We start from the raw sequence: 56,796 nt of genomic DNA on the forward strand, positions 1-56,796 counted from the left end.
CACCGCCCAGGTGGTGGCCATGGAGACCGGTGACCTGGCAGCGCTGGGCACCAACCAGGTCGCGGCACTGACCACGGCCGGCGTGGCCGCGCTGACGACCGACCAGGTCGTGGCGCTGACCAGCGTGCAGGTGTCGGCCCTGACCACCAGCGCCATCGTGGCGTTGACGACGGCCCAGGTCGCGGCACTGGAAACCCGCGACGTGGCCGCGCTGACCACCACCCAGGTGCGCGCCTTCGAGACCACCGACCTGGCGGCGCTGACCACCGTGCAGGTGGGCGCACTGAGCACGGCCGGCATCGCCGCGCTGACGACGGCCGGCGTGGCCGCGCTGACCACGGCGCAGGTCGAGGCCCTGACGACGACGCAGGTCGGCGCGCTGACGACGGCTGGCATCGCTGCGCTGACCACCGCCCAGGTGGCGGCGCTGGAAACGCGCGACGTGGCCGTGCTGCGCACCAACCAGGTCGCGGCGCTGACCACGGCCGGCGTGGCCGCGCTGACGACCACGCAGGTCGCCGCGCTGAGCACGGCCGGTGTGGCTGCGCTGACGACGGCCGGTGTGGCTGCACTGACCACCGCCCAGGTGGCGGCGCTGACCTCCACGCAGGCCACCGCGCTGACCACGGCCGGCATCGCCGCGCTGACCACCGCCCAGGTGGCGGCGCTGGAGACCGGCGACCTCGCCGCGCTGCGCACCAGCCAGATCGCTGCGCTGACCACGACCGGCATCGCCGCGCTGACGACGGCCCAGATCGTGGCGCTGACCACCGCGCAGGTGGCTTCGCTGAGCACGCAAAGCATCGCCGCGCTGACGACCGCCCAGGCCGCCGCGCTGGAGACCCGCGACATCGCCGCGCTGACCACCACCCAGGTGCGTGCGCTGGAGACGTCCGACCTGGTGGCCCTGAGCACGACCCAGGTGGCGGCACTGACGACCACGCAGGTCCATGCGCTGACCACCACGCAGATCAGCGCGTTCACGACCACGCAGACCCAGCACCTGGCGCTGGGCTCGCCCGTGATCCTGGACCTGGACGGCAACGGCGTGCAGACGCAGAGCATCACGGCCGGCGTCAAGTTCGACCTGTTCGCCGACGGCAACGCGGTGCAGACCGGCTGGGTCTCCAGCGGCGACGGCCTGCTGGTGCTGGACCGCAACGGCGACGGCAGCATCAACGACGGCTCCGAGCTGTTCGGCACCTCTACGCGACTGGCCAGCGGCCAGAACGCGGCGGACGGCTATGCCGCGCTGCGCGAGCTGGACAGCAACGGCGACGGCGTGCTGAACGCCGACGACGCGGCCTTCGCCGACCTGCGCCTGTGGGTGGATGCGGACTCCGATGGCGTGAGCCAGTCCGGCGAACTGCGCACCCTGGCCGACTACAACATCAAGAGCATCAACCTGAACGCCCGCGCCGAGCTCAGCAAGGACAACGGCAACCTGGTGGGCTTGGTGTCCAGCTACGAGACCACCGACGGCGCCACGCATGCGGCGGCCGACGTCTGGTTCGTGGCGCAGAAGGCGGTGGCCGACACTGCGCCGGCCAACGACCTGCGCACGCAGGTCGGCAGCTTGGCCGAGGCCATCGGCAGCTTCGACGGCGACGCGGCCTGGAACGGCGCGCCGCAGGCGGCCGCCGATCCGGCCACCGCTGCGGCGGCGCGCTCGGCAACGCAGGGCGTGGTGGTCGGCATGGCGGACGCGATGCGCCAGTTCGACGCCAACGGCAACGCGGTGGCGGGCACGCCGTCCACGGCGGTGGTCACGGCGCTGGGCAAGTCGATGACCACGCTGGCCGGCCTGCAGGACCCGGCGCAGCACGGCATCCTGGCCGGCGGAACGTCCAAGGCCTGATGCACGGCGGGGCCGGCCGGCCCCGCTGCCGCTTCAGCCGGGCGGCACGGTCAGACCGTGTCGAGCACGGGCGAGGGCGGCAGCAAGGCTTTCCAGAACGCGGGCTCGTACTTCCACCAGGCATGGCCCGCCATCGGGACCTGGCCGCCGTTGACGGCCAGGTAGTACGAGGGCCGCAACTCCAGCGCGAAGCGCGAGGCGACGATCTCGTTGGGCAGCACGAAGTCGCCCGACAGCGCGCCCATGAAGGCGAAGAACAGGTCTTCGCTGGAGCCCGTCTGGCAGAACACCTGGATGGCCTGCGGAAACTCGCGCAGCAGCGCGGCGCACTTGTCGATGCGGCGCAGGCTGAGCCCGCCATTGCCCACATGCACCTTCAGGCGCTTGCCCAGCGCGCCCTGGAAGCGGTCGAGGTTGACGAACAGCTCGTTGCCATCGGGCCAGGGCGCACCCACGTAGTCGTAGGGCGAGGCGCACCAGGCGTCGAGCTCGTCGCGCAGCACCACGGCATCGGTCTGCAGGATCAGCAGGTGGCCTTGATCGGCGAAGCGCTCGTAGAAGGCCGGGTCCAGCAGCAGGCGGTTGTAGTCGGCGATGCTGGCGAAGCACCGGGGCGCCAGGCCGATGAAGCCCAGCTGCGGGTAGCGCTGCCGGTAGTAGTCCAGCGCCAGCCCGTCCGGGCCGACGAAATCGATGCGCCGGCCGGCCAGGGCCTGCACCGACACGTCCAGCGAAAACTCTTCGATCGGCGACAGGCGTGGCTGGTAGATGGGGACCAGAATCGCGGGGTGGTGGGAAGGCATGCCCGCATTTCACTACAGCGGCCCGCGCCTTCGGGCGCCGGCCTGCACATTCGCATCCAGCCATGAGCCCACGCACCGTCTACATCGAACTGTCCAGGACGCCCATCTACCGGCGCATCGCCCAGGCGCTGGGCGCCGCGCTGGCCCACAGCGGCCTGCAGGTGCTGGCCGTCAAGCCCGAGGGCTTCGACAGCGAGAGCTTCCAGCGCTTCGTGGAGGAGCCCGGCCATGCCGACGCGGTCTACATCTCCACAGCCTCCAGCAATGCGGTGCAGTCGGTGCGGCCCGCCACCGGGCGCCACTACTTCGAGAGCTTCGCGGGCCGGCTGGTGTTCCTGCACCAGGACACCATCCTGGGCGGGCTGGACCTGCTGGGCGCCATCGCCAAGCTGCAGGCCTGGCAGCGCGTGGCGGGGCGCGCGGCCCATCTGTGCATCGAGGCCGGCAACATCGCCGACCTGGCGTCCGTGGGCATCGGCCATGCCGGCCTGGTGCCGCACGCCAGCGAGTTCGCGCCGGTCGAGCCGCTGCTGGATGGCTTCGTGCACGACACCGCCTTCGTCGGCCATGCGGTGCCCAGCCAGGCCAGCCCGCGCCATGCATCCCCGCGGCTGCAGCAGCTGCTGGATGCGGCGCTGCAGGCAAGGCGCGCGGACTTCGCCAGCGCGCTGGAGCCGCAGGTGAAGGCCTTCGCCGACCAGGCGCTCGATGGCCTGGGCACGGACGCCGACCGGGCCTTGCTGCGCGTGGCGCAGGCCCAGTGGCTGCGCAACGAGGTCACCGGCCTCACGCTCCCGCTGCGCGGATGGGTGTTCGAGCAGGCCGGCCTGGATGCGCTCGACGTGTATGGCGGCGACCCGGCTTACCTGCACGGCATCACGCGCCAGCTGCAGGTCGACCGGCCCGGCCTGCGCTACCACCCGGCGGTGTACGAGCCGGCGGCGGTGCAGCGCGTGTTCGGCGGCAGCCGCGTCAACATCAACATTTCTTCGCTGCAGTTCGACCATGCGGTGGTGAACCGCTTCCACGACGTGGTGCTGTCCGGCGGCCTGTGCCTGACCGATGCGCGCGACGGGCTCGCGGCGCTGACGCCGGCGCATGCAGAGGTGTCGTTCCGCACGCTGGACGAACTGCGTGACAAGGTCCGCCACTTCAGCCTGCCCGCCCACGCGCGCGAGCGGGCGCTGCTCGTCAAGGCGCTGCAGCAGGACGTGCTGCGCCACTCGGGCTATCCGCTGGTGGTGCAGGCCATCCAGGGCGCGCTGGACGCGCTCTGAAGCAGCGCGGGCGCGCTCAGCCCGGCAGGCGCTTTTGCATCTGCGTGACGAGGTTCGCGCCCATCCACTCCTGCCGCAGCATGCGGAAGTGGCCGTTGAAGCCGTAGATCTTGGCCCAGCGGTTGGTGTCGTCGAAGTAGCAGGGGAAGGTCTCCTCCGTGATGATGTTCACGTGGGTCGGGTCCTGGAACGCCGCGTTGTGCGGGTAGGCCGGCGTGACCGAGAGGAAGATGCCGTCCACCTTGAGCACCCGGTAGATCTCGTTCATGAGCTGCACGAACGGGTTGCGGTGCTTGGGCGCGTAGATCACGCGCGGCACGTGCTCGATGAACTGGAAGGCGGTCACGAACTCGAACATGCCGTCCGCATACGGGATCGGCTCGATCGCCAGGTCGGCGGCTGCGATGTTGTTGCCGATGTCCTCGCGGATGTCGACGCCGAACACCTCGTCGGCCTTGAACGGGTTGTTGGGGTTGGGGCCGCAGCCCAGGTCCAGGGTCTTGGTCATGCTTGTGGTTGGCTAGGGTTGCAGGCCAGCGCATCGCTGGCACCGCCGAGCTGGGTGCGCCGCCACATCGCGGTGTAGGCGGCTTCGAGGTGGCGGCGGAAACCGTCGGTGTCGCACAGGGCCTGGCCATTCGCGCCGTCGCCACGCTGCAGCAGCCGTTGGCGCAGCGAGGCCCGGCGCTCGGGGTTCTGCGCGAGCTTGAGCGCCAGGGCCTCGTAGGCGGCCAGCGAATCGGTGGCCAGCTTGGGCAGCCCGGCCGCCTGCACGAGGCTGCCGGCCACGCGCGAGGGGAAGGAATCTCCTACGCAGGTCACCACGGGCAGGCCGGCCATCAGCGCGTCGGCGGCCGTGGTGTGGGCGTTGTAGGGATGGGTGTCCAGGAAGATGTCGGCCTGGCGGTAGCGGGCCAGGTGGTCTTCCACGCGCGGCACGCGGCCGGCGAACACCAGGCGTTCCGGCGCGATGCCGCGCAGCGCGGCTTCCTTGCGCAGGTTGCGCTGGGTGGCTTCGCCGCGCGAGACCAGCCACAGCACGCTGCCCGGCACCTGGGCCAGCAGGCGCATCCAGACATCGAACACCGGCGGCGTGATCTTGTAGTCGTGGCTGAACGAGCAGAACACCACGCCCTCGTCGGGCAGGCCGCATTCGGCGCGCGTGGGCGTGCGCTCGGCGATCTGCACGCTGTCGTCCACGGTCAGGTAGGCGTCTGGCAGGTAGACCACCTGCTCGTCGTAGAAGGGCTTGTGGGCGTCCGGGATGATGTGGCGGTCGGCCAGGATGTAGTCGTAGTAGTCCACACCCATGGTGCCGGGATAGCCCAGGTAGTTGACCTGCACCGGCGCCGGCCGCCACGCGAAGATGGCGGTGCGCGTGTCCGAGGTGTAGCCGCCCAGGTCGATGGCGATGTCGACCTCGCGCTCGCGCATCCAGCGCGCGATGCGCTCGGCCGTCCAGTCGCGCGCGTCGACGAACTCGTCGAAGGCCGCGAGGATGCGCCCGCGCAGCCGGCTGCCGTCGTCCACGCCCAGCGAGATGGCGATGGTCTCGAAGCGGCTCTTGTCGTGCCGCTCGAAGATGCCGCACATCAGGTGGCTGACGGGGTGTTCGCGCAGGTCGGGCGAGACGTAGGCGATGCGGATGCGCTTGTGCTGGTAGCGCTCGCCGTTCCACAGCGCCTGCGGCTGGCGCGGGTTCTGGTGGGCCGCGAAGATGCGCGCGGCGCGCTGGTGGTCCTGCGCGTTGCTGGATGCCGACATGAAGGCCAGCGACTTGCACACGCGTTGGCCGGCGCGCACGCCGTCGACGATGCGCGCGCGCAGCGCGTCGAAATCGGTCCAGTCGCAGACGTGCAGGCGCTCGAAGAACAGCAGGCCCAGCGCGTAGTCGGCATCGGGCTTGACCCGCACCAGCCGCTCGAACATCGCGATCGCCTGGGCGCTCTGCTTGAACTCGGTCAGGAGAATGCCGCAGTTGCCCAGCGCGGACGGGTGGTCGGGCGCGAAGCGCAGGATCTGGTTGAAGCGCTCCAGTGCCTCGTGGTGGCGGTACATGGCGCGCAGCAGCGCGCCGCTGTTGAGCAGCACGTCGACGAAGTCGGGTTGGATCGCGAGCGCGCGGTCGTAGGCCGCGAGGGCCTGGTCGTTGCGGCCCAGGCCCTGCAGCACGGTGCCGTGCAGGTGGTGCAGCGGCGCGAAGCCGGGCGCGGCGGCCACGCCGGCCTCGCAGCGCGCCAGCGCCGTGGCCCCGTCGCCGGCCTGCCAGGCGATCAGGCCGAGCGAGTAGTGGGCCGGGCCGTTGTCGGGCTGGGCGGCCAGCACGGCATGGAAGTGCGTGGCGGCCTCGGCGGTGTGGCCGCTGCCTTGCAGCTGGATGGCGCGCACCAGGGTGTCGGAGATGGACATGCGTTGGTTCTTGATGTTCAGGTGCCGGCGCGGGCGCCGCCGCCCAGCGCCTTGTAGAGCTGGGCCGAGGCGTCCAGTTGCGCGCGGCGCAGTTCGATGGCGGTCTGCTGCACACCGACCAGGTCGCGCTGGGCGTCCAGCACCTCGAGGTAGCCGACCATGCCGCCGGCGTAGCGGGCCTGGGCGATCTCCAGCCGGCGCTGCTGCGCGCGCTGGTTGGCGGCGATGGCCTGCAGCTGCTGTGCCAGCGTGCGCTGGGCCGAGAGCTGGTCGGCAACCTCGCGGAAGGCGAGCTGGATGGTTTTCTCGTACTCGGCCACGGCGACGCGCTTGCGCGCTTCGGCGATGTCGGCCTGGGCGTCCAGGCGGCCGCCGTCGAACAGCGGAAACGTCAGCGCGGGCTGGAAGTTCCAGGCGCCGCCGCTGAACAGCGTGGCCAGCGCGGGGCTGGCGAAACCCAGGCCGGCCGTCAGCACGATGCGCGGGAAGAAGGCGGCGCGTGCGGCGCCCACATTGGCGTGCGAGGCGGCCAGCCGCTGCTCGGCGGCCAGCACGTCGGGTCGCAGCAGCAGCACCTCGCCGGGCAGGCCGGCGGACAGCGGCTGGCCCAGGGCCTGGTTGGCGAGCGTGTTGCCGGGTGGCAAGGCGGCGGGCGGCTGGCCCACGAGGAACTGCAGGCGGCTGGTGGCCAGCGCCTGCTGGTGCGTGGCGGCGAACAGGGTGCCGCGCGCGGTTTCCAGCGCGCCGGTGGCCTGCTGCACGTCGTAGTCGTGCACGGCGCCGATCTGCTGGCCGCGCGTGAGCAGATCCAGCGATTCCTCGCGCAGCGCCAGGCTGGCGCGCGCCAGGGCCAGGGCCTCGTCCTGCTGCAGCAGCGCAAAGTAGGCGCTGGCCACGTCGGACACCAGCGACAGCTGCAGCGCGCGCTGCGCCTCTTCGGTGGCCAGGTAGCTGGCGCGCGCGGACTCGGACAGCCGCGCCAGCCGGCCCCAGAAATCGAGCTCGAACGAGACCGTGGAGATGGCCAGGTCGTAGCGGTCGGCGTTGGACTGGGCGTCCAGGCCGCTCAGCGCCGGCGGCGAGCGCTGGATGGCGGCCTGTGCGCCGAGGTTCACGCCGGGCAGGCGGTCGGCGCGCGTGACGCCGTACTGCGCGCGCGCCTCCTGCACGCGCGCGGCCGCGATGTGCAGGTCGCGGTTGTGCTCCAGCGCGGCGGCGATCAGGGCCTGCAGCCGCGCGTCGGCGAAGTAGCTGCGCCAGTGGATGCGGGTGGCGTCCTGCCCGCCTTCGGTCAGCTGGCCTGGCCAGGCGGTGGGCACGGGTGCGTCCGGACGCTGCAGCGGTGCCTGGCTGGCGCAGCCGGCCAGCGCGAGTGCGGCGCACAGTACGGCGCACGGTGCGGCCAGGGCGCGTGGCGGGGCGGGAAAGGGCAGGCGGCGGAACATGGCGCGGGCAGTCTAGTGCCGCGTGGTGCCGCCGGGCGCATCCGCGGGCGCCTTCTGTCGCTCAGGACTGGGGTTTGAGCAGGACCACGAGCGCGCCGGCGCCGCCTTCGTCGGCCCGGGCCTGCACGAAGGCCAGCACCTCCTGCTTCTGGATGAGCCAGGCCTGCACCTTGGACTTGAGCACGGGCACCCGGCCGGGCGAGCCCAGGCCCTTGCCGTGCACCACGCGCAGGCAGCGCAGGCCCTGGCGGTGCGATTCGCGGATGAAGGCCGACAAGGCCTCGCGCGCGTCTTCGCGGCGCAGGCCGTGCAGGTCGAGCTCGCGCTGCAGGCTCCACTCGCCCTTGCGCAGCCGGCGGGTGACGTCCATGCCGATGCCGGGGCGGCGAAAGCTCATGGCGTCGTCCACGTCCAGCAGCGTGGTGGCGTCGAACTCGTCGCTGAGGCTTTCCAGCAGCACGCGCTGCTCGTCGAGCTGCTGCTGCACCGGGATCGGCGCGGGTTGCTCGGGTGCCAGCCGCACGCGCGGGGGCTGGCGCAGCGGCGCCACCGGCCCCGCGGCGTTGGCGAACAGGTTGCGTTCGGCCTCGGCGCGGCGCAGGGCCTCGCGGCGCACGGCCTCGCGTTCGGCCGCCAGGCGCTGCTGCTCCGCCAGGTGGCCGCGCATGGCGCCCAGGTCCTGCAGCGAGCGGGCCCTCACAGCAGCCCCCGTTCGGCCAGCGAGACGGCCTGGCCCGGCGCGACGACCACGTGGTCGAGCACGCGCACGTCGACCAGCGCCAGCGCGGCCTTGAGTTGCTGCGTCAGCAGCTCGTCGGCGCGCGAGGGCTCGGCGCTGCCGCTGGGGTGGTTGTGGGCCAGTACGACGGCGCCGGCGTGGTGGGCCAGCGCGCGCACCACCACTTCGCGCGGGTAGACGCTGGCCTGCGAGAGGGAGCCGCGGAACAACTCTTCCAGCGCGATGAGGCGGTGCTGGCTGTCCAGGAACACCACGGCGAAGACCTCGTGCGGGCGGCCCGCAAGCTGCAGCTGCAGGTAGTCCTTGACCTGCTGCGGCGCGCTGAACAGGGGCCGTTCGCGCAGCTGCTCGGCCAGCGCGCGGCGTGCGAGTTCCAGCACGGCGACCAGCTCGGCGCGCTTGGCCGGGCCGAGGCCCTTGATGCGCTGCAGGTCGGTCGCACTGGCGTGCAACAGGCCGGACAGGCCGCCGAAGCCCAGGGGCGGCGGGGCGAGCAGTTCGTCGGCCATGCGCAGCACGCTCTTGCCCTGGATGCCGGTGCGCAGCAGCAGGGCGAGCAGCTCGGCATCGGCCAGCGCCTGCGGCCCGCGCGCCAGCAGCTTTTCGCGCGGCTGGGCGTCGGTGGGAAGGTCTTTCAACGCCATGGCGGGGACCCGGTGGCCCGGGTTTTTACAATGGCGTCCAGTTTATCGAGGCTCCCCATGACCCCAGACTCCGCCGCCGTGCCCGTGGTGCATCCCGGCTCCTTCCTGACCCTGCATTACCGGCTGGCCGGTCCGGGCGGCGACATCATCAACACCTTCGGCGGCAAGCCGGCCACGCTGTCGCTGGGCGCGGGCGAGCTGTCGCCGGCCGTCGAGGAGCGCTTGCTCGGCCTGGCCGAGGGCACGCACACGCAGTTCGAGCTGCCCGCCGGCGCCGCGTTCGGCGAGCGCAACCCCGAGATGCAGCAATGGGTGGCGCGCGGCCTGCTGGCCAAGCTGGGCGACCCGGACGAGCAGTACAGCGTGGGCGACGTGGTGCAGTTCCCCACGCCCGATGGCTCGGGCAACTACGCCGGCGCGGTCATCGCGCTGAAGGACACGGCCGTGCAATTCGATTTCAACCACCCGCTGGCGGGCCAGCCCGTGACCTTCGAGGTCCAGCTGATCGGAGTGCTTTGATGACCGGCGTGGTGAGCGACATCGTCCTGGCCGAGCCGCGCGGCTTCTGCGCCGGCGTGGACCGCGCGATCGAGATCGTCGAGCGCGCGCTTGCCAAGTTCGGCGCGCCGATCTACGTGCGCCACGAGATCGTGCACAACACCTATGTGGTGAACGACCTGAAGGCGCGCGGCGCGATCTTCATCGAAGAGCTGGACGAGGTGCCGCCCGATGCCACGCTGGTGTTCTCGGCCCACGGCGTCAGCCAGGCAGTGCAGCGCGAGGCCGAACGGCGCGGCTTCCGCATCTTCGACGCGACCTGCCCGCTCGTGACCAAGGTCCACGTGGAGGTGGCCAAGCTGCACAAGGAAGGCTTCGAGTTCATCATGATCGGCCACAAGGGGCATCCCGAGGTCGAGGGCACGATGGGCCAGCTCGACAGCGGCATCCACCTGGTCGAGGACGTGGCCGACGTGGCGCGCGTGCAGCCCGGCCAGACCGAGCGGCTGGCCGTGGTCACACAGACCACGCTGTCGGTGGACGATGCAGCGGAGATCGCGGCTGCCGTCAAGGCGCGCTTTCCGAACGTGCGCGAGCCCAAGCAGCAGGACATCTGTTACGCCACGCAGAACCGGCAGGACGCCGTCAAGGTGCTCAGCCCGCAGGTCGACATCCTGATCGTGGTGGGCAGCCCCACGAGTTCCAACAGCAACCGGCTGCGTGAGCTGGCCAAGAAGCTCGGCACCGAGAGCTACATGGTCGACAGCGCGGACGAACTGCGCGCCGAGTGGTTCGAAGGCAAGCCGCGCGTGGGCCTGACGGCGGGCGCGTCTGCACCTGACGTGCTGGTCCAGCAGGTGATCGAACGCCTGCGCGCGCTCGGCGCACAGGCGGTCCGCAAGATGGACGGCGTGCAGGAAACGTTGAAGTTCCCGCTGCCCAAGGGCCTCAAGCTGGACGCCTGACGGAATAGCGCCCACGCTCCGCCGCTGCGCGGGTCGCTGCCCCCCGAGGGGGGGGGCGTTTTGCCTTGGGGCGGCCCGGCGGCAAAACCTTCGGGCTACAGCACTTCGCTCGCGAAGTCGGCCAGGCGAGAACGCTCGCCGCGCGCCAGCGTGATGTGGCCGCTGTGCGGCCAGCCCTTGAACTTGTCGACCGCGAAGGTCAGGCCCGAGGAGCCTTCGGTCAGGTAGGGCGTGTCGATCTGCTGCAGGTTGCCCATGCAGACGATCTTGGTGCCCGGGCCGGCGCGCGTGATCAGCGTCTTCATCTGCTTGGGCGTCAGGTTCTGCGCCTCGTCGATGATCACGTACTTGTTCAGGAAGGTGCGGCCGCGCATGAAGTTCATGCTCTTGATCTTGATGCGCGAACGGATCAGCTCGTTGGTGGCCGCGCGGCCCCACTCGCCCGCGCTGGTCTCGGTCTTGGCCAGCACCTCGAGGTTGTCGTCGAGCGCGCCCATCCAGGGGCCCATCTTTTCTTCCTCGGTGCCGGGCAGGAAGCCGATGTCCTCGCCCACGCTGACGGTGGCGCGGGTCATGATGATCTCGGTGTAGCGGCGGTCGTCCAGCACCTGCGTGAGGCCGGAGGCCAGCGCCATCAGCGTCTTGCCGGTGCCGGCGTTGCCGGTCAGCGTGACGAAGTCGACCTCGGGATCGAGCAGCAGGTTCATCGCGAAGTTCTGTTCGCGGTTGCGCGTGGTCACGCCCCAGACAGCGTTCTTCAGGTGGTTGAAGTCGCGCAGCGTCTTGAGCACGGCGGTCTTGGCGCGGATCTCGGTCACCCGCGCGTACAGGCTGGGCTCGCCGGGCGCCTCGAAGTAGACGAACTGGTTGATGTGCAGGCTCGGCACCACGGGGCCGGCGATGCGGTAGAAGGTGTGCTGGCCCTGCTGCCAGCTCTCCACCGTCTTGCCGTGCTTGGCCCAGAAATCAGGCGGCAGCGCCAGCGCGCCGGAGTACAGGAACTCGCCGTCCTCCAGCGTCTTGTCGTTCTGGTAGTCGTCGGCGGCCAGGCCCAGGGCCTTGGCCTTGACGCGCATGTTGATGTCCTTGGACACCAGCACCACCTCGCGCGGCGCATGCTCGCGCCGCAGCGCATCGACCACGCCGAGGATCTGGTTGTCGGCCTTGCCCTGCGGCAGGGCGGCGGGCAGCTTGTCGTCCAGCGGGCGGGTCTGGAAGAACAGCTTGCCGCCGGCCTCACGGTGGCCGGTGGCGTCCAGTGGCAGGCCGACGGCGATGTCGGCGTTCGGCGCGCCGGCCAGGGCATCGAGGGTACGGCTCGACTGGCGCGCGTTGCGCGCCACTTCGCTCATGCCCTTCTTGTGGCCGTCGAGCTCTTCCAGCACGATCATCGGCAGGTAGATGTCGTGTTCCTCGAAGCGGAACAGGCACATCGGGTCGTGCATCAGCACGTTGGTGTCGAGCACGAACAGCTTGGACGGGCCGCTCGACCTGGCCGGCTTGCGCTTGCGTGCCGGCGCGGCAGCCGCGGTATCGGCCGATGGCGTGCGGCGCCCGCGGGCCGGGGGCGCCTCCGCCTCGGCCGGTTCGCGCATCACGGGTGCTTCGACGACAGCGCCGGCATCGCGCAACACGGCGACGGGTGCTTCATCCTGGGCTTCGCGCGGTGCGTTGGCCGGCGCTTCCAACGCTGCCTCGGTGAACCGTGCGCGTGCGACCCGCGCGGGTTTCGATGTGGCGCGCGCAGGGGCGTCGAAGGCGTCAGGCGACAGGGTGGCAGCGCGCTTTGCGGGGGGCGGGGGCAGAGGCATGGGGCGTCGTGTTTCCTGGGAAGGAGCAAAAACGAAAAAGCCGCCCGGTCGCCAGGGCGGCTTTTTGGTGGGATGCGCGAGGAGCGTCTCCTAGGGGCATGGAACCATTATGCATGACCCCCGTGACAGCCTTTCGCGCGGATGACCGCAGCGGTCAGGCGGTCGTCTTGAGATCCTTGACGGCCGCCAGGACTTCGTCCACGTGGCCGGGGACCTTGAGGCCGCGCCACTCCTGCTGCAGCGTGCCATCGGCACCGATGAGGAAGGTGCTGCGCTCGATGCCCTTGACCTTCTTGCCGTACATGATCTTGTTCTTGACCACGCCAAACATGTGGCACATTTTTTCTTCGGTGTCGGCAATGAGTTCGAAGGGCAGCTCGAGCTTGGCCTTGAACTCGTCGTGCGACTTCATGTTGTCGCGCGACACGCCGAACACCGTGGCCCCGGCCTTCACGAAGTCCTTGTACTTGTCCCGGAACTGCATGGCTTCGGTGGTACAACCGGGCGTGTTGTCCTTGGGATAGAAATACAGCACCAGGACATGGCCCAGGTGCGAGGTGTTGGAGACTTTCACGCCGCCCGTGGCGTTGGCTTCGAATTCAGGGATGAGTTTGTTGACAACGATCGCCATATGTTTGAATCTCGGGAGTCGGAAAGTGGTCGTCGGGCGCGTGTATTCAGGCCCAAGAGGCCATCGCGGCAACCCTAGATTTTACCCTGAAAATGCTTTTCGCGCTTCCCTGTTACAGGAAGCGCAGCACGGGTGTGCATGCGTCACTGTGCAGGCTCCAGCAGCAGCGCGACCACGACGTCGCGGCCCTCCTGCGCCAGGATGTTGTAGGTGCGGCAGGCGGCGGCCGTGTCCATGGTCTCCACGCCGATGCGCTTGGCGATCAGCGGGCGCAGCCAGGCGGCCTGCGGAAAACGCAGCTTGGGGCCGCTGCCGAAGATCACGACCTCGCAATCGAGTTCGGCCAGTTGTGCGAAGTGCTCCGCGCCCAGGTCCTCGAAACGCTGGCAAGGCCAGGCGATGCGCTGTCCGCGCGAGCCGATGACCACGCTGTGGCTGATGCGGTCGGCCTGCACGGCGATCCAGTCGGCCCCCAGTGCGGTGATGGTCTGGACGTCGGATCGGTCGGGCTGCAGCTTCATGGAGGAGGGTGAGTGTGCGGGCCTGGAATTGCCGCGAACTGTGGTCAAATTATAGGTTTTCGCTTCAACAAGGGCGCCGGCAGGGGTATGGCTTTGCCGCGGCGCGGCTCTTTGGCCAAGACCCAGACGGGGCCATTGAGGGACTGCAGGGGACTCCATGAAAACCGTCCGTAAATCCGCCAAGCTCTCCAACGTCTGCTACGACATCCGCGGCCCCATCATGGATGCGGCGCGCCAGATGGAGGAAGAGGGCCAGAAGATCATCAAGCTCAACATCGGCAACCTCGCGGTGTTCGGCTTCGATTCGCCCGAAGAGATCCAGCAGGACATGATCCGCAACCTGCCGAACTCGGCCGGCTACTCGGACAGCAAGGGCATCTTCGCGGCGCGCAAGGCGGTCATGCACGAGACGCAGAAGCAGGGCGTCAAGGGCGTCACGCTGGACGACATCTACCTGGGCAACGGCGCCAGCGAGTTGATCGTGATGGCCACCAACGCGTTGCTCAACGACGGCGACGAACTGCTCCTGCCCGCACCCGACTATCCGCTGTGGACGGCCGCCGTGAGCCTGTCGGGCGGCACGCCCGTGCACTACCGCTGCGACGAGGCCAATGGCTGGATGCCCGACCTGGACGACATCCGGGCCAAGATCACGCCGCAGACCAAGGGCATCGTGGTCATCAACCCGAACAACCCGACCGGCGCGCTGTACTCCGACGAACTGCTCCAGGCCCTGGTGGACATCGCCCGCGAGCACGGCCTGGTGCTATTCGCCGACGAGGTCTACGACAAGGTGCTCTACGACGGCGTGCGCCACACGGCCATCGCCAGCCTGTCCGACGACGTGCTCACGCTGACCTTCAACTCGCTGTCCAAGAGCTACCGCAGCTGCGGCTACCGTGCCGGCTGGCTCGTGGTCTCGGGCGACAGGAAGCCCGCGCGCGACTACATCGAGGGCCTGAACATGCTCTCGAACATGCGGCTGTGCGCCAATGTGCCGGGCCAGTGGGCGATCCAGACGGCGCTGGGCGGCTACCAGAGCATCAAGGACCTCGTGTGCGAGGGCGGCCGGCTGCGCCGCCAGCGCGACCTGGCCTACGAACTCATCACCGCGATCCCGGGCGTGAGCTGCGTCAAGCCCAGCGCGGCGCTGTACATGTTCCCGCGGCTCGACCCCAAGGTCTACCCGGTCGAGGACGACCAGCAGTTCATCCTCGAGATGCTGCAGGAAACCAAGGTCATGCTGGTGCAGGGCACGGGCTTCAACTGGCCCACGCCCGACCACTTCCGCATCGTGTTCCTGCCGCACGAGGACGACCTGCGCCTGGCCATCGGCCGCATCGCTGCCTTCCTCGAGCAGTACCGCAAACGCCATTCCGTTTCCTCTTCCTCCTCCGCACAAGCGGCTCTCGCATGAAACCCATCCAGGTCGGCCTTCTGGGCATCGGCACCGTCGGCAGCGGTGTCTTCAACGTTCTCGCGCGCAACCAGCAGGAGATCCGGCGCCGCGCCGGCCGGGGCATCGAGATCGCAACCGTGGCCGACCTGAACGTCGAACGTGCACGCGCCGTCGTCGGCAGCGACGTGAAGGTCGTTGCCGATGCGCGCGCCGTCATCGCCGACCCGAACATCGACATCGTCGTCGAGCTGATCGGCGGCTATGGCATCGCCAAGCAACTGGTGCTCGAAGCCATCGCGGCCGGCAAGCACGTGGTCACGGCCAACAAGGCGCTGCTGGCCGTGCACGGCACCGAGATCTTCGCGGCAGCGCAGGCCAAGGGCGTGATCGTGGCCTTCGAGGCGGCGGTGGCCGGCGGCATCCCCATCATCAAGGCGCTGCGCGAGGGCCTGACCGCCAACCGCATCCAGTGGATCGCCGGCATCATCAACGGCACCACCAACTTCATCCTGTCGGAGATGCGCAGCAAGGGCCTGGACTTCGACGTGGTGCTCCAGGAAGCCCAGCGCCTGGGCTATGCCGAGGCCGACCCAACCTTCGACATCGAAGGCGTGGACGCCGCGCACAAGGCCACCATCATGTCGGCCATCGCCTTCGGCATCCCGGTGCAGTTCGACAAGGCCTATGTGGAAGGCATCACCAAGCTGTCGGCGCAGGACATCCGCTACGCCGAGCAGCTGGGCTACCGCATCAAGCTGCTGGGCATCACCAAGCGCACCGACAAGGGCGTGGAGCTGCGCGTGCACCCGAGCCTGGTGCCGGCCAAGCGCCTGATCGCCAACGTCGAGGGCGCGATGAACGCCGTCGTCGTGCAGGCCGATGCCGTGGGCACCACGCTGTACTACGGCAAGGGCGCGGGCAGCGAGCCGACCGCCAGCGCCGTGATCGCCGACCTGGTCGACATCACGCGCCTGCACACGGCCGATCCCGAGCACCGCGTGCCGCACCTGGCCTTCCAGCACGATGCGCTGAGCGACCTGAAGGTGCTGCCCATGGGCGAGGTGGTGACCAGCTACTACCTGCGCCTGCGCGTGGCCGACCAGGCCGGCGTGCTGGCCAAGGTCACGGGCCTGCTGGCCGAGTCCGGCATCAGCATCGACGCCGTGCTGCAGCGCGAGGCCGACGAGGTCGGTGGCGAGGGTTCGACGCAGACCGACCTCATCATCCTCACGCACGACTGCCAGGAAGCGCTGATGGACGCCGCCATCGCCAAGATGCAGGCGCTGCCGACCGTGCTGGCGCCGATCACGCGCATCCGCAAGGAAGAGCTGAACTGATGCGTTACCTGTCCACGCGCGGCCACGCCGACCGCAAGCAGTTCTGCGAGATCCTGCTCGAAGGCCTGGCGCCCGACGGCGGCCTGTACCTGCCCGAGCAGTACCCGCAGGTCGATGCCGCCACCCTCGCACGCTGGCGCGCGCTGCCGTACGCCGAGCTGGCCTTCGAAATCCTGTCGCTCTACATCGACGACATTCCCGCGGCCGACCTCAAGGCCCTGTGCGCCAAGACCTATACACGCGACGTGTTCGGCACCGAAGCCATCGTGCCCTTGCGCCCGCTGGAAGACGGCGTGTACCTCGAAGCCCTGTCCAACGGCCCCACGCTGGCCTTCAAGGACATGGCCATGCAGCTGCTCGGCAACCTGTTCGAGTACGAGCTGGGCCGCCGCGGCGAGGAACTCAACATCCTGGGCGCCACCAGCGGCGACACCGGCAGCGCGGCCGAGTACGCCATGCGTGGCAAGAAGGGCGTGCGCGTCTTCATGACCTCGCCGCACGGCCGCATGAGCCCGTTCCAGCAGGCCCAGATGTTCAGCCTGCAAGACGCCAACATCCACAACCTGGCCGCGGACGGCGTGTTCGACGATTGCCAGGACATCGTCAAGGCCGTCTCCAACGACCTCGCGTTCAAGCGGAAGTACCGCATCGGCACGGTCAACTCGATCAATTGGGCGCGCTTGCTGGCCCAGGTCGTCTACTACTTCGCGGGCTACTTCCAGGCCACGAAGATGGACGGCGAGCAGGTCAGCTTCACCGTGCCCTCGGGCAACTTCGGCAACGTCTGCGCCGGCCATGTGGCACGCATGATGGGCCTGCCGGTCCACAGGCTGGTCGTGGCCACGAACGAGAACGACGTGCTCGACGAGTTCTTCCGCACCGGCACCTACCGCGTGCGCGGCAGCGCGGACACGCACGAGACCTCCAGCCCGTCGATGGACATCTCCAAGGCGTCCAACTTCGAGCGCTTCGTGTTCGACCTGCTGGGCCGCGACGCCGCACGCACGGCCGAGCTGTTCGGCGCGGGCCTTGCCCGTACGGGCCGCTTCGACCTGGCCGCCGATCCGCTGTTCGCGCAGGGCGCCACGCGTTTCGGCTTCGCCAGCGGCAAGAGCACGCATGCCGACCGCCTCGCGACCATCCGCGACACCTGGGAGCGCTTTGGCCAGATGATCGACACGCACACGGCCGACGGCCTCAAGGTGGCGCGCGCGCACCGCACTGCGGGCGTCCCCATGGTGGTGCTGGAAACCGCGCTGCCGATCAAGTTCGCCGAGACCATCGTGGAAGCGCTGGGCCGCGCGCCCGAGCGGCCCGCACGGTTCGAAGGCATCGAGGATCTGCCGCGCCGCGTGCAGCGCGTGCCGGCAGACGCCGAGGTCATCAAGCGCTACATCGCCGAACACTGCCATTGAGCCCGCCAGCGCATCGCCTCGCGCATCGCGGCCGCCCGGGGGCGCGCGCCGACGCCTTCGGGTGGCCGGGCGGCGCTGGCCTGTGAAGGTCGTGGGTGTCGCCGGCTACTCGGGCGCCGGCAAGACCACGCTGATCGAGCGGCTGATCCCGCTGCTCAAGGCGCGCGGCGAATCGGTCTCGGTCGTCAAGCACGCGCACCACGGCTTCGACATCGACACCCCTGGCAAGGACAGCTGGCGCCACCGCGAGGCCGGCGCGCACGAGGTGGTGATCGCCTCCGATCGCCGCCTGGCGCTGCTGCGCGAATACCCGGCCGAGCACGCGCCGACCGCGCGTGGCCTGATCGCCGAACTGCGCCAGGACGTCGACTGGGTGCTGGTCGAGGGCTTCAAGCACGAAGACCTGCCGCGCCTGGAAGTGCGCCGCGCAGGCGAGCAGCGGCCTGCGCGTTATCCCGAGGACCTGCAGGTCCGCGCCGTTCTGACCGACGCGCCTGCCGCGCTCCAGCCCGCCCCCCTGTGCCCGGTGCTGGATCTGAACGACGTGCCGGCGCTGGCCCGCTGGCTGGCCGACAATGCCGCGCTGTTCGCCTACCGTTGAATCCCCCGCATGACCGATCCTGCCGCCAAGCTCAAGACCCTGGACGAGGCCCTGGCCCAGCTGATGGGCTATGCCGTGCCGCTGGCCGCCAGCGAGAGCGTGTCCACCTTCGATGCCGACCGCCGTGTGCTGGCGCGCGACGTGGTGTCCGGCCTGCAGGTGCCGCCGCTGGACAACAGCGCCATGGATGGCTATGCGCTGCGCTGCGCCGATGTGCCTTCCGCGGGCACGGTGCTGCCGGTTTCGCAGCGCATCCCGGCCGGCAGCACGGGCACTGCGCTTGCCGCGGGCACGGCCGCGCGCATCTTCACGGGCGCGCCCGTGCCCGAAGGCGCGGACGCGGTGGTGATGCAGGAAGACTGCGAGCCGCTGGACGATGGCCGCATCCGTGTGCGCGCGGTGCCCACGCCCGGCCAGTCCATTCGCCGCGCCGGCGAGGATGTGGCGCTGGGCACCACGGTGCTCGCGCGCGGCACGCGGCTCACGCCGGCCGCGCTGGGCATGGCCGCCAGCATCGGCCTGGCGCAACTCACGGTCACGCGCCGCCCGCGCGTGGCGCTGTTCTCCACCGGCGACGAACTCGTGATGCCCGGCGAGGTGCCGCCCGCGCAGATGCGGCCCGGCGCCATCTACAACTCCAACCGGTTCTTCCTGCGCGCGCTGTTGCAGCGCCTGGGCTGCGAGGTCAGCGACCTGGGCATCGTGCCGGACCGGCAGGACGCCACCGTGCAAGCCTTGCGCACCGCGGCGCAGCACCACGACCTGGTGCTGACCAGCGGCGGCGTCTCCGTCGGCGAGGAAGACCATGTGAAGCCGGCCGTGCAGGCGTTGGGACGGCTGGAGCTCTGGCAGATCGCGATCAAGCCCGGCAAGCCTTTCGCCTACGGTGCGATCGCCCGGGATGCGGATGCAGGTGCGGATGCGGATGGCACGGCCTGCCACTTCATCGGCCTGCCTGGCAATCCGGTTTCCAGCCTGGTCACCTTCGTCTTGCTGGTGCGGCCCTTCCTGCTCCAGCTGCAGGGCGCCACGCGCATTGCGCCGGCCGTGGTGCACCTGCCCGCCGCCTTCGAGTGGAAGCGCGCCGACCGGCGCCGCGAGTTCCTGCGCGCGCGCCGCAATGCCGACGGTGCGCTGGAACTGTTTCCCAACCAGAGCTCGGGCGTGCTGACCTCCGTGGCCGCCTGCGATGGCCTGGTCGACACGCCCGCCGGCCAGCCCATCGCGCACGGCGACACCGTGCGCTTCCTGCCATTCGAGGACCTGTGGGGATGAAGCTGCAACTGCGTTATTTCGCCTCGATCCGCGAGGGCCTGGGGCTGGGCCAGGAAGCGGTGCAGACCGAGGCCGCCACCGTCGGCGCGCTGCGCGACGAACTGCTCGCGCGCGGCGGTGCCTATGCCGAACTGCTGGCCCGGGGCCGCGCCGTGCGCGTGGCCGTGGACCAGCAGATGCAGGACGAGTCCGCTGCGCTGCACGACGGTGCCGAGGTCGCGTTCTTCCCGCCCGTCACGGGCGGTTGAGCAGGCCGTCCCCCAGCGCACGCAGGCGCTGGCGCAGGGCGGGCGAGGCAGAGGTCATCGGGGCGCGCAGGCGCTCGTCCATCAGCCCGGCCTCGGCCAGCAAGGCCTTGATCGGGCCGGGATTGGGCTCGTCGAACACCGCCAGCACCCAGGGCAGCAGCGGTTGCCAGAGCGCCCGTGCCTCGGCCAAGGTGCCCGCATGCAACAGCGCGATCAGCCGCACGAAACGCTCCGTGTGCCGGTGCGCGCTGGCCGTGATGGCGCCGCTTGCCCCCAGCGCCATGCTGCTGAAGACCTGCGCGTCCTCGCCGGCCAGCACCGAGAGCCGGCCGTCGGCGATCAGCGCGGCCGTCTTGACCGCGTCGCCGCCGCAGTCCTTGACGGCCTGGATGCGCGGGTGGTCCGCCAGCGCCAGCAGCGTCTCCAGCCGCAGTTCCACGCCCGTGCGGTAGGGGATGTCGTAGAGCACCAGCGGCACGGGGCTGGCGTCGGCCAGGGTGCGGAACCAGGTCAGCAGCCCTTCCTGCGAAGGCCGGATGTAGAACGGCGCCGCCACCAGCACGCCGGCCACAGGCCGCGTGCAGACGGCTTCCAATTGCGCCAGCACGCCTTGCAACCGGTAACCGCCCACGCCCATCAACACGGGCAGGCCCTGGGCCGCAGCCAGCGTGGTGTCCAGCACGGCCAGCTGTTCCTCGGCCGTCAGCGCGGCGGCTTCGCCGGTGCTGCCGCAGGGCACGAAGCCGGCCACACCGCGGCCGGCCAGGTCGCGCACCAGGGCGGCCAGCGCGGCGTGGTCGACGCGGTCGTCGGCGGTGAAGGGCGTGACCAATGGAATCCACAGGCCGGAGAACAGGGGAGAAGCAGAAGACACAGACATTCCTTTCGATGGGTACGGGAAGACCGGTGGGGTCGACCATCGAAGGTGTGCGCGCGCGAAGCTGATGCAGGAGGGCTGCCAAGGGTTCCGTCGCACATCCGACGACGGAACCGCAGCCCCGGTCAGACGAGCGGCGGTTTGTTCGCTTTTTTCGCGCAGCAGCGGGCCACGGGTGTGGTGCTGGGGGCGATGCAAGCGGACATGGGGCGCGACTATAGCCTGCGCGAGAATCGCCGCATGTCTCTTTCCCGCGTCAGCATCCAGACCGCCGACTTCGACCTCGGCGCGGAGATCGCAGCCCTGCGCGCGCAGGACGCCCGCGTGGGCGCCGTCTGCAGCTTTGTCGGCACCGTGCGCGACCACCACCCGGACGCCCCGGGGCAGGTCACGGCACTGGAGCTGGAGCACTACCCTGGCATGACCGAGCGCGCCATCGAGGCCATGGTCGACGCCGCCTTTGCCCGCTTTCCGCTCTACGGCGTGCGCGTGGTGCACCGCGTGGGTCCCTTGGCGCCCACCGACCAGATCGTGCTCGTGGCCGTGACCTCGGCGCACCGCGGTGCCTCCTTCCAGGCCTGCGAGTTCCTGATGGACTACCTCAAGACCCAGGCCCCGTTCTGGAAGAAGGAGCAGACCCCTGAGGGTGGTCGCTGGGTCGACGCCCGCGTCAGCGACGATGCGGCGCTGGCCCGCTGGGGCATCCAGGCCCGCAACGTTTGATCCAGGCCAGCTGTCGGCCCGCTCCGACAGCGGCGCCCTTGAAACGGGCGCATCCTCTCCCCATGTTCGTTGCAATTCGGAGAACTCGAACATGCGAATCGACAAACTCACCACCAAATTCCAGGAAGCCCTGGGCGATGCCCAGTCGCTCGCGTTGGCCAGCGACAACGCCTACATCACGCCCCAGCACGTGCTGGCCGCCATGCTCAAGCAGCAGGACGGCCCGCGCCCGCTGCTCGAACGCGCAGGCGCCAACGTGCAGGGCCTGCTGGCCGCGGCCGAAGGCGCGGTCAAGCGCCTGCCGCAGGTGCAGGGCCAGGAGCAGGTCCAGCCCGACCGCGACCTCGTCACGCTGCTGCAGGCCTCCGAGAAGGAAGCGCTCAAGCGCGGCGACCAGTTCATCGCGGGCGAATTGTTCCTGCTGGCCTACGTGGACAGCAAGATCGACTCGGCCAAGCTGCTGCGCGAGAACGGCGTCACGCGCAAGTCGCTGGAGTCGGCCATCGACGCCGTGCGCGGCGGCCAGAAGGTCGACAGCGCCGAGGCCGAAGGCCAGCGCGAAGCCCTCAAGAAGTACACGCTGGACCTGACCGAGCGCGCCCGCATGGGCAAGCTCGACCCCGTGATCGGCCGCGACGACGAGATCCGCCGCGCCATCCAGGTGCTGCAGCGGCGCACCAAGAACAACCCCGTGCTGATCGGCGAACCCGGCGTGGGCAAGACCGCCATCGTCGAGGGCCTGGCCCAGCGCATCGTGGCCGGCGAGGTGCCCGATTCGCTCAAGGGCAAACGCGTGCTGTCGCTCGACATGGCGGCGCTGCTGGCTGGCGCCAAGTACCGCGGCGAGTTCGAGGAGCGCCTGAAGTCGGTCCTGAACGAGCTGGCCAAGGACGAAGGCCAGACCATCGTCTTCATCGACGAGCTGCACACCATGGTGGGCGCCGGCAAGGCCGAAGGCGCGATGGACGCCGGCAACATGCTCAAGCCCGCCCTTGCGCGCGGCGAGCTGCATTGCGTGGGCGCCACCACGCTGGACGAATACCGCAAGTACATCGAGAAGGACGCCGCGCTGGAGCGCCGCTTCCAGAAGATCCTCGTGGGCGAGCCGAGCGTGGAGGCCACCATCGCCATCCTGCGCGGCCTGCAGAACAAGTACGAGGCCCACCACGGCGTGCAGATCACCGACCCCGCCATCGTGGCCGCGGCCGAGCTGTCCAACCGCTACATCACCGACCGCTTCCTGCCCGACAAGGCCATCGACCTGATCGACGAGGCCGCGGCCAAGATCAAGATCGAGATGGACTCCAAGCCCGAGGTCATGGACCGGCTGGACCGCCGCCTGATCCAGCTGCAGATCGAGCGCGAGGCCGTGCGCCGCGAGAAGGACGAGTCCTCGCAGAAGCGCTTCGGCCTGATCGAGGACGAGATCGCCAAGCTGCAGAAGGAGATCGCCGACCTGGACGAAGTCTGGCAGGCCGAGAAGGCCGAGGCGCTGGGCTCCAAGGAGGTGATGGAAGAGATCGAGAAGTTCCGCTTCCAGGTCGAGGAGTTCAAGCGCAAGGGCGACTTCAACAAGGTCGCCGAAATCCAGTACGGCAAGCTGCCGGAGCTGGAGAAGAAGCTCAAGGAAGCCCAGGACAAGGAAGCCGGCAAGGGCGGCATGGCCAGCGGCCAGCGCCTGCTGCGCACCCAGGTCGGCACCGAGGAGATCGCCGAGGTCGTGGCGCGCGCCACCGGCATCCCCGTGTCCAAGCTCATGCAGGGCGAACGCGAGAAGCTGCTGCAGATGGAAGACAAGCTGCACCAGCGCGTGGTCGGCCAGGACGAGGCCATCGTGGCCGTGGCCAACGCCATCCGCCGTTCGCGCGCGGGCCTGTCCGATCCGAACCGGCCGACCGGCTCCTTCCTGTTCCTGGGCCCCACGGGCGTGGGCAAGACCGAGCTGTGCAAGGCGCTGGCGGGCTTCCTGTTCGACAGCGAGGACCACCTGATCCGCATCGACATGAGCGAGTTCATGGAGAAGCATTCGGTGGCCCGCCTGATCGGCGCGCCGCCGGGCTACGTGGGCTACGACGAGGGCGGCTACCTGACCGAGGCCGTGCGCCGCAAGCCCTACAGCGTGCTGCTGCTCGACGAGGTGGAGAAGGCGCACCCGGACGTGTTCAACGTGCTGCTGCAGGTGCTGGACGATGGCCGCCTGACGGATGGCCAGGGCCGCACCGTGGACTTCAAGAACACCGTGATCGTGATGACCAGCAACATCGGCTCGCACCTGATCCAGGCCATGGTGGGCCAGGACGCGGAGGACATCAAGGAGGCGGTGCAGGGCGAGCTCAAGAACCACTTCCGGCCCGAGTTCCTGAACCGCATCGACGAGACCGTGGTGTTCCACGCGCTGGATGCGCAGCACATCGAGGCGATTGCCGAGATCCAGATCCGCGCGCTGCGCCACCGGCTGGCGCACCTCGATCTGACGCTGGACGTTTCCCCTGCCGCGCTTGCGGAGTTGGCCAAGGTCGGATTCGATCCGGTGTATGGTGCCCGTCCGTTGAAGCGGGCGATCCAGCAGCGCATCGAGAACCCGCTGTCCAGGCTGCTGCTCGAAGGGCGCTTCGCGCCCAAGGCGGTGATCCCGGTGGATGTGGACCCGATCCAGTCGCCGGGCGAGTTCCGCTTCGACCGGGTGGTGCATTGATGATCGCGGGCACGCAACAAAGGAGTGATGGGGCCGTGGGTGATTTCGTAGCGGGCCTGGTGCGCCTGATGTTGCAGGTGGCACTGCTGGTCGCGGGCCTGGCGGTGGCGGCCGCCTTGCTGCTGGCTGCCGCCGTGCTGGCCGTGGTGTTCGGCCTGCGGCTGCTGTGGGCGCGCCTCACGGGCCGCCCCTTCATCCTCAAGTTCGGCGGCATGGGCGTGGACCCGGCCGCCACCTGGCGCCGCTACCGCGACTGGCAGCAGCAGGCCACGCGCCCGCGCGGCCGTGCCCAGGAGCAGGCCCCCGGCGAACCGCCGGCCTTCAGCCCGCCGGGCGCGATCACCCAGGACGTGCAGGACGTCGAGGCCAAGCCGCCGCGGCACTGACGCGACACGCGCTGGATGCAGGTCAACACGGCCTGCGGGGCGCCATGGCCGGTGTTCCTGGGTTGAGCGGCCGGTCTTCCGGGGGAGGGCGGAGCCCGCGTCGGTTGATAATGCGAGATATTCTCATTGTCTGTGGGCTGGACGCCCTCCGTCGCCCCGCCCGTGCTGCAATCGCGCCCTTCCTCCCCGCTGCTGGCGGCGCTGGTCCGCCACTACGAAGACCTGGTCGAGCGGCTGCGCTGGCGCTTCGGCGACCGGGCGCTGGCGCGCGAGGTGGTGCACGACGTCTGTGTCGACCTGCTCGAGCGGCCGCGCCGCGACCCTGTGGAGCACCCGCTGGCGCTGCTGCGGCGCATGTCGCACGACCGCGCGGTGGACCGCGTGCGCACGCAGGACCGTGAGCGCCGCTGGGTCGATGCGGCCGAGGTGCTGCCCGACGTGGCGTCGGAGCAACCCGGCGCGGCGTCGACGCTCCAGGCCCGCCAGGAACTGGAATTGCTCTGCCGCACGGTCGAGGCCATGCCCGAGCGCTGCCGGCTGGTGTTCGTGATGCACAAGATCCACGAACTGCCGCAGGCCGAGGTGGCCGCGCAGCTCGGCATCTCGCTCAAGACGGTGGAAAAGCACCTGCGCCTGGGCATGGCGGCCTGCCGGGCGGCGCTGCAGCGCGGGGCAGCGGCATGACGACGAGGCCGCAATCCCCGCCCCCGCCCCCGCCGGCCGACGACGCGCTCGCGCGCCACCGCGACGCCTTGCGCGCGCGCTTTCCGCTGCCGCAGCCGCCCGTGCGCCAGCGTGCGCGGCGCAAGGCGGCCACCGCCGCCACGCTGGCGGCCGTGTGCGCGCTCGGCCTGCTGGGCTGGACCGACCCGGCCTGGCGCACCGAGCGGTTCGCCACGCACGCCGGCCAGCGCCAGGTGCTGAGCCTGTCGGACGGCAGCACGCTGACGCTGGATGCGTCCACCCGGCTGCGCGTGGAGCGCCACCTGCGTTCGCGCCGCGTGGTGCTGGAGAGCGGCCGCGCCCTGTTCGAGGTGGCGCCTTCGGCCTGGCGTGTGTTCACGGTGGACGCGGGCAGCGCGCAGGTCCGGGTGCTGGGCACGGCTTTCGACGTGCGGCGTTGGGACGAGGATGTCGCCGTGACCGTGCTGCGCGGCCGCGTGGCCGTGCGCGGCACCGGGCCGGACAGCGCCACGCTGGCGCCCGGGCAGCGTGCCGACGTGGCTGGCGGCCGGCTCGGCCCCGTGCGCAGCGTGGACGCGCAGGCCGCCACGGCCTGGCGTGAGGGGCGCTTCGTCTTCCAGCGCACGCCGCTGGCCGAGGTGCTGCGCGAGATCGAACGCTACCGCGGCCGGCCCGTGCGGCTGCTGCAGCCGGAACTGGCCGGCCTCGAAGTCTCGGGCGTCTACCGCATCGCCAATGCCGACGCGCTGCTCGAACTGCTGCCCACGCTGCTGCCGGTGCGTGTGCAGCATGCCGCCGACGGCAGCGCCACGGTGGCCGCCCGCTGAATTTGTCGCGGCGGGGTAGGGTTGGCGGCGTCGCCGAACGGCTTCTCTTCGGATGTCCACAACGAAGGAGAGAGAGCCCGTGTCACCGTTCCAAGTCACCTTACTTCCCGCGGCACGCCGGCTGCCGCTGTGGCTGGCCCTGCGGCGCCGCGCAACCGTGGCGGCGGCCGCGGCGCTGCTGGCCGTGGGCGTGCAGGCCCAGAGCGTCGTGCTGGACCTGCCCGCCGCCGCGCTGGAGCAGTCGCTCCACGCGCTGGCGCAGCGCACGGGCGTGCAGATCATGTTCGCGAGCCAGCTGGCCCAGGGCCGCAGCGCGCCCGCGCTGCGCGGCAGCTACACGCCGCGCGAGGCGCTGGACCGCCTGCTGGCCGGCAGCGGCCTGTCCGTGCGCGCAGCCGATGGCGGCAAGACCTTCGTACTGGAACGTGGCGCGCCAGCGCCGTCCGCAGCTGCGCCGGTTGCCGGCAGCGGTGGCGCTCTGCCGGCCGTGCAGGTGGTGGCCGGCGCGGAACGCAGCGCCACGACCGAGGGCAGCCGCGGCTACGGCGCGCGTGCCGTGACCATCGGCCTGGGCGAGCATTCGCCGCGCGAGACGCCGAATTCCATCAGCGTGGTCACGCGCCAGCGCCTGGACGACCAGAACTTCTTCAGCGTCGAAGAGGCCATGCAGTACACGACGGCGCTCAAGGTGACCACCTACGGCACCAACAACTTCAACATCGAATCGCGCGGCTACAACATCGACCGCTACCAGATCGACGGCGTCTCGTCGTCCGTGCGCGTCTACGAGAACAACTTCAGCCTGGCCATGTTCGACCGCGTGGAGGTCTGGCGCGGCCCGGCCGGCCTGCTGCAGGGCGCGGGCGACCCGGGCGGCACCATCAACATGGTGCGCAAGCGCGCGCAGGACCAGTTCGGCTTCAACGCCAGGACCAGCGTGGGCTCGTGGGACCACTACTACGCCGATGCCGACGTGACCGGCCCGCTCAACGCGGACGGCAGCCTGCGCGGGCGCCTGGTCGTGGCCTACCAGGACCGGCACTACTTCACCGACTACGCCAGCACGCGCCAGCCCATGGCCTACGGCACGCTGGAGTACGACTTCGACGCCGACACCACGCTGTCGGTCGGCCACAGCCAGCAGCGCACCACCAACCGGCCGTTCTTCGGGCTGGCGGCCTATGCCACCGGCGGCTACCCGGACATCGCGCGCTCCACCTTCATCGGCGCGCTGTGGAACCGGCAGGTGCAGCAGTCCGAACGCAGCTTCGCCGAGCTGGAGCACCGGCTGGACGGTGGCGGCAAGCTCACGCTCAGCGCCAACCGCATCGGGCGCGACAACGCGGGCGAGATCGCCTGGGGCGACAGCATGGTCGACCCGGCCACGGGCGACATGCAGGTGATCCCCTATTTCTCGACCGCCAGGGAGCGCGAGGTCAACCTGCAGGGCCAGCTGAACCTGCCATTCCGGTGGCAGGGGCTCCAGCAGGAAGTCGTGCTGGGCGCCAGCCGCCAGGTCTTTCGCAGCACCCAGGCCTACAACTCCAGCACCTGGGGCCAGAACGGCTTCACGCAGAACGTGTTCGCGCCGGATCCAAGCGTGGCCAAGCCCGACATCGCCATCGACGCGCCGTTCAGCCGGCTGCGGCAAAGCCAGAGCGGCGTGTTCGGCCAGGCGCGCATCAAGCCCATCGCGCCGCTGACGCTGGTGGCGGGCGCGCGTCTGGCCTGGTTCGAGCACCAGAACCTGCTGAACCGCGCGGCAGACCGCAGCGAGAACGGCAAGCTCGTGCCCTATGCCGGCGCGGTCTTCGACCTGGGGCCCGAGTGGTCCGTCTACGGCAGCTACAGCAGCATCTTCAACCCGCAGTCCGAAACCAACCGCGATGGCGATTTCCTCAAGCCGCGCCAAGGCCACCAGTTCGAGGTCGGCTTGAAGGGCGAGCACTTCGACAAGCGCCTGGCCAGCAGCCTGGCCCTCTACCGCATCGAGGACAGCAACCGCGCCATGACCGATCCGGACGCCAACGACGCGTCCATCGCCGCGGGCAAGGTCCGCAGCCAGGGCCTGGAGGCCGAGGTCACGGGCCGCATCACGCCGCAGTGGAACCTCACGGCCGGCTATGGCTACAACACCACGCGCCAGCTCAGCGCGGCGCCCGAGCAGCTGGGCAAGCCGTTCACCACCGTGTTCCCGCGCCACATCTTCTCGCTGTGGAGCGAGCACCGCTTCGCCAGCGGCCTGAGCCTGGCGGGCGGCGTGCGCGTGCGCAGCGGCATCTACACGGACGACGGCGGCGTGCGCTGGGGCGCGGGCGGCGTGGCCGTGTTCTCGGCGCAGGCGGGCTACCAGATCACGCCGCAGCTGCGCGCCACGCTCACGCTGAACAACCTGTTCGACCGCAAGTACATCGACCGCCCCGACGGCTGGACGCGCCAGAGCTACTACGGCGAGCCGCGCAGCCTGATGGCCACGCTGAGCTACAAGTACTGAGCCGCGGATCAGAGCGCCGTCAGGTGCTCGAACAGGATCACCGTGCCGATGCCGATCAGCAGCAGCCCGCCAATGGCCTCGGCCCAGCGCCCGGCGACCTTGCCCAGAACGCGGCCGACCATCACGCCGGTGGTCACCATGGCAAAGGTCGCCAGGCCGATGGCGGCCGCCACGGGCAGGATGTCCACGTCCAGGAAGGCCAGCCCCACGCCCACGGCCATGGCGTCGATGCTGGTGGCAAAGCCCGTGATGGCCAGCAGCCAGAAGCCATGGCGCGTGGGCTTGTCCTCGGCTTTCGTGTCCGGTGTGCGCAGCGCGCCGACCAGCATGCGCAGGCCGAGGATGCAGAGCAGCACGAACGCGATCCAGTGGTCCCAGGCCTTGACGTAGCCCGAGGCGGCGTAGCCCAGCGCCCAGCCGACGAGCGGGGTGATGGCTTCGATCACGCCGAAGATGGCGCCGGTGCGCACGGCTTCGGACCAGCGGGGTTTCTGCAGGGCCGTGCCCTTGCCGACGGCCGCGGCAAAGGCATCGGTCGACATGGCCATGGCCAGCAGGGCGGTGGAGGCGAGATTCATGGGGGACTCGTGGTGCGGCCGGGCAAGAGCACAAGGGCACGGCCCCGCTGCCCGACCTGCGTCGCGGGGCCATGCCCATGGTCTCGCCAACCGTGCAACGGTTGCCAGCGCCACGGCATGCGAGATGCCGAGTGTGTTGACGCAGGCGCTTCCGAACGGGGCGGAAGCCGGCTACTCCCCAAGGGAGCCGCGAGTATAGGCAGCCGCGAATGTCCCGGCGATGGGAGAAAGTTGCATTCGCGGCCGGCCGCTCAGCGTGCGGGGGGGCCGTACAGCCAGGGCATGTCCAGCAGCCGCTCGCCGAGCAGGCGCAGCGACAGGTTGCGGCCCCAGCGCAGCGGCCCCGTGGCGTGGAAGATGCGGCCATTGCGCAGCGCGCGGGCCTGCACGCGCGCATTGCGCTGCCAGCGCTCCAGCGCATAGCGGGCCAGCAGGGCGGGTACCGCGGTGCCGGCTGCATCGGCCTGGCGCAATGCGCGGCCCAGCGCCTCGGCATCCTCGATGGCCATGCCGGCGCCCTGCGCCAGGTAGGGGCGCATCGGATGGGCGGCGTCGCCCAGCAGTGCCACGCGGCCGCGCGCCTGCTGCGTGGGGGCGCGCAGCGGCGGCCGGTCGGCCAGCACCCACAACCGCCATGCGGGCACTGCGCGCACGAGGTCCTGCAGCGGTGCGCAGCAGCCGGCCATGCCGGCCTGCAGGTCGGCCGCGTTGGTGGCGTGGTCCCAGTCGGCCAGCGCATCGGGCGTGGCGCCGCTGGCACCACCCGGCGGGCGGCCGTGCACGAAGGCCACGACGTTGAGCGCCTCGCCACCGCGCACCGGGTAGCCGACCAGGTGCAGGCGCGGCCCCAGCCAGGCCGTCACCTCCGTGCTGCGCAGCGCGGCCGGCAGCGCGGCCTGCGGCAGCAGCGCGCGGTAGGCCAGGTGGCCGGTCAGGCGCGGCGGGCCGTCGTCCAGCAGTTGCGCGCGCACGCCGCTCCACAGGCCGTCGGCGCCGACCAGCGCATCGCCGGCAACGGGCTCGGCCATCCGCCCATCGCCGTGCACGGTGTGCAGCCGCACCTGCCGGCCGTCATCGGCGAAGCGCTGCACGCGCCGGTCCAGCGCCAGCGCGACATCGGCCAGCGGCGCCACCGCCGCCTGCAGCAGCGCCAGCAGGTCGGCGCGGTGGATGGTGGCGTAGGGCGCGCCATAGCGTGCCGGCATCGCGGCCAGGTCCAGCGTCGCCAGCGGCTGGCCGCTGGCGGCGTCGCGCACGCGCAGGCGCGCCGGGAACGCGGCCGCGGCCTGCAGCGCCGCGCCCAGGCCCCAGGCCTGCAGCAGCCGCACGACGTTGGGGCCGAGCTGCACGCCCGCGCCGGCCTCGCCGAAGGCCGGCGCACGCTCGAACACCTGCACCTGCCAGCCCTGGCGGGCGCCGGCCAGTGCGGCGGCCAGGCCGCCGATGCCGCCGCCGGCCACGAGAAGCTGCTTGGGACTTGCCATGGGGCCGCGATTGTGCCGCCCCGCTCCGGCGCGGTCCTTGCGCTACATCGCCTTGAAGAGATGCGTGTAGAGCCGGCTCACGGCGAGCCGGTCGCCCGGGCGGCCGCGCAGGCGCAGGTGCAGCCGGCCGGCCTCGTCGCGCTGGACCTGCTCGATGGCGTCGGCCCGCACCACGAGCGCGCGGTGCACCTGCCAGAACCGCTGCGCGTCCAGCTGCGGCAGCAGCTGCTTGAGGGGGGTGCGGATCAAGTGCTCCTCGGTGGCGGTCAGCACGCGCACGTACTTGTCGGCGGCCTCGAAGTACAGCACCTCGTCGACCGGCACCATGCGCACGTTGCCCGCCGCGTCGCCGGCGGCGATCACGCGCAAGGGGGGCGCGGCGCCAGTGCTGCCCACGCCATGGGCCGCGGCCAGCAGCTGGCGCCACGGGGCCAGCTGCTGCTCCAGCGCATCCGGCCCGGGCTGCGGCTGCGGCGCGGCCAGCGCCTGCTGCAGGCGCGCCACGGTGCGGCGCAGGCGCTCGGGCTGCACGGGCTTGAGCACGTAGTCGAGCGCCTGGGCGTCGAAGGCGCGCGCCGCGTACTCGTCGTAGGCGGTCACGAACACGAGTTGCGGCATGGGCACCGTGTCCAGCGGCCAGAGCTCGGCCAGCTCGGCCGCGGCGGCCAGGCCGTCCTGGCCCGGCATGCGGATGTCCAGGAACAGCACCTGCGGCAGCGCGCGCAGCGCGGCCTCCACGGCGCTGTGGCCGTCGCCCACGGTGGCCACCACCTGCAGCGCGGGCCAGGCCTGGGCCAGTTCGGCGGCCAGCGCACGGGCCAGCAGCGGTTCGTCTTCGGCGATGAGGGCGGTGGGGTTCTGCATGGCCGTGAACAGTGCCTAGAGTGGAACGACGATGGTGGCGCGCGTGCCGCCGCCGGGTTCGGCGGCGAGTGCCAGGCTGGCGCGTGCACCATGCAGCGTCTGCAGCCGCTCGCGCACCTGGGTCACGCCGAAGCCGCCGGCCGTGGCGCCGCTGCCGGACAGGCCGACGCCGGTGTCCAGCACCAGCAGGACCAGCCGGTCGCCGTCCGCCCCGCCTTCGCGCCGCGCCTGCACGGTGATGGATCCGCCCTCGACCTGGGGCTCCAGCCCGTGCCGGATCGCGTTCTCCACGAGCGGCTGCAGCAGCAGCGGGGGCACCGGCACGGCGCGCAGCGCGTCGGGCAGCTCCAGCCGGTAGTGCAGGCGTGGGCCCATGCGCACGGCCATCAGCTCCAGGTAGTCGGCCAGGCGCTCGAACTCCTGCGCCAGCGGATGCAGTGTGGCGCGCGAGCCGCCCAGCGTGGCGCGCAGGTAGCCGTTGAGCCGGTCCAGCATGGCCACGGCGCGCGGCGGGTCCAGCGTGATCAGCACGCGCAGGTTGGCCAGGGTGTTGAACAGCATGTGCGGCTCCAGCTGGGCTTCGAGCAGCTTGAGCTTGGCCTCGCTGGCGTCGCGCTCGGCCGCGGCGATGGCGGCCGCCAGCGCCGCCGCCTTGCCGCGCGCATGGAAGTAGAACGAGCCGATGGCGCCGGCCGCCACGGTGATGTACAGGCCGACCATGCCGTCGCGCGCACCGGCCGCGCGGCTGGGATCGGCCGGGCCGATGAGCCGGTAGGCCAGCCAGTCGCCCGCGTAGAAGCCGACCAGGATGCCGGCCACCGTGAGCACCAGGCCGCGCCAGCCCCGGGGCCAGCCGTGGCCGCCCTCGGCGTCGCCGTGGCAGTGCCGGCGCGGCACCGCATAGCGGCCGAACTCCATCACGCTCCAGCAGATGGTGCCGATGCACAGCGAGTAGGCCAGCTGCGACAGGTAGCTGCGGTTCGGCCATATCAGCGTGGTCAGCACCGCCACCACGCAGCACAGCGCCAGCACGTGCAGGTAATGGCGCAGGGCGTTGCGCAGGATGGCGTTCATGGGGTGCGGGGTCGGGGCGTGGGCAGGTCCCTGCGTGTCAGTCCAGCAACTGGTAGGGGCCGCCGCGCTGCAGCGCGCGACCGAACGCCGGACGGGCATGGATGCGCTCCAGCCAGTCCATCAGCCGAGGGCGGCCGGCGTCCAGGCCGGCGCGCGCCCGGGCCGCCTCGACCGGGAAACTCATCTGGATGTCCGCCGCGCTGAAGCTGTCGCCGGCGAACCAGTCGCGCCCGGCCAGTTCGGCCTCCAGGAAGTCCAGGTGCTGCTTCAGGTTGGGCAGCACGATGGCCGCCTTGGCCTTGGCGGCGATGCCGCGCGCGATCGGCTTGGCGAAGAAGGGCATCTTGGCGCGCTCGATGCGGTCGAAGATGAGCTTGAGCAGCAGCGGCGGCATGGCCGAGCCTTCGGCGTAGTGCATGAAGTAGCGCCAGCGCACGGCGTCCTGCGTGCCCGGTGCGGGCGCCAGGCGGCCCTGGCCGTGGCGTTCGAGCAGGGTCTCCAGGATGGCGCCGGATTCGGCCAGCACCAGCCCGTCGCCGGTGCTGACCACGGGGGACTTGCCCAGCGGGTGCACGCGGCGCAGTTCGGGCGGTGCCAGCAGGGTGGCGGGGTCGCGCTTGTAGTGCACGATCTCGTAGGGCAATTCCAGTTCCTCCAGCAGCCACAGCACGCGCTGCGAACGGGAGTTTTCGAGGTGGTGGACGGTGATCATGGGCTGCATGGTGCCTGATCAACGCGAGGACGGCCGCTCCAGGCGCGCACGCTCGCGCGCCACCATGTGGTCCATCAGCGCGTTGCCCGGCGCCAGCAGCCACACCGCCAGGCCGTGGAACAGCAGCCCCAGCCCCCAGCCCAGCAGCGGGAAGACGGCCCAGTGGCGGCCGCCCGCCAGCGACAGCGCGACCAGCACCGCATTGACGACCAGGTAGACCGTGGCATGGGCGAACCAGCCCAGCTTGGCCTTGGCGCGGCGGCGGGCGGTCCAGTCGAGATGGGTTTCGCCGGGGATGGGATGGCGTGACATGGCGTGCTCCTTGGTGAAGGGTGGACGGTGGAAGATGAATGGGGCGTGGATCAGGCGGTGGCGCCAGCCGTGCGGTGCTGCAGGGCCAGCCTGCACAGCCGCAGCGCGCGGCCGGCGAACATGCCGCTGAACAGGCCATACAGCGTGCTGATGCCGGTGGCGAAGCCGCCCTGGTGGGCCAGCCCGGGATGCATGGCCAGCAGGACGCCCACGGCGTACTTGGTGGCGAAGATGCCCATCATGAGCGCCAGCGGCACCCAGCTGCCGGGCTGGAAGAAGCGGCGGCTGACGGGGTCGTAGCGCACGGCCGGGTTCAGCGGCAGCCGGGCCACGGCGGCCAGGGCGGCCGCGGCGGCCAGGCCCCAGCCGGCCAGCGCCAGCCAGCCGGCGTCCGAGCGGCCGAACGCACCGGCCACGCCGTACACCGCCAGGGCCACCATCGCCACCGGCATGGCCGCCACGCGGGCCAGGTGGGTGCTGCCATCCTGGAGCTGCTTGGCGCCCAGCCAGGCGAGCAGCGCGAACAGCGCGAACACCCAGGCGGGCGTGTGGGTCAGGATCTGGATCAGCATGGCGGGGCTCCTTGGTGTGTCGGTCGGGTGTCGGTGGCGTGACTGTGCGCGGCGCCGGCGCGCGTTCCCAGCGCGGTGCGACGGACTGCACGGCGGCGGCGCGAGATGCCGTGCGCGGCGACGAACGGTGGCTGGCTCCGCGCTTTCCCCCTCGCTTCCCTTGCGCTTCCCACGCGCTTTACCTGCCGTTGACAGATGCAAGCACATGCCGGCTACGATCGCCGGCTCCAATCGCACCCAGTTTGTGCCTGCCCCCCCGATTCGCGCCATGGACCACCCACCAACCGGCCACGTTCCGCCTTCCAGTTCCCTGCCACCGCCGCCGCTGCAGCCGCCCTCGCGCAGGCGGCGCTGGGTCGGGGCGCTGGTCACGGTGGCCGTGCTGGCGGCGCTGGTCGGCGGCAGCTACTACCTCGTCAAGCGGCCGGCCGAGACAGCCGGTGGTTTGGGGATGGGGCCGCGCGGCCCGGGTGGCGCCGGTGGCCCTGGCGGCCCGCCGGGTGGCGCCGGCGCCTTCGGCATGGTCACCGTGGGCCATGCCGCCGTGGCGCGCGCCCAGATCCCGGTCACGCTCGATGCGCTGGGCACCGTCACGCCCACCGCCACGGTCACGCTCAAGCCCCAGGTGGGCGGCGTGCTGACCGAGGTGCTGTTCACCGAAGGCCAGACCGTGCGCAAGGGCCAGCTGCTGGCCCGCATCGACCCGCGGCCCTACGAGCAGGCGCTCATGCAGGCGCGCGGCACCCGCATGCGCGACGAGGCGCAGCTGCAGGCCGCGCGCGTCACACTGGCCCGCTACCGCACGCTGCTGGGCCAGGACTCCATCGCCCGGCAGGACGTGGACACCCAGGCCGCGCTGGTGCAGCAGCTCGAGGGCACGGTCACCAGCGACAAGGCGGCCGAAGGTGCGGCCGCGGTGAACCTGGAGTTCACGCGCATCACGGCGCCGCTCTCGGGCCGCATCGGCCTGCGCACGGTGGACCCCGGCAACATGGTGGCGGCCGGCTCGGCCACCGGCATCGCCGTCATCACGCAGATGAACCCCATCGACGTGCAGTTCGCCGTGCCGCAGGACCGCATCCCCGAGGTGCAGGAGCAGGTGCGCGGCGCGCGCCCCCTGGCGGTGGCCGCGATGGACCGCACGCGCAGCGCCGTGCTGGACCAGGGCAGCTTCTCCACGCTGGACAACGTGGTCGACACCACCACCGGCACGGTCAAGGCCAAGGCGCGCTTCGCCAACGGCGACGGCAAGCTGTTTCCCAACCAGTTCGTCAACGTGCGCATGACGCTGCGCACGCTGGACGCGCTGGTGGTGCCCGTGACGGCCGTGCGCACCGGCCCCCAGGGCCCCTATGTCTATGTGATCGGTGCAGACCGCACGGTGGCCATGCGGCGCGTCAAGCGCGGCGAGGCCACGGTCGACGTGGTCGCCGTGACCGAGGGCCTGCAGGCCGGCGAGCTGGTCGTGACCGAGGGCGGCGACCGGCTGAGCGAAGGCTCGCGCGTGCGCCTGCAGGGCGAGGTGCCGGCCGCTGGCCCGCGTGGGCCCGGCGGCGGGCGCCGCCACGGCCAGGGTGCGGCGGCACCGGGCACCGGCGCCTCCGCGCCTGCCAATCCGTCGGCCGCCGCGCCGGCACCGCTGCCGGCGCGGCCGGGCGCCTCCGGCCCGCAGCCGCCAGCCGCCACGGCGCCGCCGCCCAGCGGCCAGCCGCCTTCCGCCCAGCCCGAGTCCGCGGGCCTGCCCACGGCCGAGCAGCGCAGCCGCATGCTCGAATCGGTGAAGGACGACCCCGAGAAGCTGGCCCAGCGCAAGCAGTTCCTCGAAGCGCTGGACCGGGGCGACCCGGAGGCGCTGGCGCGCTGGCAGAACCTGCAGCAGCGGCGCCGTCCCGGCTCCTGAGGCCATGAGCCCATCCAAGCCCTTCATCGAGCGGCCCGTCGCCACGGGCCTGCTGATGCTGGCCATCGTGCTGGCCGGCCTGGTCGGCCTGCGCTTCCTGCCGCTGGCCGCGCTGCCGCAGGTGGACTACCCGACCATCCAGGTCCAGACCCTGTACCCCGGCGCCAGCCCCGAGGTGATGAGCCGCACCGTCAGCGCGCCGCTGGAGCGCCAGTTCGGCCAGATGCCGGGGCTCAACCGCATGGCCTCGACCAGCGCGGCCGGCGTCTCCATCGTCACGCTGCAGTTCGACCTCGACCAGACGCTGGACGTGGCCGAGCAGCAGGTGCAGGCCGCCATCAACGCCGGCAATTCGCTGCTGCCGGCCGACCTGCCGGCGCCGCCGGTCTACGCCAAGGTCAACCCGGCCGATGCGCCCATCCTCACGCTGGCCGTGGGCAGCGACAGCATGCCGCTGACCGAGGTGCAGAACCTGGTCAACACGCGGATGGCGCAGAAGATCAGCCAGGTGGCCGGCGTGGGCCTGGTCACGCTGTCGGGCGGGCAGCGGCCGGCCGTGCGCATCCAGGCCGACACCAACGCGCTGGCGTCCGTGGGCCTGGGCATCGACACGCTGCGCAGCGTGATCGCCGCGGCCAATGCCAACAGCGCCAAGGGCAGCTTCGACGGGCCGGCCCGCTCCTACAGCATCAACAGCAACGACCAGCTGCTGACCGCGGCCGACTACCAGAACCTGATCGTGGCCTGGAAGAACGGCGCGCCCGTGCGCATGCGCGACGTGGCGCGCGTGGTGGACGGGGCGGAGAACGCGCAGCTGGGGGCCTGGGCGGCGTTGAAGGAAGGCAGCGGTGGTGCCGAGCCGCCGCCGGGCCGCCCCAAGGCGGCGAGCGCCCCCTCGGGGGGCAGCGAACCTCGCGAAGCGGGGAGCGTGGGGGTCACCGAGCCGCCGCCGGGCCGCCCCAAGGCGGCGAGCGCCCCCTCGGGGGGCAGCGAACCTCGCGAAGCGGGGAGCGTGGGGGACACCGAGCCGCCGCCGGGCCGCCCCAAGGCGGCGAGCGCCCCCTCGGGGGGCAGCGAACCTCGCGAAGCGGGGAGCGTGGGGGCCACATTACACCCCGCCGTGATCCTGAACGTGCAGCGCCAGCCCGGTGCCAACGTGATCGCCACGGTGGACGCCATCAAGCGGCAGCTTCCCGAACTGCAGGCCGCGCTGCCGGCCTCGCTGCGCGTGGAGGTGCTGTCCGACCGCACCACCGGCATCCGCGCCTCGGTCGAGCACGTGCAGCTCGAACTGCTGCTGGCCGTGGTGCTGGTGGTGCTCGTGATCTTCGCCTTCCTGCACAACCTGCGCGCCACGGTGATCGCCAGCATCGCGGTGCCGATCTCGCTGGTCGGCACCTGCGGGCTGATGTACCTGCTGGGCTACTCGCTGAACAACCTCTCGCTGATGGCGCTGACGATCGCCACCGGCTTCGTGGTGGACGACGCCATCGTCATGATCGAGAACATTGCGCGCTACCTGGAGAAGGGCGAGAAGCCCTTCGCCGCCGCGCTCCAGGGCGCGACGCAGATCGGCTTCACCATCATCTCGCTGACGGTCTCGCTGATCGCGGTGCTGATCCCGCTGCTGTTCATGGAAGACGTGGTGGGCCGCCTGTTCCGCGAGTTCGCGGTCACGCTGGCCATCACCATCCTGATCTCGGCGGTGGTCTCGCTCACGCTGGTGCCGATGATGTCCGCGCGCTGGCTGCGCCCCGAGTCGGAGCAGCACGGCCGGTTCGCGCAGCACGTGCAGCGCTTCTTCGACCGCGTGATCGCACGCTACGACGTGGGGCTGGTCTGGGTGCTGCGCCACCAGCCGCTGACCCTGCTGGTGGCCCTGGCCACGCTGGCGCTCACGGTGCTGCTGTACGTGGTCATCCCCAAGGGCCTGTTCCCGACGCAGGACACGGGCCAGCTCAAGGTGCGCGTGGAGGCCGCGCAGGACGTCTCGTACACCCGCATGGCCGAACTCCAGCAGGCGGCCGCCATGGCCATCCTGGCCGACCCCGAGGTGCGCAGCCTGTCGGCCGTGGTGGGCGTGGACGCGGCCAGCAACACCATGCTCAACACCGGCGCCATGCTGGTCAACCTGCGCGCCGACCGCGGCAACCAGCAGGAGACCATGGACCGCCTGCGCCAGCGCGTGCGCCAGGCCGTGGCCGGCGTCACGCTGTACCTGCAGCCCACGCAGGACCTGACCATCGACGCCGAGGCCGGCCCCACCGAGTTCCGCCTGTCGCTGGAGGGCGTGGACACGGCCCTGGTGAACGAGTGGGCGCGCAAGCTGGTCGAGCGCCTGCACGGAGCCGACCTGGCCGACCGCGTGCGCAACGCCACCACCGATGCCGGCGCCCAGGGCCTGTCGGCCTACGTGGACATCGACCGCGGCACCGCGGCGCGCCTGTCGGTCACGGCCAGCGCGGTGGACGACGCGCTGTACAGCGCGTTCGGCCAGCGCATCGTCTCCACCATCTTCACCGAGACCAACCAGTACCGCGTGATCCTGGAGGCGCAGCGCGAGGGCCTGGATTCGGTGCAGGGCCTCGGCAACTTGCAGCTGAAGACCGGCAGCGGCGGCACCACGCCGCTGTCGTCCTTCGCCACGGTGCGCGAGCAGCTGTCGCCGCTGCAGGTCACGCGCGTGGCGCAGTACCCGGCCGCCACCGTCGGCTTCGACACCGCGCCCGGCGCGGCGCTGGGCAAGTCGGTGCAGGCCATCCGCGCGGCGGCCGCCGAGATCGGCATGCCGGCCAGCATCTCCATGAAGTTCCTGGGCGCGGCCGGGGCGTACGAGAAGTCGCTGACCAGCCAGCTCTGGCTGATCCTGGCGGCGGTCGTCTGCGTCTACATCGTGCTGGGCGTGCTGTACGAGAGCTACGTGCATCCGCTGACCATCCTGTCGACGCTGCCGTCCGCCGGCGTGGGCGCGCTGCTGGCGCTGATGCTGAGCGGGCAGGACCTGGGCGTGATCGGCATCATCGGCATCATCCTCTTGATCGGCATCGTCAAGAAGAACGCGATCATGATGATCGACTTCGCCATCGACGCCGAACGCCAGCAGGGCAAGTCGCCGCAGGAAGCCATCCACCAAGCCGCGCTGCTGCGCTTTCGGCCCATCCTCATGACCACGCTGGCCGCGCTGTTCGCGGCGCTGCCGCTGATGTTCGGCTGGGGCGAGGGCGCCGAGCTGCGCCGCCCTCTGGGCCTGGCGATCTTCGGCGGGCTGGTGCTGTCGCAGATCCTCACGCTGTTCACCACGCCGGTGATCTACCTGGCGTTCGACCGCGTGGGCCAGCGTCTGGCGCGGCGGCGCGCGCGGGCCGAGGCCGCGGGGTCCTAGCCATGAACCTTTCGCGCCCCTTCGTCGAGCGCCCCATCGCCACCGTGCTGCTGACCATCGGCATCGCGCTGGCCGGCATCCTGGCCTTCTTCGCGCTGCCGGTGTCGCCGCTGCCGCGCGTGGACTACCCGGTGATCTCGGTCTCGGCCAGCCTGGCGGGGGCCAGCCCCTCGACCATGGCCTCCAGCGTGGCCACGCCGCTGGAACGCCGGCTGGGCGTGATCCCTGGCGTCAACGAGCTGACCTCGGACAGCTCCACCGGCTCCACGCGCGTGACGCTGCAGTTCGACCTCACGCGCAACATCGACGCCGCCGCGCGCGAGGTGCAGGCCGCCATCAACGCCGCGCGCGCCGACCTGCCCAGCACGCTGCGCAGCAACCCGACCTACCGCAAGGCCAACCCCACGGCCTCGCCCGTCATCATCCTGGCGCTGACCTCGGCCACGCGCACGCCGGGGCAGATCTACGACGCCGTGTCCAACATCGTGAGCCAGCGCCTGTCGCAGGTCGAGGGCGTGGGCGACGTGGAGATCGGCGGCGGCTCGCTGCCCGCGGTGCGCGTGGAGCTGGCGCCCTATGCGCTGAACCGCCTGGGCATCAGCAGCGAGGACGTGCGCGCCGCCATCCAGGCCAACAACGCCAACCGGCCCAAGGGCGCCATCGAGGGCGAGGGCCGGCGCCTGCAGGTCTACACCCCCGCGCCAGGCCTGCGCGCGGCCGACTACCGCGATCTCGTGGTCGCCTGGCGCAACAACGCGCCGGTGCGCCTGTCCGACGTGGCCCAGGTGACCGACAGCGTGGAGAACACCCGCACCGTGGGCCTGTTCAACGGCCGGCCCGCCGTGATCGTGCTGGTCACCCAGGAGCCGGGCGCCAACATCATCAACACCGTGGACAGCGTGCGCGAGTTGCTGCCCGAGCTGCGCGCCCAGCTGCCGCAGGACATCGAGGTGCAGGTGGCGTCCGACCGCACCAACTCCATCCGCGGTTCGCTGCGCGAGGTGGAGTTCACGCTGATGCTGTCGGTGGTGCTCGTGGTCGGCGTGGTCGGCGTGTTCCTGCGCCGCGCGCGCGCCACCATCATCCCGGCCGTGGCCACGGTGGTCTCGCTGCTGGGCACCTTCGGCGTGATGTACCTGCTGGGCTTCTCGCTCAACAACCTGAGCCTGATGGCGCTGACCGTGGCCACCGGCTTCGTGGTGGACGACGCCATCGTGGTGCTGGAGAACACCCAGCGCCACATCGAGCAGGGCATGGACCGCATGGCGGCCGCGCTGCAGGGCGCGCGCGAGGTCGGCTTCACGGTGCTGTCGATCAGCCTGTCGCTGGTGGCGGTGTTCATCCCGCTGCTGTTCATGGGCGGGCAGGTGGGGCGGCTGTTCCAGGAGTTCGCGGTCACGCTGTCGGCCGCGGTGCTGATCTCGCTCGTGATCTCGCTGACCACCACGCCCATGCTGTGCGCCATGCTGCTGCGCAGCGAGGCCTGGTACCGGCGGCGCCCGCCCGGGCGCATCAGCGGCCCCCTGCTGCGCGGCACCGAGCGCCTTTGGGGCTGGAGCCTGCGCGTCTATGCGCACAGCCTGGACTGGGCGCTGGCCAGCAAGGCCCTGGTCATGCTCTCGCTGGCCGTGGTGGTGGGCCTGAACGTCTGGCTGTTCATGCACATCCCCAAGGGCTTCTACCCGCAGCAGGACAACGGCCAGCTCAACGCCGGCATCCGTGCCGACCAGAGCATCTCGTCCGTCGCGCTGACGGCCAAGCTGCAGCAGGCGGTGGACATCATCCGCGCCGACGCGGCGGTGGACACCGTGATCGCCTTCAGCGGCGGCTCGCGCGCGGGCGGCGGCTTCATGTTCGTGAACCTGAAACCGCTGGGCAACGGCCGCAGCGAGAAGACGCAGGCCGTGATCGACCGGCTGCGCCCGCAGCTGAACCAGCTGACCGGGCTGCGGGTGTTCCTGTTCCCCGTGCAGGACCTGCGCATGGGCGGTCGCCAGAGCAACTCGACCTACCAGTACACGCTCAAGAGCGACTCACTGGGCGACCTGCGCACCTGGTCGAAGAAGCTGTCGGACCGCATGGCCGAGCTGCCGCAGCTGACCGACGTGGACGGCGAATCCTCCGACAACGGCGTGGAGACCTTCGTCTCGGTCGACCGCGACGCCGCGGCGCGTTTGGGCGTGAGCACCGCGGCCGTCAACGCGGCGCTGTACAACGCGTTCGGCCAGCGCTCGGTGGCGACCATCTACAACGACCTGAACCAGTACTCGGTGATCATGGAATGGGCGCCGCGCTTCCAGCAGGCGCCGCTCGTGCTCAAGGACCTGTACGTGCCGTCCACCGTCACGAGCACGGTCGACAGCACGACGGGCCAGACCGTCACGAGCACGGTGCAGGCCAATGCCGACAGCAGCACCGGCACGTCGACTGTGACCTCGGCCAACCCCGGTTCGCGCAACTCCTCGGCCGGGCAGGCGCTGGCCACCAGCACCACGACCATGGTGCCGCTGTCGGCCTTCGTGCGCGTGGGCGAGCGCGCCGTGCCCAGCCGCATCAGCCACGAGGACACCGAGCTGGCCAGCACCATCTCGTTCTCGCTGGCCGATGGCGTGACGCTGGGCCAGGCGCAGCAGCTCGTCAAGCAGGCCGAGAACGACATCGCCATGCCCGTCAACGTGCGCGGCAGCTTTGCCGGCACCGCGCGCGCGGCGCAGGACACGGGCGGCCAGCAGACGCTGCTGATCGTCGCCGCCATCGTGGTCATCTACATCGTGCTGGGCGTGCTGTACGAAAGCCTGATCCACCCCATCACGGTGCTCAGCACGCTGCCCTCGGCGGGCGTGGGCGCGGTGCTGGGCCTGCTGCTGTTCCGCATGGAGATGACCATCATCGCGCTGATCGGGCTGTTCCTGTTGATCGGCATCGTCAAGAAGAACGCCATCATGATCATCGACTTCGCGCTGGAGGCGCAGCGCGCACGCGGCCTGTCGGCCGTCGACGCGGTGCGCGAGGCCTGCCTGCTGCGCTTCCGCCCCATCCTCATGACCACGCTGGCCGCGGCGCTGGGCGCGCTGCCGCTGGCCATCGGCTTCGGCCAGGGCGCGGAGCTGCGCCAGCCGCTGGGCGTGACCATCGTCGGCGGCCTCATCGCCAGCCAGCTGCTGACGCTGTTGACCGTGCCCGTGGTCTACGTGCTGCTGGACAAGCTGCGCCGCCCGGCCGCCAACGACCGCCTGCTCGCCCGAACCCCATGACGCCGATGATTCCCCGCCGCCTCGTTCTCCTCGCACTGCCCGCCGTGCTGGCCGGTTGCGCGGTCGGCCCGCGCTACGCAAGGCCGGACACGGCCATGGCCACTGCCTTCAAGGAGGCGCCGGCCGCCGATGGCTGGGTGCCGGCCCAGCCCGGCGACGCGCTGGACCGCGGCGACTGGTGGACGCGCTTCGGCGATCCGCAGCTGGATGCGCTGGCCGCGCGCGTGCAGGTGTCCAACCAGAACATCGCCGCGGCCGTGGCCAACTACGCCCAGGCCCAGGCCCTGGTGCGCGAGCAGCAGGCCGCCCTGCTGCCCACGCTGTCGCTGGGGGGCAGCGCCCGGCGCAGCGGCCCCGTGCGCGGCGGTGGCGCCAGCGGATCGAGCCGCTCCTACGCGGCCAGCGTGGCTGCCGACTGGTCGCCCGACCTCTGGGGCCGGCTCGGCGAGGCCGTCAACAGCGCCCAGGCCAATGCCCAGGCCAGTGCGGCCGATTTGGCCTCGGCGCGGCTGTCGTCCATCGGTTCGGTGGCGGCCAACTACCTGGCGCTGCGCGAGGCCGATGCCGAGATCGGGCTGCTGGACGAGACCATCGCGGGCTACGAGCGCGCGCTGGCGATCACGCGCAACCGCTACGACGCCGGCATCGCCGCGCAGACCGACGTGCTGCAGGCCCAGACCCAGCTGCTCGGCGCCCAGGCCGAGCGCGTGGCGCTGCGGCGTTCGCGCGCGACCTACGAGCACGCCATCGCGGTGCTGGTCGGCGTGACGCCGGCGGAGTTCGCCATCGCGCCCGCGGCCTGGCGCCCGGTGGTGCCGGCCGTGCCAACGGGCGTGCCCTCGCTGCTGCTGCAGCGCCGTCCCGACATCGCGGGCGCCGAGCGCGTGGTGGCGCGGGCCAACGCGCAGATCGGCATCGCGCGCGCGGCCTACTACCCCAGCATCGCCTTGTCGGGCAGCGTCGGCGGCAGTGCCAGCCGCGTGGGCGATCTGTTCAGCGCCTCCAGCCTGCTCTGGGCGCTGGGCGTGTCGGTGGCGCAGACCGTCTTCGACGGTGGCGCGCGCGACGCCGCCACCGACGCGGCGCTGGCGGCCCATGCATCCAGCGTGGCGAGCTACCGCCAGACCGTGCTGTCGGCCTTCCAGGACGTGGAGGACCAACTGAGCGCCACGGCCGCGCTGGCCGAGCAGGAGGGCCTGCGCCGCGACGCCTCGCAGGCGGCAGACCGCACCGAGCAGCAGATGCTGAACCGCTACCGCGCGGGCCAGGTCGGCTACAGCGAGGTGGTCAACGCCCAGGCCTCGGCGCTCAACGCGCGGCGCACGCTGGCGCAGGTGCAGCTGGCGCGGCAGACGGCGGCGGTGTCGCTGATCCAGGCCTTGGGCGGGGGGTGGGAGGCGGACTGGCTGCGCGCGCAGGAGCCGGCCCGCCCCTGAGCCGGGTGCCTACGGCGCGGCGCAGGCGTAGCTCTGCGCCAGGTTCACGTCGCCCGTGCCCTTGTAGCGCGGCCAGGTGGGGTAGTCGCACAGCGGGCGCGTGCGGCCGGGCACGCCGGCCGTGTCGGCCACGGTCTGGGCGGGTGGCGCGGTGCCGCGCTCGACCCAGTTCTCCAGCGTGGTCAGCGAGTCCCAGGCGGCGTTGAACACGCTGCTGACGGCGTGGCCGTAGCCGGGGATCTCGTAGTAGCGCATGAAGCTGTCCACCGTGGTCGCGCCCATCGTGGTGCGCACGCGTGCCCAGTACTGCTGCGTGGCGCGTGTGCTGACCAGCGCGTCGTGCGAGCCATGCGCCATCAGGATCTTGCCGCCCCTGGCGCGGAAGGCCGACAGGTCGGTCTTGTTCGCATCCTGCACGCCGGTCAGCGCGACGATCCGGCTTTGCCATGCGCCGGGGGCCTGCGGGTCCAGCGTCAGCGAATTGAAGCCGGCGTTGCGCGTGACGAAGTACTTCACCCACTGGTCCCAGAACGTGCTGCCGTAGGGCGGGCTGGTGGTGGCCGTCACGGCCGGCATGGGGTTGGCCGGCTGCTCGGTGCCCAGCGACAGCGTCAGCACCGTGGGCTGCAGCGGGCTGCTGCCGGGGTTGCCGAAGTCCGTGCCCCAGGTGTTGAAGCCGGGGTAGGTGGTCTCTCCACTGGCCATCGCATAGGGCAGCACCAGCGGTGTGTTGAAGGTGTCGAACGAGGCGATCTGCGCGTCCGACAGGCAGCTGTCACCCAGGCTGGCACCGCCCGCGCACCGCAAGGGCGTGCCGTTCAACGTGGCATTGGCCAGCACGAAGCCGGCATTGCAGGCGGGCACGTTGCTGATGAGCCCGTCGCTGACGCCGTCCAGCCTGTCGCAGGCGGCCAGCGCGGCGTCGTAGACCAGCTTGCGCTGGGCCCGGCTCGGGTAGGCGCCCGGCTGGGCCAGCTGGCGCGTGATGCGGCCGAACTGCAGGTCGAGCGCGGCGGCGTTCCAGGCCGGGTACAGCACGATGGCGCCGTCGAAGTCCTGCGGCCAGTTGCTGACCGCCAGCAGCGCCTCGCGCCCGCCCGTGGAGCCGCCCGCGAAGTAGGTGCGCGCGGGCGCCGCCGCGTAGCGCGCGCGGATGATGGCCTTGGCCACGTCCAGCGTCTTCTTGAGCGCGTCGCCGGCGAAGTTGTTGAGCGCCTCGTCGTTCGCGCCGAAGCGGCCATCGCGGCTGCCATCGGCGTTGGCCTGGTGGCCCGAGTCGCTGCCGAAGGTGGCATAGCCGCGGCCGAGCGGGACGGGCTGGTCGGCCGGGCCTGCCGGCACGTTGCCCAGGCCGGTGGCAATGGTGCCGTTGTAGCCGCCGCCGCCGAACATCATGGCCTTGCGGTTCCAGGTGGTGGGCAGGTTGAGCTGGAACAGGATCCTGGGGGCCGTGCTGTCCACCGGCTGGATGCTGCCCAGCACCTTGCAGTATTCGCCCACGGCGGCGGTGCCGCTGCCGGCTGCCGGCACGACCGTCGTGCTGGTGACGGTGGCGCCCGTCGTCGGCAGGCCGATGGCGCTGGCGGCCACGGCCATGCCGTTCAGATCGGCGCAGGCCTTGGGTTGGGGGTCGTCGTCCGAGTTGCAGGCGGCCAGGCTGGCCAGAACCACCAATGAAGCCAGCAGCGAAGCCGGTGCCCGGCCCCGCTGGGGCCATGTCGTGCGTGTCATTGTTTGTCTCCGATGGATGTTGGAACCACCTCTCCTGCGCGGTGCGGGAGGCTGCGCCGCCCGACTCGCACAAGCCGTCCGCAGCACGGGCCCGGACCAGGCGGATGCTAGCGCCTGGCAGCCCTGCGCGCCCGCCTTCAGGAAGGCGTGTCGCGCCGCCACACCGCGGCGAACGCCAGGCACTTCTGCCACACCGTGGCCCGCTCGTCCGACAGCACGTCCAGGAAGTCCGACAGCTTCTTGGACTTGGCCATGGTGTAGACCGTCAGCACGGTGGTCAGCACGAAGGTGATGGCGAAGATGGCCAGCCGCCGCTCCAGCGGCGCATCGGCCTCGGCCAGCAGGTTCATGCCGAGGAAGCCCGTGGTCACGGTGCCGATCAGGCCGAAGATGGTCACCACCGTGAGCCGCACCACGGTGTTGGCCTGGCGGCGCAGGCTGTCGCTCTCCAGGTACTGGGCCATGTCGGCGATGCGTTCCTTGACCTCGCAGTAGGTGGCGTCCAGCTTGAGGTGGCTGGCGCACATGCCCCACAGCGCGCGCACCAGCGCCTGCTCGGAGATCTCGTGGAACCAGTAGCGGTGCGTGAAGCGCAGGAAGCCCTCGAAGCTCGCGCGGATCGCGCGCTTGAAGCGCCGCACGCTGTCGGCGCTGCCCACGTCCAGGTCGCGCAGCGCCTCGACCAGCTTGTCCGAGTACATCAGCAGCGCGGCCTTCTGGAAGTGCGCGATCAGGAACAGCAGGAAGTGCTGGTGCCGGAACTGCGCCAGCACGCCGCGGTCGCGGCAGCCGTAGAGCACCGAGTCGGCCCGGCCCACGACCACCAGCGAATGGCCGTTGCACAGGTAGCGCGTGTCGGGCGCGGCGCCGCCCGCACCCCAGAAGCGGTCGTAGCAGAAGCGCTGCTCGAAGTCGGCGAGGTGGTCGTCGGCGAAGGGCAGGGCGCGCTTGTCGCCCGAACCGGTGACAAGGCCCAGGCGCACGAAGTCGGCGCGCGAGAGCGCGCGCGGGTCGTTCAGCGCGAGGTAGGCCATGAGCGGCATGCGGTAGTACTCGATCTGGCGGTAGCGCAGCGCGCCGCTCTGGTCGGAGTAGTCGGGCACCAGCGGCTCCAGCATGGCGGCCCAATGGGTGGCGATGCGCGGCGCGCGGTGCTCGGCCACGTGTTCGAGGAAGGCGTCGCGCTGGTGGGCGTCGGAGCGGACCAGCACCTGGCCCTGGGCGTCGAGCCATTCGGCATCGGCCAGGCAGTGCAGCGGGTGGCCGTGGGCGTCCCAGCCCGGCGGATAGCCGCGGCCGAAGCGGTACAGCAGTTCCTGGGCCTGCTCGAGCGACAGGTCGTCCCCACTGACCTCCAAATTGAACAGGACCAGGTCCACGTCCAGGAAGAAGTACAGGTCGGCATGGACGATGGACAGCACGATGGGCGCGTCGCCCGGCCGCGGCGTGAGGCGCACGGCCGCGATGTCGTGGCGCCGGAACACGCGCATCGGCGAGCCGTGCCGGGTGGCGCCGCCCGTGCGGCCGTGGCGGCCTTCGCCATACAGGAAGCGCTGCACGTAGGGCAGGAAGGTGACGAACTCGTTGTAGTGCCGTTCGTGGAAGCGGCAGGTGTCGCCCGTGTACTCGTCCACCTCCTCGTGCCAGGGCGAGCCGGCCAGCAGCTCCCATGGCTTGGCGCCGGCCGATGCAGGCAGCGGCATGAGCCGCAGCGGCCACAGCAACACCTGGTGGAAGCGGCGGACCCGGGTGGGATCGGCGGCGCTGGAGACGGATTCCGAGGGCGTCATGGGGCGGGCGGCAGGCGGCGGATGCGGCCAGTGTAGGTGGGGTGCGCTGCAATAATCCGCCCGTCCGTCCTTTCCCACCGACCAGGAGTCCGCCATGCGAGCGCCCGCACTTCCTGTCACCGAAGCCCAGCGCATCGCCACGTTGCGCGGGCTGCTGATCCTCGACACCGAGCCCGAGGCGCGCTTCGACCTGATCACGGCCTATGCCGCGTCGGAATTCAAGGTGCCGATCGCGCTGGTGAGCCTGGTGGACAGCAACCGCCAGTGGTTCAAGTCCTGTGTGGGCATGGCGCCCGGCGAGAGCCCGCGCGAAGAGAGCTTCTGCGGGCACGCCATCCTGGAGCCGGGCATCTTCGAGATCCAAGACGCGCGTGCCGATGCACGCTTTGCCGACAACCCGTCGGTGCTGGGCGATCCCTGGGTGCGCTTTTATGCCGGCTGCCCGCTCGTGATGGACAACGGCGAGTCGGTCGGCACGCTGTGCCTGGTGGACCGCAGGCCGCGCCGGCTCAGTGCCTGGGAGCGCAGCCAGCTGGAGATGCTGGGCAAGATGGTGGCGGCCGAGCTGCAGGGCGTGTCGGCCAGCACGGTGGAGGGCCGGCCCCACATCCCGGCCTTCTACGCCTGAACGGGCGGCGCAGCTTCCCTTCTCGGCCATCCGCCTGCAGGGCGGCCGCAACGGCGCAGCGCCGCTGGGCACTTGGCGCTGCGGGTCGTCGCAGGGCGAGCGCGTGCCGCGCGAACAGGCCCGCAGGTCATGTGGGCTTCACGCCGTTGTCATCTGCGCTTTCGACCATCGCGGCCGCAAGCCAGTCCACGCCAGCGAAATACACCATGCACAAAGCATGGCGGGAAGCGTCTTGTTCCTCATTCCATCCACAGGACACCGCACCCCGATGAGCGCTATCGACCAAGAAGACATCCCCACCAACACGAGTGCCAACGCGCACTTCAACGAACTCGTCGAGCAGGTGCGCTCGCGCCGTGGCTTCCTGAAGACCGGCCTGGCCATGGGGGCCGTGGGCTTCTTCGGCGCCGGCCTGACCGCATGCGGTGGCGGCGACGACAACGGCGACGACGAGGTGATGCTGGGCTTCGCCGCCGTGGCCGCTTCCACCGGCGATGAGATCGTCGTGCCGGCCGGCTACAAGCACGCGGTGTTCTGCCGCTGGGGCGATCCGCTGTTCGCCAACTCGCCGGCCTGGAAGCCGGACGCCACGAACACGGCCGCCGACCAGGCGCTGCAGTTCGGCGACAACCACGACGGCATGCACTTCTTCCCGCTGGGCAACGACAGCAGCACCGAAGGCCTGCTCGTGATGAACCACGAGTACATCAACCCCGAGTTCTTCTACACCGCGGCCGAGCAGTCCGGCGCGACGCCGTGGTCGCTGGAGCAGGTGCGCAAGGCGCAGAACGCGCACGGCGTGTCCGTCGCCCATGTGCGCCTGGTGGGCGGCAACTGGCAGGTGGTGATCCCATCGCAGTACAACCGCCGCATCCACATGAACACGCCGATGCAGCTGACCGGCCCCGTGCGTGGCCATGCGCTGGTGCGCACCAGTGCCGACCCGGCCGGCGAGATGTCGCTGGGCACGGTCAACAACTGCGGCAACGGCTACACCATGTGGGGCACCTACCTCACCTGCGAGGAGAACTTCAACGGCTACTTCGGCACCGTGGGCGCCACCGACACGCGCAATGCCAACATGCGCCGCTACGGCCTGTCGGCAAGTGGTTCGGGTTACCGCTGGCACGAGGAGGACGACCGCTTCGACTACGCGAAGGAGCCGAACGAGGCCAACCGCCTGGGCTGGATCGTCGAGATCGACCCGTTCGACGCATCGTCCACGCCCAAGAAGCGCACGGCGCTGGGCCGCATCAAGCACGAGAACGCCGCCCAGACGCTGGCCGCCGACAAGCGCGTGGTGGTCTACATGGGCGACGACCAGGCCAACGACTACGTCTACAAGTTCGTCTCCGACGGCAAGTACGACGCCGCCAACGCGCGCGGCAATGCGAACCTGCTGGAGTGGGGCACGCTGTACGTGGCCAAGTTCGGCGCGGGCGCCACCATCGGCGACATGATGGGCACGGGCGAGTGGATCGCGCTGGTGCCTTCCACGCCCATCGCCGGCGGCAGCACGCTGGGCGCCAAGTACGGTGACCTGGGCGGCATCCTGGTCAACACCCGCCTGGCCGCCGACGACGTGGGCGCGACCAAGATGGACCGCCCGGAATGGGTCACCGTGCACCCGGACACGGGCGAGGCCTACCTCACGCTGACCAACAACAGCAGCCGCGGCACGGTGGACGAGGCCAACCCGCGCACCAGCAACATCTACGGCCAGATCATCCGCTGGCGCGAGACCGGCAAGGACGCCGCCGCGCTGAGCTTCGAGTGGGACCTGTTCGTGCTGGCCGGCAACCCGGCGCACACGGCCGGCGGGCTGCAGGCCGGCTCCAGCAACATCAACGCGAACAACCTGTTCAACAGCCCCGACGGCCTGGCCTTCGACGCCGACGGCCGGCTGTGGATCCAGACCGACGGCAACTTCTCCAACGTGGGCAACTACGCCGGCATGGGCAACAACCAGATGCTGGTGGCCGATCCCGTGACCAAGGAGATCCGCCGCTTTCTGGTCGGCCCCTCCGGCTGCGAGATCACGGGCATCACCTGGACGCCGGACCAGAAGTACGTGTTCATCAATGTGCAGCACCCGGGCGAGTACGGCAGCCATCCGCGCAAGCCGTCGGTCGACCCCACGGTCGATCCGCTGGCCTTCTCGCGCTGGCCCGACAACGGCGCCGGCGGCCGCCCGCGGCCGGCCACGGTCGTGGTCTGGAAGGACGACGGCGGCAAGGTCGGCACCTGAGTCGTTGACCTGGATCAGGAAGGCCCCGGTGCTGCAAGGCGCCGGGGCCTTTCTCGCATGGGCCGGATGCAGAATGCGCAAAACCTGAGCAAAGGGACAGGCGCATGACGCACGAGGTGAAGCGGTTCCTGGCGGGCCGCGCATGGATCCAGGGGACCTGGGCGCGCGATGTGGTGTTGACGGTGGCGGCCGATGGTTGCTGGCTCAACGTGCTGCCCCATGCCAGTGCGGAGCAGCAGCGCGGCGCGGTGCGGCTGGGCGGCCCCGTCCTGCCCGGCATGGTCAACGCGCACAGCCACGCGTTCCAGCGGGCCATGGCCGGGCTGACGGAGCGTCGGCGCCAGGGCACGGCCGCCGGGGTGGACGACTTCTGGACCTGGCGCGAGCGCATGTACAGCGTGGCGCGGCGCATCACGCCCGAGCAGCTCGAGGCCGTGGCCAGCCTGCTGTATGCCGAGCTGCTGCAAGGCGGCTACACGCAGGTCTGCGAGTTCCACTACCTGCACGGCGCGCCCGATGGCGAGCCGCCAGGCGCGCCGCTGGAGATGGCCATGGCGCTCGTGCGCGCGGCGCAGCGCGTGGGCATCGGCCTCACGCTGCTGCCCACGCTGTACATGCGTGCCGGCTTCGGCGCAGACGCGCTGGGCGAGGCGCAGCGCCGCTTCGCCTCCACGCCGGACAGCGTGCTGCGCACGGTGGAAGCCGTGGCGCGCCTGGCCGTGGATCCGGAGACCCACAAGACGAGCCCCGGCGCCTTGCTGGGCGCGGGCGTGGCCGTGCATTCGCTGCGCGCCGTCGACGGCGTGGCCCTGCAGGAGGTGGCTGCGCATGCGCGCAAGGTGTCGCTGCCCGTGCACATCCACGCGGCCGAGCAGACGCAGGAGGTGGAGGACTGCATCGCCCACACCGGCCTGCGTCCGGTGGAATGGCTGTTGCAGCACGCCGCCATGGATGCGCGCTGGAACCTGGTGCATGCGACGCACGCCACCCAGGCGGAGCTGCAAGGCGTGCGCAAGGCCGGTGCGTCGGTCGTGCTGTGCCCCAGCACCGAGGCCGATCTGGGCGATGGCGTGTTCGACCTGCCGGGCTACATGGCGCTGGGCGGTCGCTGGGCGGTCGGTTCGGACAGCCAAGTCTCGCGCCAGTGGACGACCGAGCTGCGCCTGCTGGAATACACGCAGCGCGCCCTGCTGCGACAGCGCAACGTGGCGGCGAGCGCTGCAGGTCGCGACAGCACGGCCGCGGCCTTGTTCGAGGCGGCGATCGCCGGCGGCCGCGCCGCGACCGGCCAACGCATCGGCGCCATCCAGTCCGGCCACCGGGCCGACTTCGTGGTGCTGGACGGCCAGTCGCCGGCCCTGTTGGGCATCCCGCCCGACCATGTGCTGGACGCCATGGTGTTCTCGTCGCCCTCGCCGCGCCTGTGTGACGTGTTTGTCGCGGGGCAGGCGGTCGTGTCGCAGGGCAGGGTGGTGGGCAACGCGTCGACCGCGCCGCTGGGGCCGCAGCTGGGTTCGGCGTTCAGCGCAGCCATGGCTGAACTGTGGCGTTGAGCGGCGCCAGAAACCGAGCAGCGCCAGAAACAACAAAGGCCGCTTGCGCGGCCTCTACTGTTCATGACAATGACTTGGCTGGTCGGGGTGAGAGGATTCGAACCTCCGGCCTCTACGTCCCGAACGTAGCGCTCTACCAGGCTAAGCTACACCCCGATTTGCAACCCGCGTCTTACGACCGGCGCTGCAACAGCTGAGCCGCTAATTGTAGCAAAGCTTCTGTGTTGGTATTTTGCGACAGCTGGGAGATGGCCTTGATCGCGCGCTGCGCCTCTGCCGCCGCGGCTTCTCGGGTGACTTCCAATGCGCCCGTTTCGCGCACGATGGCAATGATTTCGTCGATGTTGTCGACAGCACCGTTCTCGATGGCGACACGGATGGTGTCGCGCTGGGCCGGCGTGCCGCGCCGCATGGCGGCGATCAAGGGCAGCGTGCACTTGCCTTCTCGCAGGTCATCGCCGAGGTTCTTGCCCATTTCGGCCGGTGTGCCGTCATAGTCCAGCACGTCGTCGATGACCTGGAAGGCCGTGCCGAGCGCCTGCCCGTAATCGGCGCAGGCGCGCTCGATCTCCGGCGTGCTGCCAGCCAGGATGGCGGCGATGCGGGCGCTGGCCTCGAACAGCTTGGCGGTCTTGGAGCGGATCACCCGCAGGTAGCCATCTTCGTCCAGCGAGGCGTCGTGCATGTTCACGAGTTGCATCACCTCGCCTTCGGCGATCACGTTGGTCGCCTCGGCCAGGGTCTGCATGATGCGCATGTCCTCGACCTCTACCATCATCTGGAAGGCGCGCGAGTACAGGAAATCGCCCACCAGAACGCTGGCCGGGTTGCCGAATGCCTCGTTGGCCGTGGCGCGGCCGCGCCGCAGCGTCGAGTCGTCGACCACGTCGTCGTGCAGCAAGGTGGCGGTGTGGATGAACTCCACCACCGCCGCCAGCGTGAAGCGCTGAGGCGAGCGCTGGCCGAGGGCGCCGCACATCAGCAGCAGCAGGGCAGGGCGCAACCGCTTGCCGCCTGCGGAGATGATGTACTGCGCAACCTGGCCGACAAGGGGCACATCGGAAGAGAGGCGCTTGGCGATCAGTCGATCGACTTCGCGCATGTCATCGGCGATCAGCGCGACCGCCTCTGCGGTGCTGGAGGTGTGGACGGACAAAGGTGTGACCCAGGGTAATTGCGGCGGATTATAGGAACCCGGTCCCGGCTCGGCCCCGGCCGGCGCCCTGCAGGGCTTGTCTGCTGTCCCGAACTGCTATACTCGCGGGCTTCGCGGAAATTCGTCCGCCGAAGGCTCACCCTCTAGAGCTTAGGTAGAGGGCTCAACAGAGGTTTCACATGTACGCGGTCATAAAAACCGGTGGCAAGCAGTATCGCGTTGCTTCCGGCGAAAAAATTAAAGTAGAACAGATTGCTGCGGATGTAGGCCAAGAGATCGTGATCGACCAGGTTCTCGCCGTTGGCAACGGCAGCGAGATCAAGGTGGGCACGCCCTTGGTATCCGGCGCAACCGTCACGGCAACCGTCGTGGCGCATGGCAAGCACGACAAGGTCCACATCTTCAAGATGCGCCGTCGCAAGCACTATCAGAAACGTCAAGGCCATCGCCAGCAGTTCACCGAACTGCAAATCGGCGCGATCGCCGGTTAAGGGAATAGGTCATGGCACAGAAAAAAGGCGGCGGCTCTACACGCAACGGGCGCGATTCCAAGCCCAAGATGCTGGGCGTGAAGGCCTTCGGTGGTGAGCTGGTCAGCGCCGGTTCCATCATCGTGCGCCAGCGCGGCACGCGTTTCCATGCTGGCGGCAACGTCGGCGTCGGCAAGGACCACACCTTGTTCGCCCTGGTCGACGGCCACGTGTCGTTCGCCGTCAAGGGTTCGATGAACAAGCACACGGTCTTCATCACGCCGGCAGCCTGAGGACTTCGGTCCTCCGGAACCAAGCCCCGCTTGTCGGGGCTTTGTCGTTTTGGTCTCTTTAACTTGCGAGGTGGAGCATGAAATTTGTCGATGAAGCCACGATCGATGTCGCATCGGGCGACGGTGGCAACGGCTGTGTTTCGTTCCGCCACGAGAAGTACAAGGAGTTCGGCGGCCCCAACGGTGGCGACGGTGGCCGCGGCGGCCACGTCTATGCGGTGGCCGATCCGAACCTCAACACCCTGGTGGACTACCGCTACACGCGGCGCCACGAAGCCAAGCGTGGCGAGCACGGCATGGGCTCGGACATGTTCGGCGCTGCCGGCGCCGACATCACGCTGCGCATGCCGGTGGGCACCATCATCAGCGACGCCGAGACCGGCGAGCAGTTGTTCGAGCTGCTGGTGCCGGGCGAGGTCATCACCATCGCCAAGGGCGGCGACGGCGGGTTCGGCAACATGCGCTTCAAGAGCGCGATCAACCGCGCGCCGCGCCAGAAGACGCCCGGTTGGCCTGGCGAGAAGAAGGCCCTGAAGCTGGAGCTCAAGGTCCTCGCCGATGTCGGCCTGCTGGGCATGCCGAACGCAGGCAAGTCCACGTTGATCACGGCGGTGTCGAACGCACGGCCGCGCATCGCCGACTACCCCTTCACGACGCTGCATCCCAACCTGGGTGTGGTGCGCGTCGGCCCAGAGCAAAGCTTCGTGGTCGCCGACCTGCCCGGGCTGATCGAAGGCGCTTCGGATGGTGCCGGGCTGGGCCACCTGTTCCTGCGCCACCTGCAGCGCACGCGGCTGCTGCTGCACGTCATCGACATGGCCCCTTTCGACGAGAGCGTGGACCCGGTCGTGCAGGCGCGTGCCATCGTCAACGAGCTCAAGAAGTACGACGCCACGCTGCACGGCAAGCCACGCTGGCTGGTGCTCAACAAGCTGGACATGGTGCCGGCCGAGGAGCGCGGCGCCAAGGTGAAGGACTTCGTGCGCCGGCTGCGCTTCAAGGGCCCGGTGTTCGAGATCTCTGCGCTCACGCGCGAGGGCTGCGAAACGCTGGTGCAGTCCGTGTTCCAGCACATCCATGCAGAGAAGTCGGCCGAGAACCAGCCTGTCGAGGTCGATCCGCGCTTTTCCGAGTCTTCCGATTCCTGATCTTGCTGCCATGACGACACCTGCCAACTCGACCCTTTTGCGCGACGCGCGGCGCATCGTCGTCAAGGTCGGCTCCAGCCTGGTGACCAACGAGGGGCGGGGCCTGGACGAGACGGCCATCGGCGAGTGGTCGCGCCAGCTGGCAGCCCTGGTGCGCGGCGATGGGATGCGCGGGCGCGAACTGGTCATGGTGTCCAGTGGTGCGATTGCCGAGGGCATGAAGCGCCTGGGCTGGACCACGCGCCCACGCGAAGTGCACGAACTGCAGGCTGCGGCCGCCGTCGGGCAGATGGGCCTGGCGCAGATGTACGAAAGCAAGCTGCGCGAGAACGGGCTGGGCAGCGCCCAGGTTCTGCTCACGCATGCCGACCTGGCCGACCGCGAGCGCTACCTGAATGCGCGCTCGACGCTGCTCACGCTTCTGCAGCACGGCGTGGTGCCGGTGATCAACGAGAACGACACCGTGGTCAACGACGAGATCAAGTTCGGCGACAACGACACCCTGGGTGCCCTGGTCGCGAACCTCGTCGAGGCCGACGTGCTCGTGATCCTGACCGACCAGCGTGGCCTGTATTCGGCCGATCCGCGCAAGGACCCGGCCGCGCGCTTCATCGACGAGGCGCAGGCTGGCGATACGGAGCTCGAGGCCATGGCTGGCGGCGCCGGCTCCAGCATCGGCCGCGGCGGCATGATCACGAAGATCCTCGCCGCCAAACGCGCGGCGGGCTCCGGCGCGTCGACCGTGATCGCCTGGGGCCGCGAGCCCGATGTGCTGCTGCGTCTGGCGCGGGGCGAAGCGATCGGCACCTTGCTGGTGGCGCAGACGCAGAAGATGCAGGCGCGCAAGCAGTGGATGGCCGACCACCTGCAGCTGCGCGGCGCCGTGGTGGTCGATGACGGTGCGGCGCGCAAGCTGCGCGGCGAGGGAAAGAGCCTGCTGCCCATCGGCATGACCGCGGTGGAGGGCGAGTTCTCGCGTGGCGACGTGATCGCCATCCGCGACAGCCAGGGCCAGACCATCGCCCGCGGGCTGGCGAACTACGCCAGCGCCGAGGCCAGACTGCTATGCCGCAAGCCGTCCAGCGAGTTCGAGGCCTTGCTCGGCTACACGGCCGAGCACGAGATGGTCCACCGCGACAACCTGGTGCTGAGCCGCTGAATCACGAAGGGTAGACGGTCTCGCCCGGAGACTTCAGTCGCCGAACGATCTCGCGGGTGGAGCTGGGTGCGGCGCGGCTGTCGCAGCCCCCCTGGCGTGCGAAGGCCAGCGGATGCTTGATGCGCGTGGACTCCCAGAGCGACTTCCATTCCGGCGTGCCGACTGCTGTCCATTTGTCGACGTTGTAGCGCGCATAGAGCTTGTACTCGCCGGTGCTGCAGCGCACGCCCTCGTACATGGCCGTCATGGCGCCGCTGCTGCTGCGCGCCACCATCACATAGCGCACCACGCCATCCTTGCCGATCTGCAGCGTCGACGGGTCGATTCCGTAGCGCAGCCCGCCCTGTGCATCGACGGTCACGTCCACGAGCTTGCCCAGATCGAACGCCGGCGGCGCAGGCACATCGTTCTCGACCCATGCGGGTTCGTCCGGAACGTTGTTGTTCTGCTGAGCCAGTGCCGATGCCGCGCCCAGGATGCCGACCGCGAG

General features: G+C 70.4%; 48 protein-coding genes, 1 tRNA gene and 1 riboswitch (1 of these 50 only partly in view). Of the genes, 27 read left to right on the forward strand and 22 right to left on the reverse strand.

The features are described 5' to 3' along the window. Positions 1–1,858, forward strand: a 1,858-nt coding sequence (locus ASF44_RS32350) for a beta strand repeat-containing protein (RefSeq protein WP_369820923.1), incomplete at its 5' end; no start/stop codon positions are given. A gap of 50 nt (positions 1,859–1,908) precedes the next feature. Here the strand turns inward: ASF44_RS32350 and ASF44_RS14100 are convergent. After that, the gene (locus ASF44_RS14100; RefSeq protein WP_056899866.1) at positions 1,909–2,661 is read right to left on the reverse strand and encodes a DUF5672 family protein; all 753 of its coding nucleotides are present in this window, start codon (positions 2,659–2,661) and stop codon (positions 1,909–1,911) included. 62 nt (positions 2,662–2,723) lie between these two features. Between ASF44_RS14100 and ASF44_RS14105 the strand changes: the two genes are divergently transcribed. Beyond that, positions 2,724–3,938, forward strand: a complete 1,215-nt coding sequence (locus ASF44_RS14105) for a glycosyltransferase (protein ID WP_056899867.1) — start codon at positions 2,724–2,726, stop codon at positions 3,936–3,938. Between the two features lie 16 nt (positions 3,939–3,954). Here ASF44_RS14105 and ASF44_RS14110 read toward each other — a convergent pair whose 3' ends face one another. The 5 genes from ASF44_RS14110 to radC form a co-directional block, all read right to left on the reverse strand. Next, the gene (locus tag ASF44_RS14110; protein WP_056899868.1) at positions 3,955–4,446 is read right to left on the reverse strand and encodes a methyltransferase domain-containing protein; all 492 of its coding nucleotides are present in this window, start codon (positions 4,444–4,446) and stop codon (positions 3,955–3,957) included. Continuing rightward, positions 4,443–6,347 carry a tetratricopeptide repeat protein gene (locus tag ASF44_RS14115; protein WP_056899869.1) on the reverse strand — a complete coding sequence of 635 codons (1,905 nt, stop codon included), beginning with the start codon at positions 6,345–6,347 and terminating at the stop codon, positions 4,443–4,445. The genes ASF44_RS14110 and ASF44_RS14115 overlap by 4 nt, the downstream gene beginning before the upstream one ends. A 17-nt stretch (positions 6,348–6,364) precedes the next feature. Further along, complete coding sequence (locus ASF44_RS14120) at positions 6,365–7,792, reverse strand: efflux transporter outer membrane subunit (RefSeq protein WP_056899870.1); 1,428 nt, start codon at positions 7,790–7,792, stop codon at positions 6,365–6,367. A 61-nt stretch (positions 7,793–7,853) separates the two neighbouring features. Continuing rightward, positions 7,854–8,492: a Smr/MutS family protein gene (locus tag ASF44_RS14125; RefSeq protein ID WP_369820924.1), complete on the reverse strand. Its 639-nt coding sequence runs from the start codon at positions 8,490–8,492 to the stop codon at positions 7,854–7,856. Then, the gene (radC, locus tag ASF44_RS14130; protein WP_056899871.1) at positions 8,489–9,175 is read right to left on the reverse strand and encodes a DNA repair protein RadC; all 687 of its coding nucleotides are present in this window, start codon (positions 9,173–9,175) and stop codon (positions 8,489–8,491) included. Before radC ends, ASF44_RS14125 begins: the two co-directional genes overlap by 4 nt. 57 nt (positions 9,176–9,232) lie before the next feature. Between radC and ASF44_RS14135 the strand changes: the two genes are divergently transcribed. Next, entirely contained in the window at positions 9,233–9,694 is a 462-nt protein-coding gene (locus ASF44_RS14135) for a peptidylprolyl isomerase (protein ID WP_056899872.1), read from the forward strand. Beyond that, positions 9,694–10,638 (forward strand): 4-hydroxy-3-methylbut-2-enyl diphosphate reductase, encoded by a 945-nt coding sequence (gene ispH / locus ASF44_RS14140; RefSeq protein WP_056899873.1) that lies wholly within the window; start codon positions 9,694–9,696, stop codon positions 10,636–10,638. The genes ASF44_RS14135 and ispH overlap by 1 nt, the downstream gene beginning before the upstream one ends. Positions 10,639–10,733: 95 nt before the next feature. On the opposite strand, the gene ASF44_RS14145 is transcribed toward ispH, so the two are convergent. From ASF44_RS14145 to ASF44_RS14155, 3 genes are all read right to left on the reverse strand, one after another. Continuing rightward, on the reverse strand, positions 10,734–12,449 hold the full coding sequence (locus ASF44_RS14145) for a PhoH family protein (RefSeq protein ID WP_056899874.1): 1,716 nt from the start codon (positions 12,447–12,449) through the stop codon (positions 10,734–10,736). Between the two features lie 154 nt (positions 12,450–12,603). Beyond that, the gene (locus ASF44_RS14150; protein ID WP_056899875.1) at positions 12,604–13,080 is read right to left on the reverse strand and encodes a peroxiredoxin; all 477 of its coding nucleotides are present in this window, start codon (positions 13,078–13,080) and stop codon (positions 12,604–12,606) included. Positions 13,081–13,223: 143 nt separating this feature from the next. Beyond that, positions 13,224–13,601 (reverse strand): Mth938-like domain-containing protein, encoded by a 378-nt coding sequence (locus ASF44_RS14155; RefSeq protein WP_056899876.1) that lies wholly within the window; start codon positions 13,599–13,601, stop codon positions 13,224–13,226. A 157-nt stretch (positions 13,602–13,758) separates the two neighbouring features. Between ASF44_RS14155 and ASF44_RS14160 the strand changes: the two genes are divergently transcribed. The 6 genes from ASF44_RS14160 (at position 13,759) to moaD (ending at position 19,876) form a co-directional block, all read left to right on the forward strand. Then, complete coding sequence (locus tag ASF44_RS14160) at positions 13,759–15,018, forward strand: pyridoxal phosphate-dependent aminotransferase (protein WP_056899877.1); 1,260 nt, start codon at positions 13,759–13,761, stop codon at positions 15,016–15,018. Next, entirely contained in the window at positions 15,015–16,337 is a 1,323-nt protein-coding gene (locus ASF44_RS14165; protein ID WP_056899878.1) for a homoserine dehydrogenase, read from the forward strand. Before ASF44_RS14160 ends, ASF44_RS14165 begins: the two co-directional genes overlap by 4 nt. Further along, entirely contained in the window at positions 16,337–17,752 is a 1,416-nt protein-coding gene (gene thrC, locus ASF44_RS14170) for a threonine synthase (protein WP_056899879.1), read from the forward strand. The genes ASF44_RS14165 and thrC overlap by 1 nt, the downstream gene beginning before the upstream one ends. An 82-nt stretch (positions 17,753–17,834) precedes the next feature. Next, positions 17,835–18,353, forward strand: coding sequence for a molybdopterin-guanine dinucleotide biosynthesis protein B (gene mobB / locus ASF44_RS14175; RefSeq protein WP_056899880.1), 519 nt, complete (start codon positions 17,835–17,837; stop codon positions 18,351–18,353). 9 nt (positions 18,354–18,362) lie between these two features. Next, complete coding sequence (gene glp / locus ASF44_RS14180) at positions 18,363–19,628, forward strand: gephyrin-like molybdotransferase Glp (RefSeq protein ID WP_056899881.1); 1,266 nt, start codon at positions 18,363–18,365, stop codon at positions 19,626–19,628. Then, a complete protein-coding gene (gene moaD, locus ASF44_RS14185) occupies positions 19,625–19,876 on the forward strand; it encodes a molybdopterin converting factor subunit 1 (protein WP_056899882.1) in 252 nt (83 codons plus the stop codon). Before glp ends, moaD begins: the two co-directional genes overlap by 4 nt. Here moaD and dapA read toward each other — a convergent pair. Continuing rightward, positions 19,863–20,756, reverse strand: coding sequence for a 4-hydroxy-tetrahydrodipicolinate synthase (gene dapA / locus ASF44_RS14190; RefSeq protein WP_056899883.1), 894 nt, complete (start codon positions 20,754–20,756; stop codon positions 19,863–19,865). The genes moaD and dapA overlap by 14 nt on opposite strands. Positions 20,757–20,993: 237 nt before the next feature. Here dapA and ASF44_RS14195 point away from each other — a divergent pair, with 237 nt between their 5' ends. The 6 genes from ASF44_RS14195 (at position 20,994) to ASF44_RS14220 (ending at position 28,562) form a co-directional block, all read left to right on the forward strand. After that, on the forward strand, positions 20,994–21,476 hold the full coding sequence (locus tag ASF44_RS14195; RefSeq protein ID WP_056900286.1) for a molybdenum cofactor biosynthesis protein MoaE: 483 nt from the start codon (positions 20,994–20,996) through the stop codon (positions 21,474–21,476). A gap of 91 nt (positions 21,477–21,567) precedes the next feature. Next, positions 21,568–24,171, forward strand: coding sequence for an ATP-dependent chaperone ClpB (clpB, locus tag ASF44_RS14200; RefSeq protein WP_056899884.1), 2,604 nt, complete (start codon positions 21,568–21,570; stop codon positions 24,169–24,171). A gap of 35 nt (positions 24,172–24,206) precedes the next feature. Further along, entirely contained in the window at positions 24,207–24,557 is a 351-nt protein-coding gene (locus ASF44_RS14205) for a hypothetical protein (protein ID WP_156374506.1), read from the forward strand. Positions 24,558–24,719: 162 nt separating this feature from the next. Then, positions 24,720–25,241 carry an RNA polymerase sigma factor gene (locus tag ASF44_RS14210; protein WP_235579222.1) on the forward strand — a complete coding sequence of 174 codons (522 nt, stop codon included), beginning with the start codon at positions 24,720–24,722 and terminating at the stop codon, positions 25,239–25,241. Next, the gene (locus ASF44_RS14215; protein ID WP_056899886.1) at positions 25,238–26,068 is read left to right on the forward strand and encodes a FecR family protein; all 831 of its coding nucleotides are present in this window, start codon (positions 25,238–25,240) and stop codon (positions 26,066–26,068) included. Before ASF44_RS14210 ends, ASF44_RS14215 begins: the two co-directional genes overlap by 4 nt. A gap of 79 nt (positions 26,069–26,147) precedes the next feature. Continuing rightward, positions 26,148–28,562: a TonB-dependent siderophore receptor gene (locus ASF44_RS14220; protein WP_056899887.1), complete on the forward strand. Its 2,415-nt coding sequence runs from the start codon at positions 26,148–26,150 to the stop codon at positions 28,560–28,562. An 8-nt stretch (positions 28,563–28,570) separates the two neighbouring features. Here ASF44_RS14220 and mntP read toward each other — a convergent pair whose 3' ends face one another. The 7 genes from mntP to ASF44_RS14255 form a co-directional block, all read right to left on the reverse strand. Continuing rightward, a complete protein-coding gene (gene mntP, locus ASF44_RS14225; protein WP_056899888.1) occupies positions 28,571–29,140 on the reverse strand; it encodes a manganese efflux pump MntP in 570 nt (189 codons plus the stop codon). Between the two features lie 15 nt (positions 29,141–29,155). Then, positions 29,156–29,322: riboswitch (yybP-ykoY riboswitch) on the reverse strand. A gap of 69 nt (positions 29,323–29,391) precedes the next feature. Continuing rightward, on the reverse strand, positions 29,392–30,624 hold the full coding sequence (locus tag ASF44_RS14230; protein ID WP_056899889.1) for an FAD-dependent monooxygenase: 1,233 nt from the start codon (positions 30,622–30,624) through the stop codon (positions 29,392–29,394). A gap of 42 nt (positions 30,625–30,666) precedes the next feature. Further along, complete coding sequence (locus tag ASF44_RS14235) at positions 30,667–31,488, reverse strand: LytTR family DNA-binding domain-containing protein (RefSeq protein WP_056899890.1); 822 nt, start codon at positions 31,486–31,488, stop codon at positions 30,667–30,669. Positions 31,489–31,503: 15 nt separating this feature from the next. Beyond that, positions 31,504–32,562, reverse strand: coding sequence for a sensor histidine kinase (locus tag ASF44_RS14240; RefSeq protein WP_056899891.1), 1,059 nt, complete (start codon positions 32,560–32,562; stop codon positions 31,504–31,506). 37 nt (positions 32,563–32,599) lie between these two features. Beyond that, positions 32,600–33,274 (reverse strand): glutathione S-transferase, encoded by a 675-nt coding sequence (locus ASF44_RS14245; RefSeq protein WP_056900288.1) that lies wholly within the window; start codon positions 33,272–33,274, stop codon positions 32,600–32,602. Between the two features lie 18 nt (positions 33,275–33,292). Then, positions 33,293–33,586, reverse strand: a complete 294-nt coding sequence (locus tag ASF44_RS14250; protein WP_056899892.1) for a 2TM domain-containing protein — start codon at positions 33,584–33,586, stop codon at positions 33,293–33,295. A gap of 50 nt (positions 33,587–33,636) precedes the next feature. Next, a complete protein-coding gene (locus ASF44_RS14255; RefSeq protein WP_056899893.1) occupies positions 33,637–34,158 on the reverse strand; it encodes a DUF6622 family protein in 522 nt (173 codons plus the stop codon). Between the two features lie 268 nt (positions 34,159–34,426). On the opposite strand from ASF44_RS14255, the gene ASF44_RS14260 reads away from it, so the two are divergent. From ASF44_RS14260 to ASF44_RS14275, 4 genes are read left to right on the forward strand one after another with little or no spacing between them, the layout of a single operon-like run. Next, entirely contained in the window at positions 34,427–36,058 is a 1,632-nt protein-coding gene (locus tag ASF44_RS14260; RefSeq protein ID WP_056899894.1) for an efflux RND transporter periplasmic adaptor subunit, read from the forward strand. Positions 36,059–36,062: 4 nt separating this feature from the next. Further along, positions 36,063–39,440: an efflux RND transporter permease subunit gene (locus tag ASF44_RS14265; RefSeq protein ID WP_056899895.1), complete on the forward strand. Its 3,378-nt coding sequence runs from the start codon at positions 36,063–36,065 to the stop codon at positions 39,438–39,440. Between the two features lie 2 nt (positions 39,441–39,442). Then, the gene (locus ASF44_RS14270; protein WP_056899896.1) at positions 39,443–42,694 is read left to right on the forward strand and encodes an efflux RND transporter permease subunit; all 3,252 of its coding nucleotides are present in this window, start codon (positions 39,443–39,445) and stop codon (positions 42,692–42,694) included. Between the two features lie 5 nt (positions 42,695–42,699). Continuing rightward, positions 42,700–44,130: an efflux transporter outer membrane subunit gene (locus ASF44_RS14275; protein ID WP_235579223.1), complete on the forward strand. Its 1,431-nt coding sequence runs from the start codon at positions 42,700–42,702 to the stop codon at positions 44,128–44,130. 9 nt (positions 44,131–44,139) lie between these two features. On the opposite strand, the gene ASF44_RS31790 is transcribed toward ASF44_RS14275, so the two are convergent. Next, on the reverse strand, positions 44,140–45,861 hold the full coding sequence (locus tag ASF44_RS31790) for a tannase/feruloyl esterase family alpha/beta hydrolase (protein ID WP_056899898.1): 1,722 nt from the start codon (positions 45,859–45,861) through the stop codon (positions 44,140–44,142). 137 nt (positions 45,862–45,998) lie between these two features. Further along, positions 45,999–47,651: a hypothetical protein gene (locus tag ASF44_RS14285; protein WP_056899899.1), complete on the reverse strand. Its 1,653-nt coding sequence runs from the start codon at positions 47,649–47,651 to the stop codon at positions 45,999–46,001. A 94-nt stretch (positions 47,652–47,745) separates the two neighbouring features. On the opposite strand from ASF44_RS14285, the gene ASF44_RS14290 reads away from it, so the two are divergent. The 3 genes from ASF44_RS14290 to ASF44_RS14300 all read left to right on the forward strand — a co-directional run bounded on the left by ASF44_RS14290 (position 47,746) and on the right by ASF44_RS14300 (position 52,080). After that, positions 47,746–48,279, forward strand: coding sequence for a GAF domain-containing protein (locus ASF44_RS14290; protein ID WP_056899900.1), 534 nt, complete (start codon positions 47,746–47,748; stop codon positions 48,277–48,279). A gap of 268 nt (positions 48,280–48,547) precedes the next feature. Then, a complete protein-coding gene (locus ASF44_RS14295) occupies positions 48,548–50,527 on the forward strand; it encodes a PhoX family phosphatase (protein ID WP_056899901.1) in 1,980 nt (659 codons plus the stop codon). Positions 50,528–50,631: 104 nt separating this feature from the next. Then, complete coding sequence (locus ASF44_RS14300; protein ID WP_056899902.1) at positions 50,632–52,080, forward strand: formimidoylglutamate deiminase; 1,449 nt, start codon at positions 50,632–50,634, stop codon at positions 52,078–52,080. A 79-nt stretch (positions 52,081–52,159) separates the two neighbouring features. Here ASF44_RS14300 and ASF44_RS14305 read toward each other — a convergent pair. Then, a tRNA-Pro gene (locus ASF44_RS14305) sits at positions 52,160–52,236 on the reverse strand. A 16-nt stretch (positions 52,237–52,252) separates the two neighbouring features. Continuing rightward, complete coding sequence (locus ASF44_RS14310; RefSeq protein WP_056899903.1) at positions 52,253–53,236, reverse strand: polyprenyl synthetase family protein; 984 nt, start codon at positions 53,234–53,236, stop codon at positions 52,253–52,255. 179 nt (positions 53,237–53,415) lie between these two features. Here ASF44_RS14310 and rplU point away from each other — a divergent pair, with 179 nt between their 5' ends. The 4 genes from rplU (at position 53,416) to proB (ending at position 56,306) form a co-directional block, all read left to right on the forward strand. Further along, complete coding sequence (gene rplU / locus ASF44_RS14315; RefSeq protein WP_056181609.1) at positions 53,416–53,727, forward strand: 50S ribosomal protein L21; 312 nt, start codon at positions 53,416–53,418, stop codon at positions 53,725–53,727. A gap of 11 nt (positions 53,728–53,738) precedes the next feature. Then, complete coding sequence (gene rpmA, locus ASF44_RS14320) at positions 53,739–53,999, forward strand: 50S ribosomal protein L27 (protein WP_056657108.1); 261 nt, start codon at positions 53,739–53,741, stop codon at positions 53,997–53,999. Positions 54,000–54,076: 77 nt separating this feature from the next. Next, positions 54,077–55,147 (forward strand): Obg family GTPase CgtA, encoded by a 1,071-nt coding sequence (gene cgtA / locus ASF44_RS14325; RefSeq protein ID WP_056899904.1) that lies wholly within the window; start codon positions 54,077–54,079, stop codon positions 55,145–55,147. Between the two features lie 10 nt (positions 55,148–55,157). Next, the gene (proB, locus tag ASF44_RS14330) at positions 55,158–56,306 is read left to right on the forward strand and encodes a glutamate 5-kinase (protein ID WP_056899905.1); all 1,149 of its coding nucleotides are present in this window, start codon (positions 55,158–55,160) and stop codon (positions 56,304–56,306) included. A 1-nt stretch (position 56,307) separates the two neighbouring features. Here the strand turns inward: proB and ASF44_RS14335 are convergent, their stop codons facing one another. Beyond that, positions 56,308–56,796, reverse strand: the 3' portion of a protein-coding gene (locus ASF44_RS14335; RefSeq protein WP_056899906.1) for a CNP1-like family protein. It continues 33 nt past the right edge of the window; the window shows 489 of its 522 coding nt (coding positions 34–522); its start codon lies beyond the right edge, outside the window — the gene reads right to left on this strand; the stop codon is at positions 56,308–56,310.

The organism is Pseudorhodoferax sp. Leaf274, from assembly GCF_001422445.1.
GTDB lineage: Bacteria > Pseudomonadota > Gammaproteobacteria > Burkholderiales > Burkholderiaceae_C > Pseudorhodoferax.

What these genes read in the sequence shown, in the direction of transcription:
- ASF44_RS14100 (WP_056899866.1), bottom strand. Translation starts at nt 2,661, where the DNA reads ATGCCTTCCCACCACCCCGCGATTCTGGTCCCCATCTACCAGCCACGC.
- ASF44_RS14105 (WP_056899867.1), top strand. Translation starts at nt 2,724, where the DNA reads ATGAGCCCACGCACCGTCTACATCGAACTGTCCAGGACGCCCATCTAC.
- ASF44_RS14110 (WP_056899868.1), bottom strand. Translation starts at nt 4,446, where the DNA reads ATGACCAAGACCCTGGACCTGGGCTGCGGCCCCAACCCCAACAACCCG.
- ASF44_RS14115 (WP_056899869.1), bottom strand. Translation starts at nt 6,347, where the DNA reads ATGTCCATCTCCGACACCCTGGTGCGCGCCATCCAGCTGCAAGGCAGC.
- ASF44_RS14120 (WP_056899870.1), bottom strand. Translation starts at nt 7,792, where the DNA reads ATGTTCCGCCGCCTGCCCTTTCCCGCCCCGCCACGCGCCCTGGCCGCA.
- radC (WP_056899871.1), bottom strand. Translation starts at nt 9,175, where the DNA reads ATGGCGTTGAAAGACCTTCCCACCGACGCCCAGCCGCGCGAAAAGCTG.
- ASF44_RS14135 (WP_056899872.1), top strand. Translation starts at nt 9,233, where the DNA reads ATGACCCCAGACTCCGCCGCCGTGCCCGTGGTGCATCCCGGCTCCTTC.
- ispH (WP_056899873.1), top strand. Translation starts at nt 9,694, where the DNA reads ATGACCGGCGTGGTGAGCGACATCGTCCTGGCCGAGCCGCGCGGCTTC.
- ASF44_RS14145 (WP_056899874.1), bottom strand. Translation starts at nt 12,449, where the DNA reads ATGCCTCTGCCCCCGCCCCCCGCAAAGCGCGCTGCCACCCTGTCGCCT.
- ASF44_RS14150 (WP_056899875.1), bottom strand. Translation starts at nt 13,080, where the DNA reads ATGGCGATCGTTGTCAACAAACTCATCCCTGAATTCGAAGCCAACGCC.
- ASF44_RS14155 (WP_056899876.1), bottom strand. Translation starts at nt 13,601, where the DNA reads ATGAAGCTGCAGCCCGACCGATCCGACGTCCAGACCATCACCGCACTG.
- ASF44_RS14160 (WP_056899877.1), top strand. Translation starts at nt 13,759, where the DNA reads ATGAAAACCGTCCGTAAATCCGCCAAGCTCTCCAACGTCTGCTACGAC.
- ASF44_RS14165 (WP_056899878.1), top strand. Translation starts at nt 15,015, where the DNA reads ATGAAACCCATCCAGGTCGGCCTTCTGGGCATCGGCACCGTCGGCAGC.
- thrC (WP_056899879.1), top strand. Translation starts at nt 16,337, where the DNA reads ATGCGTTACCTGTCCACGCGCGGCCACGCCGACCGCAAGCAGTTCTGC.
- glp (WP_056899881.1), top strand. Translation starts at nt 18,363, where the DNA reads ATGACCGATCCTGCCGCCAAGCTCAAGACCCTGGACGAGGCCCTGGCC.
- moaD (WP_056899882.1), top strand. Translation starts at nt 19,625, where the DNA reads ATGAAGCTGCAACTGCGTTATTTCGCCTCGATCCGCGAGGGCCTGGGG.
- dapA (WP_056899883.1), bottom strand. Translation starts at nt 20,756, where the DNA reads ATGTCTGTGTCTTCTGCTTCTCCCCTGTTCTCCGGCCTGTGGATTCCA.
- ASF44_RS14195 (WP_056900286.1), top strand. Translation starts at nt 20,994, where the DNA reads ATGTCTCTTTCCCGCGTCAGCATCCAGACCGCCGACTTCGACCTCGGC.
- clpB (WP_056899884.1), top strand. Translation starts at nt 21,568, where the DNA reads ATGCGAATCGACAAACTCACCACCAAATTCCAGGAAGCCCTGGGCGAT.
- ASF44_RS14215 (WP_056899886.1), top strand. Translation starts at nt 25,238, where the DNA reads ATGACGACGAGGCCGCAATCCCCGCCCCCGCCCCCGCCGGCCGACGAC.
- mntP (WP_056899888.1), bottom strand. Translation starts at nt 29,140, where the DNA reads ATGAATCTCGCCTCCACCGCCCTGCTGGCCATGGCCATGTCGACCGAT.
- ASF44_RS14230 (WP_056899889.1), bottom strand. Translation starts at nt 30,624, where the DNA reads ATGGCAAGTCCCAAGCAGCTTCTCGTGGCCGGCGGCGGCATCGGCGGC.
- ASF44_RS14235 (WP_056899890.1), bottom strand. Translation starts at nt 31,488, where the DNA reads ATGCAGAACCCCACCGCCCTCATCGCCGAAGACGAACCGCTGCTGGCC.
- ASF44_RS14240 (WP_056899891.1), bottom strand. Translation starts at nt 32,562, where the DNA reads ATGAACGCCATCCTGCGCAACGCCCTGCGCCATTACCTGCACGTGCTG.
- ASF44_RS14245 (WP_056900288.1), bottom strand. Translation starts at nt 33,274, where the DNA reads ATGATCACCGTCCACCACCTCGAAAACTCCCGTTCGCAGCGCGTGCTG.
- ASF44_RS14250 (WP_056899892.1), bottom strand. Translation starts at nt 33,586, where the DNA reads ATGTCACGCCATCCCATCCCCGGCGAAACCCATCTCGACTGGACCGCC.
- ASF44_RS14255 (WP_056899893.1), bottom strand. Translation starts at nt 34,158, where the DNA reads ATGCTGATCCAGATCCTGACCCACACGCCCGCCTGGGTGTTCGCGCTG.
- ASF44_RS14260 (WP_056899894.1), top strand. Translation starts at nt 34,427, where the DNA reads ATGGACCACCCACCAACCGGCCACGTTCCGCCTTCCAGTTCCCTGCCA.
- ASF44_RS14265 (WP_056899895.1), top strand. Translation starts at nt 36,063, where the DNA reads ATGAGCCCATCCAAGCCCTTCATCGAGCGGCCCGTCGCCACGGGCCTG.
- ASF44_RS14270 (WP_056899896.1), top strand. Translation starts at nt 39,443, where the DNA reads ATGAACCTTTCGCGCCCCTTCGTCGAGCGCCCCATCGCCACCGTGCTG.
- ASF44_RS14275 (WP_235579223.1), top strand. Translation starts at nt 42,700, where the DNA reads ATGATTCCCCGCCGCCTCGTTCTCCTCGCACTGCCCGCCGTGCTGGCC.
- ASF44_RS31790 (WP_056899898.1), bottom strand. Translation starts at nt 45,861, where the DNA reads ATGACACGCACGACATGGCCCCAGCGGGGCCGGGCACCGGCTTCGCTG.
- ASF44_RS14285 (WP_056899899.1), bottom strand. Translation starts at nt 47,651, where the DNA reads ATGACGCCCTCGGAATCCGTCTCCAGCGCCGCCGATCCCACCCGGGTC.
- ASF44_RS14290 (WP_056899900.1), top strand. Translation starts at nt 47,746, where the DNA reads ATGCGAGCGCCCGCACTTCCTGTCACCGAAGCCCAGCGCATCGCCACG.
- ASF44_RS14295 (WP_056899901.1), top strand. Translation starts at nt 48,548, where the DNA reads ATGAGCGCTATCGACCAAGAAGACATCCCCACCAACACGAGTGCCAAC.
- ASF44_RS14300 (WP_056899902.1), top strand. Translation starts at nt 50,632, where the DNA reads ATGACGCACGAGGTGAAGCGGTTCCTGGCGGGCCGCGCATGGATCCAG.
- rplU (WP_056181609.1), top strand. Translation starts at nt 53,416, where the DNA reads ATGTACGCGGTCATAAAAACCGGTGGCAAGCAGTATCGCGTTGCTTCC.
- rpmA (WP_056657108.1), top strand. Translation starts at nt 53,739, where the DNA reads ATGGCACAGAAAAAAGGCGGCGGCTCTACACGCAACGGGCGCGATTCC.
- cgtA (WP_056899904.1), top strand. Translation starts at nt 54,077, where the DNA reads ATGAAATTTGTCGATGAAGCCACGATCGATGTCGCATCGGGCGACGGT.
- proB (WP_056899905.1), top strand. Translation starts at nt 55,158, where the DNA reads ATGACGACACCTGCCAACTCGACCCTTTTGCGCGACGCGCGGCGCATC.